This is a genomic window from Bordetella tumbae, assembly GCF_054780995.1.
Genome location: NZ_BAAGVG010000005.1, coordinates 113191 through 170256, shown reverse-complemented (window position 1 = coordinate 170256; position 57066 = coordinate 113191). Strand labels below are relative to the sequence as shown.

General features: G+C 59.3%; 55 protein-coding genes (2 of these 55 cut by a window edge). 32 read left to right on the top strand and 23 right to left on the bottom strand.

From position 1 onward, the window contains the following. The 7 genes from ACYVI2_RS05040 to ACYVI2_RS05010 form a co-directional block, all read right to left on the bottom strand. Positions 1 to 119 carry the start of a CaiB/BaiF CoA transferase family protein gene (locus ACYVI2_RS05040; protein WP_415819570.1) on the bottom strand. It extends 997 nt beyond the left edge of the window, so only the first 119 of its 1116 coding nucleotides appear in the window; it begins with the start codon at positions 117 to 119; its stop codon lies off the left edge, out of view. 6 nt (positions 120 to 125) lie between these two features. Further along, a complete protein-coding gene (locus tag ACYVI2_RS05035) occupies positions 126 to 701 on the bottom strand; it encodes a nuclear transport factor 2 family protein (RefSeq protein WP_415819569.1) in 576 nt (191 codons plus the stop codon). A gap of 56 nt (positions 702 to 757) precedes the next feature. Further along, positions 758 to 1726: a Bug family tripartite tricarboxylate transporter substrate binding protein gene (locus ACYVI2_RS05030; protein ID WP_415819568.1), complete on the bottom strand. Its 969-nt coding sequence runs from the start codon at positions 1724 to 1726 to the stop codon at positions 758 to 760. A 67-nt stretch (positions 1727 to 1793) separates the two neighbouring features. Then, a complete protein-coding gene (locus ACYVI2_RS05025; protein WP_415819567.1) occupies positions 1794 to 2672 on the bottom strand; it encodes a patatin-like phospholipase family protein in 879 nt (292 codons plus the stop codon). Then, positions 2672 to 3892, bottom strand: a complete 1221-nt coding sequence (locus ACYVI2_RS05020; RefSeq protein ID WP_415819566.1) for a CaiB/BaiF CoA transferase family protein — start codon at positions 3890 to 3892, stop codon at positions 2672 to 2674. Before ACYVI2_RS05020 ends, ACYVI2_RS05025 begins: the two co-directional genes overlap by 1 nt. 3 nt (positions 3893 to 3895) lie before the next feature. Next, positions 3896 to 5869 carry an FAD-dependent oxidoreductase gene (locus ACYVI2_RS05015; protein ID WP_415819565.1) on the bottom strand — a complete coding sequence of 658 codons (1974 nt, stop codon included), beginning with the start codon at positions 5867 to 5869 and terminating at the stop codon, positions 3896 to 3898. A 108-nt stretch (positions 5870 to 5977) separates the two neighbouring features. Next, positions 5978 to 6937 (bottom strand): Bug family tripartite tricarboxylate transporter substrate binding protein, encoded by a 960-nt coding sequence (locus ACYVI2_RS05010; protein WP_415819564.1) that lies wholly within the window; start codon positions 6935 to 6937, stop codon positions 5978 to 5980. Positions 6938 to 7125: 188 nt separating this feature from the next. Between ACYVI2_RS05010 and ACYVI2_RS05005 the strand changes: the two genes are divergently transcribed. Both ACYVI2_RS05005 and ACYVI2_RS05000 read left to right on the top strand, forming a co-directional pair. Further along, on the top strand, positions 7126 to 7899 hold the full coding sequence (locus ACYVI2_RS05005; protein ID WP_415819563.1) for an IclR family transcriptional regulator: 774 nt from the start codon (positions 7126 to 7128) through the stop codon (positions 7897 to 7899). Between the two features lie 111 nt (positions 7900 to 8010). Then, on the top strand, positions 8011 to 8475 hold the full coding sequence (locus ACYVI2_RS05000) for a hypothetical protein (protein WP_415819562.1): 465 nt from the start codon (positions 8011 to 8013) through the stop codon (positions 8473 to 8475). Between the two features lie 101 nt (positions 8476 to 8576). On the opposite strand, the gene ACYVI2_RS04995 is transcribed toward ACYVI2_RS05000, so the two are convergent. After that, the gene (locus ACYVI2_RS04995; RefSeq protein ID WP_415819561.1) at positions 8577 to 8756 is read right to left on the bottom strand and encodes a hypothetical protein; all 180 of its coding nucleotides are present in this window, start codon (positions 8754 to 8756) and stop codon (positions 8577 to 8579) included. Positions 8757 to 8873: 117 nt separating this feature from the next. Next, positions 8874 to 9203 carry a hypothetical protein gene (locus ACYVI2_RS04990; RefSeq protein ID WP_415819560.1) on the bottom strand — a complete coding sequence of 110 codons (330 nt, stop codon included), beginning with the start codon at positions 9201 to 9203 and terminating at the stop codon, positions 8874 to 8876. A gap of 341 nt (positions 9204 to 9544) precedes the next feature. Here ACYVI2_RS04990 and ACYVI2_RS04985 point away from each other — a divergent pair, with 341 nt between their 5' ends. Next, the gene (locus ACYVI2_RS04985) at positions 9545 to 12004 is read left to right on the top strand and encodes a penicillin acylase family protein (protein WP_415819559.1); all 2460 of its coding nucleotides are present in this window, start codon (positions 9545 to 9547) and stop codon (positions 12002 to 12004) included. A gap of 85 nt (positions 12005 to 12089) precedes the next feature. Here the strand turns inward: ACYVI2_RS04985 and ACYVI2_RS04980 are convergent, their stop codons facing one another. Continuing rightward, entirely contained in the window at positions 12090 to 12311 is a 222-nt protein-coding gene (locus tag ACYVI2_RS04980; protein ID WP_415819558.1) for a hypervirulence associated TUDOR domain-containing protein, read from the bottom strand. A gap of 122 nt (positions 12312 to 12433) precedes the next feature. Here ACYVI2_RS04980 and ACYVI2_RS04975 point away from each other — a divergent pair, with 122 nt between their 5' ends. Together ACYVI2_RS04975 and ACYVI2_RS04970 are read left to right on the top strand one after the other, a co-directional pair. Beyond that, positions 12434 to 12751, top strand: a complete 318-nt coding sequence (locus ACYVI2_RS04975) for a helix-turn-helix domain-containing protein (RefSeq protein ID WP_415819557.1) — start codon at positions 12434 to 12436, stop codon at positions 12749 to 12751. After that, positions 12748 to 14082: a type II toxin-antitoxin system HipA family toxin gene (locus tag ACYVI2_RS04970; protein WP_415819556.1), complete on the top strand. Its 1335-nt coding sequence runs from the start codon at positions 12748 to 12750 to the stop codon at positions 14080 to 14082. The genes ACYVI2_RS04975 and ACYVI2_RS04970 overlap by 4 nt, the downstream gene beginning before the upstream one ends. A gap of 4 nt (positions 14083 to 14086) precedes the next feature. Here ACYVI2_RS04970 and lhpI read toward each other — a convergent pair whose 3' ends face one another. The 3 genes from lhpI to ACYVI2_RS04955 form a co-directional block, all read right to left on the bottom strand. Then, on the bottom strand, positions 14087 to 15046 hold the full coding sequence (gene lhpI, locus ACYVI2_RS04965) for a bifunctional Delta(1)-pyrroline-2-carboxylate/Delta(1)-piperideine-2-carboxylate reductase (protein ID WP_415819555.1): 960 nt from the start codon (positions 15044 to 15046) through the stop codon (positions 14087 to 14089). Between the two features lie 25 nt (positions 15047 to 15071). Next, positions 15072 to 16340: a TIGR03862 family flavoprotein gene (locus ACYVI2_RS04960; protein WP_460490270.1), complete on the bottom strand. Its 1269-nt coding sequence runs from the start codon at positions 16338 to 16340 to the stop codon at positions 15072 to 15074. A 115-nt stretch (positions 16341 to 16455) separates the two neighbouring features. Continuing rightward, a complete protein-coding gene (locus tag ACYVI2_RS04955) occupies positions 16456 to 17625 on the bottom strand; it encodes a M20 family metallopeptidase (protein ID WP_415819553.1) in 1170 nt (389 codons plus the stop codon). A 128-nt stretch (positions 17626 to 17753) separates the two neighbouring features. On the opposite strand from ACYVI2_RS04955, the gene ACYVI2_RS04950 reads away from it, so the two are divergent. After that, positions 17754 to 18524, top strand: coding sequence for an IclR family transcriptional regulator (locus tag ACYVI2_RS04950; RefSeq protein ID WP_415819552.1), 771 nt, complete (start codon positions 17754 to 17756; stop codon positions 18522 to 18524). 35 nt (positions 18525 to 18559) lie between these two features. On the opposite strand, the gene ACYVI2_RS04945 is transcribed toward ACYVI2_RS04950, so the two are convergent. Both ACYVI2_RS04945 and ACYVI2_RS04940 read right to left on the bottom strand, forming a co-directional pair. Beyond that, positions 18560 to 19030 (bottom strand): YaiI/YqxD family protein, encoded by a 471-nt coding sequence (locus ACYVI2_RS04945; protein ID WP_415819551.1) that lies wholly within the window; start codon positions 19028 to 19030, stop codon positions 18560 to 18562. Between the two features lie 7 nt (positions 19031 to 19037). Beyond that, a complete protein-coding gene (locus tag ACYVI2_RS04940; RefSeq protein WP_415819550.1) occupies positions 19038 to 19301 on the bottom strand; it encodes a hypothetical protein in 264 nt (87 codons plus the stop codon). 302 nt (positions 19302 to 19603) lie between these two features. Between ACYVI2_RS04940 and ACYVI2_RS04935 the strand changes: the two genes are divergently transcribed. From ACYVI2_RS04935 to ACYVI2_RS04910, 6 genes are all read left to right on the top strand, one after another. Continuing rightward, positions 19604 to 20410, top strand: a complete 807-nt coding sequence (locus tag ACYVI2_RS04935; RefSeq protein WP_415819549.1) for a MetQ/NlpA family ABC transporter substrate-binding protein — start codon at positions 19604 to 19606, stop codon at positions 20408 to 20410. Between the two features lie 57 nt (positions 20411 to 20467). Then, on the top strand, positions 20468 to 21649 hold the full coding sequence (locus ACYVI2_RS04930) for a methionine ABC transporter ATP-binding protein (protein WP_415819548.1): 1182 nt from the start codon (positions 20468 to 20470) through the stop codon (positions 21647 to 21649). Then, positions 21621 to 22283, top strand: coding sequence for a methionine ABC transporter permease (locus ACYVI2_RS04925; protein WP_415819547.1), 663 nt, complete (start codon positions 21621 to 21623; stop codon positions 22281 to 22283). Before ACYVI2_RS04930 ends, ACYVI2_RS04925 begins: the two co-directional genes overlap by 29 nt. Before the next feature lie 84 nt (positions 22284 to 22367). After that, a complete protein-coding gene (locus ACYVI2_RS04920; RefSeq protein ID WP_415819546.1) occupies positions 22368 to 23678 on the top strand; it encodes an SfnB family sulfur acquisition oxidoreductase in 1311 nt (436 codons plus the stop codon). Positions 23679 to 23701: 23 nt separating this feature from the next. After that, on the top strand, positions 23702 to 24958 hold the full coding sequence (locus ACYVI2_RS04915; RefSeq protein WP_415819545.1) for an SfnB family sulfur acquisition oxidoreductase: 1257 nt from the start codon (positions 23702 to 23704) through the stop codon (positions 24956 to 24958). 25 nt (positions 24959 to 24983) lie between these two features. After that, positions 24984 to 26366: an LLM class flavin-dependent oxidoreductase gene (locus ACYVI2_RS04910; protein WP_415819544.1), complete on the top strand. Its 1383-nt coding sequence runs from the start codon at positions 24984 to 24986 to the stop codon at positions 26364 to 26366. Between the two features lie 33 nt (positions 26367 to 26399). Here ACYVI2_RS04910 and ACYVI2_RS04905 read toward each other — a convergent pair whose 3' ends face one another. The 5 genes from ACYVI2_RS04905 to ompA form a co-directional block, all read right to left on the bottom strand. Then, positions 26400 to 29024 carry a hypothetical protein gene (locus tag ACYVI2_RS04905; protein WP_415819543.1) on the bottom strand — a complete coding sequence of 875 codons (2625 nt, stop codon included), beginning with the start codon at positions 29022 to 29024 and terminating at the stop codon, positions 26400 to 26402. 158 nt (positions 29025 to 29182) lie between these two features. Next, positions 29183 to 30364, bottom strand: a complete 1182-nt coding sequence (locus ACYVI2_RS04900; RefSeq protein ID WP_415819541.1) for an MFS transporter — start codon at positions 30362 to 30364, stop codon at positions 29183 to 29185. Positions 30365 to 30585: 221 nt separating this feature from the next. Beyond that, a complete protein-coding gene (locus tag ACYVI2_RS04895; protein ID WP_415819539.1) occupies positions 30586 to 31260 on the bottom strand; it encodes an HAD-IA family hydrolase in 675 nt (224 codons plus the stop codon). Beyond that, complete coding sequence (ubiG, locus tag ACYVI2_RS04890; RefSeq protein ID WP_415819538.1) at positions 31257 to 31982, bottom strand: bifunctional 2-polyprenyl-6-hydroxyphenol methylase/3-demethylubiquinol 3-O-methyltransferase UbiG; 726 nt, start codon at positions 31980 to 31982, stop codon at positions 31257 to 31259. Before ubiG ends, ACYVI2_RS04895 begins: the two co-directional genes overlap by 4 nt. A 91-nt stretch (positions 31983 to 32073) precedes the next feature. Next, positions 32074 to 32658: an outer membrane protein OmpA gene (gene ompA, locus ACYVI2_RS04885; RefSeq protein WP_415819536.1), complete on the bottom strand. Its 585-nt coding sequence runs from the start codon at positions 32656 to 32658 to the stop codon at positions 32074 to 32076. A 379-nt stretch (positions 32659 to 33037) separates the two neighbouring features. Here ompA and gyrA point away from each other — a divergent pair, with 379 nt between their 5' ends. The 15 genes from gyrA (at position 33038) to cysM (ending at position 49670) form a co-directional block, all read left to right on the top strand. Further along, the gene (gene gyrA / locus ACYVI2_RS04880; RefSeq protein ID WP_415819534.1) at positions 33038 to 35695 is read left to right on the top strand and encodes a DNA gyrase subunit A; all 2658 of its coding nucleotides are present in this window, start codon (positions 33038 to 33040) and stop codon (positions 35693 to 35695) included. Continuing rightward, positions 35692 to 36825, top strand: coding sequence for a 3-phosphoserine/phosphohydroxythreonine transaminase (serC, locus tag ACYVI2_RS04875; protein WP_415819533.1), 1134 nt, complete (start codon positions 35692 to 35694; stop codon positions 36823 to 36825). The genes gyrA and serC overlap by 4 nt, the downstream gene beginning before the upstream one ends. After that, the gene (gene pheA, locus ACYVI2_RS04870) at positions 36818 to 37903 is read left to right on the top strand and encodes a prephenate dehydratase (RefSeq protein ID WP_415819532.1); all 1086 of its coding nucleotides are present in this window, start codon (positions 36818 to 36820) and stop codon (positions 37901 to 37903) included. The genes serC and pheA overlap by 8 nt, the downstream gene beginning before the upstream one ends. A 120-nt stretch (positions 37904 to 38023) precedes the next feature. Beyond that, positions 38024 to 39145 carry a histidinol-phosphate transaminase gene (gene hisC, locus ACYVI2_RS04865; RefSeq protein WP_415819531.1) on the top strand — a complete coding sequence of 374 codons (1122 nt, stop codon included), beginning with the start codon at positions 38024 to 38026 and terminating at the stop codon, positions 39143 to 39145. After that, the gene (locus ACYVI2_RS04860) at positions 39142 to 40047 is read left to right on the top strand and encodes a prephenate dehydrogenase (protein ID WP_415819530.1); all 906 of its coding nucleotides are present in this window, start codon (positions 39142 to 39144) and stop codon (positions 40045 to 40047) included. The genes hisC and ACYVI2_RS04860 overlap by 4 nt, the downstream gene beginning before the upstream one ends. Positions 40048 to 40050: 3 nt before the next feature. Then, a complete protein-coding gene (gene aroA / locus ACYVI2_RS04855; RefSeq protein WP_415819529.1) occupies positions 40051 to 41385 on the top strand; it encodes a 3-phosphoshikimate 1-carboxyvinyltransferase in 1335 nt (444 codons plus the stop codon). A gap of 1 nt (position 41386) precedes the next feature. Continuing rightward, complete coding sequence (cmk, locus tag ACYVI2_RS04850) at positions 41387 to 42079, top strand: (d)CMP kinase (protein ID WP_415819528.1); 693 nt, start codon at positions 41387 to 41389, stop codon at positions 42077 to 42079. Between the two features lie 154 nt (positions 42080 to 42233). Then, positions 42234 to 43946 (top strand): 30S ribosomal protein S1, encoded by a 1713-nt coding sequence (rpsA, locus tag ACYVI2_RS04845; protein ID WP_415806376.1) that lies wholly within the window; start codon positions 42234 to 42236, stop codon positions 43944 to 43946. A 2-nt stretch (positions 43947 to 43948) separates the two neighbouring features. Next, the gene (locus ACYVI2_RS04840) at positions 43949 to 44308 is read left to right on the top strand and encodes an integration host factor subunit beta (RefSeq protein ID WP_094820404.1); all 360 of its coding nucleotides are present in this window, start codon (positions 43949 to 43951) and stop codon (positions 44306 to 44308) included. Positions 44309 to 44559: 251 nt separating this feature from the next. Further along, entirely contained in the window at positions 44560 to 44874 is a 315-nt protein-coding gene (locus ACYVI2_RS04835) for a LapA family protein (RefSeq protein WP_094820405.1), read from the top strand. 39 nt (positions 44875 to 44913) lie between these two features. Continuing rightward, positions 44914 to 46143, top strand: coding sequence for a lipopolysaccharide assembly protein LapB (gene lapB, locus ACYVI2_RS04830; protein WP_415819527.1), 1230 nt, complete (start codon positions 44914 to 44916; stop codon positions 46141 to 46143). Then, positions 46140 to 47081 carry a D-glycero-beta-D-manno-heptose-7-phosphate kinase gene (gene rfaE1 / locus ACYVI2_RS04825; protein ID WP_415819526.1) on the top strand — a complete coding sequence of 314 codons (942 nt, stop codon included), beginning with the start codon at positions 46140 to 46142 and terminating at the stop codon, positions 47079 to 47081. Before lapB ends, rfaE1 begins: the two co-directional genes overlap by 4 nt. Then, on the top strand, positions 47078 to 48070 hold the full coding sequence (gene rfaD / locus ACYVI2_RS04820) for an ADP-glyceromanno-heptose 6-epimerase (RefSeq protein WP_415819525.1): 993 nt from the start codon (positions 47078 to 47080) through the stop codon (positions 48068 to 48070). The genes rfaE1 and rfaD overlap by 4 nt, the downstream gene beginning before the upstream one ends. 126 nt (positions 48071 to 48196) lie before the next feature. Beyond that, complete coding sequence (locus ACYVI2_RS04815; protein WP_415819524.1) at positions 48197 to 48682, top strand: ComEA family DNA-binding protein; 486 nt, start codon at positions 48197 to 48199, stop codon at positions 48680 to 48682. A 64-nt stretch (positions 48683 to 48746) separates the two neighbouring features. Further along, on the top strand, positions 48747 to 49670 hold the full coding sequence (gene cysM / locus ACYVI2_RS04810; protein WP_415819523.1) for a cysteine synthase CysM: 924 nt from the start codon (positions 48747 to 48749) through the stop codon (positions 49668 to 49670). 18 nt (positions 49671 to 49688) lie between these two features. On the opposite strand, the gene mltB is transcribed toward cysM, so the two are convergent. Next, positions 49689 to 50825: a lytic murein transglycosylase B gene (gene mltB, locus ACYVI2_RS04805; protein ID WP_415819522.1), complete on the bottom strand. Its 1137-nt coding sequence runs from the start codon at positions 50823 to 50825 to the stop codon at positions 49689 to 49691. Between the two features lie 10 nt (positions 50826 to 50835). Between mltB and ACYVI2_RS04800 the strand changes: the two genes are divergently transcribed. The 3 genes from ACYVI2_RS04800 to ACYVI2_RS04790 all read left to right on the top strand — a co-directional run bounded on the left by ACYVI2_RS04800 (position 50836) and on the right by ACYVI2_RS04790 (position 53511). After that, positions 50836 to 51759, top strand: a complete 924-nt coding sequence (locus ACYVI2_RS04800; protein WP_415819582.1) for a histone deacetylase family protein — start codon at positions 50836 to 50838, stop codon at positions 51757 to 51759. 71 nt (positions 51760 to 51830) lie between these two features. Continuing rightward, positions 51831 to 52580 (top strand): electron transfer flavoprotein subunit beta/FixA family protein, encoded by a 750-nt coding sequence (locus ACYVI2_RS04795; RefSeq protein ID WP_415819521.1) that lies wholly within the window; start codon positions 51831 to 51833, stop codon positions 52578 to 52580. Position 52581: 1 nt separating this feature from the next. Then, positions 52582 to 53511, top strand: a complete 930-nt coding sequence (locus tag ACYVI2_RS04790; RefSeq protein WP_415819519.1) for an electron transfer flavoprotein subunit alpha/FixB family protein — start codon at positions 52582 to 52584, stop codon at positions 53509 to 53511. A 113-nt stretch (positions 53512 to 53624) separates the two neighbouring features. Here ACYVI2_RS04790 and ACYVI2_RS04785 read toward each other — a convergent pair whose 3' ends face one another. After that, a complete protein-coding gene (locus ACYVI2_RS04785; protein ID WP_415819518.1) occupies positions 53625 to 54392 on the bottom strand; it encodes an SDR family NAD(P)-dependent oxidoreductase in 768 nt (255 codons plus the stop codon). A gap of 3 nt (positions 54393 to 54395) precedes the next feature. Beyond that, positions 54396 to 55199, bottom strand: a complete 804-nt coding sequence (locus ACYVI2_RS04780) for an NADPH-dependent F420 reductase (RefSeq protein WP_415819517.1) — start codon at positions 55197 to 55199, stop codon at positions 54396 to 54398. Between the two features lie 129 nt (positions 55200 to 55328). On the opposite strand from ACYVI2_RS04780, the gene ACYVI2_RS04775 reads away from it, so the two are divergent. Beyond that, entirely contained in the window at positions 55329 to 56264 is a 936-nt protein-coding gene (locus ACYVI2_RS04775) for a LysR family transcriptional regulator (protein ID WP_415819515.1), read from the top strand. Between the two features lie 48 nt (positions 56265 to 56312). Then, positions 56313 to 57066: the start of an acyl-CoA dehydrogenase gene (locus ACYVI2_RS04770; RefSeq protein ID WP_415819514.1), read on the top strand. 1073 nt of this gene lie beyond the right edge of the window; only the first 754 of its 1827 coding nucleotides appear in the window; its start codon is at positions 56313 to 56315; its stop codon lies off the right edge, out of view.

Here is a 57066-nt window from a genome sequence, read left to right as displayed (position 1 = left end):
ATTCGCACCACGTCGGCGCCCATGTCGGCAAGCATCATGGCGCAAAATGGCGCGGGACCGAAGCCCGCCATCTCGATGACACGAATGCCATCAAGCGGACCGTTGCTGCTGTTTTGCATATGGTCTCAACCTAGTCGCAGTTCACGTCTGGCCACCTGCATAGCGTCCTCGCCATCGCGCCGTCCCAGTATCCAGCCTTCATGTGGCTGCAGGGCCTGTGTTTTGACGTCGACCAGCTGTTTCCAATCCTGGATCAGGGTGCGATGCGCGATTTTCCACTGCCCGTCTCGCCGTTCCATTCGATCCAGATAGCGTGACGACGTGAACATATCCACCGCGGCATCGGGATCGCCGCTGGCGCCGCCGGTCAACTGAGACAACTGAGATTTGGCGCCCTGCGGATACTGCTGGATCGTCCGAACGTAGGATTCGACCAGTGCAATGTCCTCGGTCGCAAACTCGATGAGCAGGTTGCCGACGAAATGGCTGGAAAAGGGGATGGGTTTGTGCCGCACCATTATCCAGTCCACCAGGCCCTCGATGGGACCGATATAGGGGCCGTGGCTGTCTATCGCCCCTGGATAGAAGAGGTCCAGGATACCCTGGCGGTCCAGGCGGTCTACCGCTCGGCACCAGCGATAGATGACATCCTGGATCATGAAGCGGTCGGCAATGCGTTCGGGGCTGTACTGTTCGATCACTGTCGGATTCCTTATGGTGGAAAGGGCAACGCCGTGGGTTGCCACGGGGAGGGGGTTTACGACGATGTGAAATTGACCTGTGCGGACAAGGCTCGGATCGTTTCGCTTTCTGTCGTTATCAGGGTTCGAATTTGCGACGGTGAGCCGCCGACGGGTGTGGCGCCATAGGACTCCAGTAGTTGGCGAACTGCGTCGTCCTTCAGCATGTCGTTCAACACTGCGTTCAATTTCTGTATGACCTCGGCAGAGGTGCCCGATGGCGCTGCGACACAGAACCAAGGCGCCATGACGTAGTCCGGCAAACCCGCTTCGATCATGGTCGGCAGTTGCGGCAGCAGAGGAGAGCGGTCTCTTGATGTGACCGCCAACGCTTTCAGCTTGCCAGCCTTGATCAGCTCCAGCGACGACGAAATATTGTCGATCGTGAAATCGATCGAGCCTCCCATGAGGTCTGCGAGCATGGGGGCGCTGCCCTTATAGGGCACGTGCTGCGCTTGAACACCTGCCCGCAGTTTGAATAATTCGGCGGATACGTGAGAGCTCGACGCCAGGCCAGGACTGCCATGATTCAATTTTCCCGGATTGGCCTTCATGTAGGCGATGAGTTCCTGGACCGAACCCACCGGCAGGCCGGGCCGTATCATCATCACATTCGGGGTTTCGGCAATATTGATGACGGGGTCAAAAGAATCGATCTTGAATGCCAGATTGTCGTAAACAAAATGATTGGTCACGATCGTACCGACCGATCCCATCAGCAAGGTATAGCCGTCCGGCGCGGCACGTGCCACCGCGGCTGTGCCGATAGTCCCGGTGGCGCCTGGCAAGTTTTCGACGATCACGGGCACGTCGAATGTTTTTTGCAGGTAATCGGCTGTGCGCCGGCCCAGGATATCGGTTGACCCGCCCGGGGGAAACGGCACCACAATACGGATATTCCTGACTGGCCACATATCTGCATATGACCAGCCGGGAATCATTAATGTGCTTGCCATCGCACATGCAATGAAATGTCTGCGCTCCATACTCATTGTCTGCTCCTTTGGTGTGATCTGCTTGTTGTCGTTGTGAGGTGCTGAGCACTGATCCTGCTTATTCCCTCCAGACAGAGGCCAATGCATCGGCCAGGCGCATGCCTTGCGCCAGCCCGGCTTCGGCACTGGGTTGGCGGCCGGCAGGGTCGAGGACATTGTCTCCAATCGCCTTGCGTGAATAGTCGTCTGGCAGCACTGCTTCTACGTGTGCGCCGGCGCGTTGCAGCACCAGGACTTCGGCGCGCAAATGGCCACTGACGGGGTTGGTGTCGCTATAGCCGAGCGGGGCAAGTACCAGCACGTGCTTACAACCCAGTGCAAGGTCCGCATTGGTCATGGATCGAATGCCGCCGTCCATGAGTTGCCTATCATCAAATGGCACGGTGGGCCATACGCCGGGGACAGCGCAGCTGGCCATCACGGCATCGGTCAGCGCTAGACCGGATTGCGCGTCCAGTACGACCAGTTCCGCCGTTGTTGCATCGACGGCTGTCAGACGCAGTGCGGTGGCGGGCCAGGCTGTGCGGCTCAGTCGCGCGCTGATGACAGCGCGGCGTGTGTCCAGCGATGGCGTCTCACTGCGTATGGCAAAGGCGCCTATCCGTCGGCGAGCCTTTGTGAGGTCACCCTGGACTTTATCCACCAGGACGCGGTTTTTCTGGTCGGCATCTTCTTGTGAATAGTGTCTAAATAGCTCACCTGATGCTTCGGCTGGCTGTTGCTGGCGCGCGAGTAATTCTTCGGCGGGCACGCCTTGGGCAAGTTCGGTGCTAACGACCGATCCGGCTGATGTTCCGATCAGCAAACAATCGGATGACACTATGATGCCGGCACGCGCCAATCCCGCCATGACGCCGATTTCCCAGGCAATGCCGGTGACGCCGCCTCCGCCGAAAACGACGCACTTCTCGAAGCCCTTCTCCATAGGGCGTTCCATCAGATCACCTTATCGGCGCGTAACTGATCCAACTCGTCGCGCGATAGTCCCAACAGACCTGCATACACTTCTTCATTGCTGTCACCGAGTTCCGGCGCCGGTGTGATGCTCTTTTCGGGAGCGTTCGAGAATTTGGGCACGACGCCTGTCATGCGGATAGGCCCGATCTTGGGGTCATGGACGGTAGTGATCGTGCCTCTGGCCTGATAGTGCGGGTCGTTCACCATGTCCGCCACGCTGTAAATGAACGAGTACGCGAGTTTGCCTTCGTCCAGGATGCGGCAGATCTCGTCGGTGGGCTTGCTCAGTATCCATTCAGCCACCCCGCGATTGAGCTCGTCCACATTTTCCCAGCGCGATTCGTGCGATACGAAGCGCGGATCCGTTGCCCAGTCCTGCCGTCCCATGACGGCGCACAGACGCTCAAACCCTGCATTAGCGGAGATCGTCAGGATGATGTAGCGGCCGTCACTCGTCAGGAAATGCTCGCCCGGCGCCGAGGCAAAATGGGTATTGCCACGCCGCTGCCGAGCCGTGCCCAGGCGGTCGTAGGCGGGAATCAGCACATCGGTGAATCTGGCGATGGACTCATACATGGCCAGATCGATTTCCTGTCCGCCGCCGTCATGCGTATCCCGGTGGTAAATGGCCATTAATAGCGCAAACGCGCCGAGGATCGCGGTCTGGTAGTCCGCAATCGATGTGCCGATCTTGACGGGCGGGCGATCAGGAAAACCGGTGATGCCCATGACTCCGCCGAACGCCAGTGCGATACGGTCGTAACCTGCGCGTGCATGGTAGGGCCCGGTCTGGCCAAAGCCCGAGATGCGCAAGAGGATGAGATCCTCGTTGTGTGCCTTCATGACGTCGTACGGCAAACCCCATTTTTCCAGGGTGCCGGGGCGAAAGTTTTCGACAACGGCATCGGCATGCGCGATCAGCTTCAATAGCAGCTCGCGCCCTTGCTGCGTACGCAAATCGAGCGTGACCGATTTCTTGTTGCGGTTCTCGACGCTCCAGTAAAGGCACACATCGTCCACATAGGGGCCGATGTCTCGAACCGTGTCGCCGCGTTCGGGGACCTCGACCTTGATCACCTCGGCCCCGAAGTCGCCAAATAGCGTGCACGCAACAGGGCCCGCGACCATCGTTCCTAAATCCAGAATCCGCAGCCCGCTCAACAGGTGGCCGGTGTTGCTCTCTGTGTTCATCGTGTTCATGATTTACTCCACTGCCTGTGGCTCGTCCTGACTGTCGCAGGGATGCTGCGCTTTCACGACGAAATCATCGAGCCGGGTATCGCGCAACATGTGCCAGTAGTCGTCATTGCGAAACGGTGTCGGGGCGACTACCTTGCCATTGGCGTTGCAATACCAGTTGGACATGCCTTTATGCGTCCAGATCATCTTGCGGTGGGCATCCTGGACGCGGCGGTTAAAGGTATCGTGCACGTCCTGCCGGACTTCGATTTCGAAATGCTCGTCGCCGGCCTGATCCATGGCTTGACGCAGCAAACCCAGCACGTAGCGCACTTGAATTTCCAGCGACGCGACGACGCTGCCGCCATGGCCCAGCGCGGTATTCGGTCCAGCCAGCACAAACAGGTTGGGGAACCCCGGGGTCGTCACGCCCAGGTAGGCCTCGGCCCCTTCGTTATCCCAACGTTCGCGTATGGATTCGCCTCCTCGTCCGTAAACCTCCACCGACGAGAGAAAATTCACGGCATCGAAGCCTGTCGCGATAATCAGGACATCCAATTCGTGTTGCTTTCCATCCTCGGTCCACACGGTGTTGCCGTCGACCCGGGCGATGTGGTTGTTTTCGAGCGTGACGTTGTCGCGCGTCATCGTGCGGTACCAGCCGTTATCCATCAGCATGCGTTTGCCGAATGGCGGGTAGTCCGGCAATACGCCGTCAAGCAACTCCTGTCTGTCGCCCAACTCGGTCTTGATGTAGTTGGTGAAATACTCGCGATGTTTGTCATTGCGGCGATTGATCGCACGCTCCGGATGCGGCCAGGACGCATCGACCTGCAGTGATGCATGTATGCGGTCATTGAATACCCAGGCCAGTCGCTGCCGATACCATTCTTGATAGAACGGGACTTCGCGCAACAGGAACCGCACACTATGCGGTACGTCTTTCTTGAATCGCTCGAAGGGCGCTGCCCATTGTTTGGAGCGTTGGAATACCGTCATGTGCTTTACCTGGCCGGCAGTGGCCGGCACGATCTGCATTGCGCTCGCGCCGTTGCCGATGATGCCCACGCGCTTGCCCGTGACATCCATGTCCGCCGGCCAGCGGGCGGTATGAAAACAAGGCCCAGTGAATGTGTCCAGCCCTTTGATGGACGGGTACTTCGGCACGTTCAGAATGCCGACGGCACTGATCACCACATCGGCGACCAATGTCTCTGTCTGGCCGTTCGGGCCTGTCACCGTCACCGACCAGGTGCAGCTCGACTCGTCATAGGCCAGGCGTTCGCATTGGGTGCTCACGCGAATGTGTTGACGCAGTTTGAAGTCGTCCACCACCTTCAGAAAATACCCTTGGATTTCGTCGCGCAGCGCGAAATATTTCGTCCAGTCCCGCTTGGCAAAGGAGAATGAATAAATATGATTCGGCGTATCGACGCCAGCGCCGGGATAGTGATTTTCGTACCACGTGCCGCCGATATCCGGGTTCTTTTCGATGACCGTATAGTCGATCCCTGCGCCTTGCAGCCGGATGGCGGCGCAGATGCCGGCGACGCCCGCGCCGATCACCACGACCTTGAAGCCCTCTCTCGGGTGGAATCGCTCGCGCTGATCCAGCTGAAACTCCGGGTCCAATCCCAACCAGGAAGCAATCATCGGCCCGTACGAGTCGGGGACGTCCTCGCCGATGCTGGTCGAGAGCATCCGGACCAGATCTTGTGGCGTCGGATCGGGCAGGGCAGGGGTCTGTCCCGCTTTCCAGTCCAGGATTGCCTGGTACGCCGTGTTTCTGATCTCGTCTTGAATGGTGTCGGGCAACCCACCGGAGTCGTTGTCATCGAGCCCGGCGATACGGCTGCACTGATAGGGTTCGGCCAGCCATTTCCGGTCTCCGGTCAAATGCACCAGGACCATCAGCAAGGTAGGTAAATTGGCCGATTGAAGCGCCTGGCGAAGATCTGATGACCAGTCCTGATTCTGGTTGGATTGCGTGATAGACATGCGATTTTCCTGCAAAGAGAAACAGCTCTCCCCGCCGTGCCGCAGTGGCGGCACGGTAATAGGCTCAAGCGAAAGGAATGCCGCTCCGACGGACCGGCTTGAAAAACGTTAGTTGGCTGCCATGCCGGAATTACGTACGACCTCACCCCATTTGTCGTAATCCACGTCGATCGTTTTCTGCAGGCCCTCGGGCGTGCTGCCGTCGGGCTGAAAACCCAGCGACATCAGTTTGTCTTTGAACTCGGGCTGCTCGACGATTTGATTGATTTGTTTATTCAGTTTGGCGATCACGTCTGATGGCGTGCCCTTGGGCGCCAGCAATGCAATCCATCCTACGGCATCGTAATCGGCCACTCCGGCCTCCTGCATCGTGGGCACCTCTGGCAGCACCGGCGAACGTTCGCGGTCCAGGACCGCTAACGGCCGCAATTTGCCGTCCTTGATGTTGCTCAGTTGGGCGCCGATACTGTCGATCATGATCGGTACCCGCCCGGCAATCACATCGATGGATGCGGCCGCGCCGCCTTTGTACGACGCCGACGTAATCTGCACATCGGCGCTGTGATTCAACAATTGCAGGGCCAGTTCGAACGCTTGGGCTCCCGAAGCGAACGTCATGTCCCCAGGCTTGGCCTTGGCCTGGGCGATCAGGTCCTTGACAGAGTTTTGCATCAAGCCTGGGCCGGCCAGCAGCACCATGGGGACCTTGGCGATCATGCTGACCGGCGCAAAATCTGTCTTGGGCGCGTATAACTGATTCTTTTGCAGATGAGGTCCGGTCACCAAGGTGCCGCTCACGCCGAGGCCCAATACATGGCCATCAGCGGGGCTTCGGGTCACGGTGCTCAGGCTCAGCATCCCGCCGACGCCAGGCTTGTTCTCTACGACGAACGCCTGCTTGTTCATTTCCTCCAGGTCCTTCGCCACGAGCCGGGCCACGATATCCGAGGCTCCGCCAGGGGGATATCCCACGATGATGCGAACTTGTTTGTCGGGATAGGTCCCCGCCAGGGCTGGCGTTCCCGCTACGGCCAGACTCGCGAGCGCCATCAGCAGCACGTGCTTCATTCGGTATTCCTCCTTTGGTGGTGTAGTGATTGTTATGACGGCCAGAGTATTTGCGCGACGACGAGTCGGGTCAAAGCGGATATGCGAAATCGATCACAATATGCACATTTGACATAAATCCGTCGTCACGCCTGAGGCATATATTCATAATATGCACATTATTGAGGCATCTACCGCGTGGTGTTTCCATGTCCATACCGACCAAAGTCTCTGGTGGCCAGTCTGTCTTTCGTGCACTGAGTTTGCTAAAGCTCGTGGGCATGCACCACGAGAGTGGCATTGCTCTGCGTACCTTGGTGGATGCCACGGGCCTGGATCGCACCACGGCCTATCGACTGGCCAGCATCCTGGTCGAAGCAGGCTTGGTCGAGCGTGATGACAAGAAACGCTATCGCCTCGGGCTGGAGGCGATGCAGCTCGGTTTGAAATCCATGAGCAGGGTGCCGATCCTGGAGCGGTGCCGGCCCTTGATGATCCGGCTTGCGCGTCGAACCGAAGACACCGTTTATGTCGTGGTTCGTAATGGCGACTATGCCCACTGCATTCACTACGAAGAAGGCACGTTTCCGATCAAGGCGCTGGTTCTGCAGATAGATGGTTTGCGCCTGCTTGGCGTGGGTTCAGCGGGCACGGCCTTGCTGTCGACATTGAGCGATGCCGAAATCAGGGAGTTTCACCGGCGTCAGCAAAAAGAGCTGCCGCCATCGCGCGCGAAGTTGGCCACGGTGCTCGATGAAATGCGGACCATCCGCAAGCTCGGCTACGCGTCGACCGAGAATCTGGTCGCCGACGGTGTGGGGGGCGTAGGCGTGGCGTTCGAGGTCACGCCGGGTTCTTATGCTGCCATCAGTGTGGGAGCGATACGTAGCAGGATGACACCGGAACGCACGCGCCGAATCGCTAAAATCATGATTGAAGAGCTGAGCGCAACGGGCTGGAAATCCAAGTCCTCGTCAGGATGATTGGAGGCGGCAACGTCTGATTCTCGGGCGGTGACGAGCGCCGGCTCGGCCTCGGATTTGCGACGAGGCGGACAATCTACAGATGTCGTATTTTTTCTCACAGGAGCGCACGTGCCCATTGTTCTAGCATTCATCGTGCTCGCGGCCATTATTTATGGTGCGGTTGCTTTGTACATGAGCGTTGCCGCAAAGTTCGGCTGGTTGGCGGGTGTAGGTGCCGATTTGCTGGCGGTCGCGCTGATCGTTGTTGTGATCGCCGGCTTCGTTCAACGGTACCGCACGATTCATGGCAAAACCGTCAATGGCAAACGTGGGTTGTCGCTAAAAGAATCCTGGGGTGGAATTCATATCGACGCCAATGAAAAGCGAGGTTCGTTGACGGTCGATGGCAGCAATGCTCAATTCATTTTCACGGATATCGGCAACGTCCGGGCGCTGACGCGCGACGGGCACTGGATGCTTGCATTGCATCTGGCGCACGACGCTCAAGGCGACTGGGAAATCCCCATGCCGGATCGCAAGCAAGCGCATCGCTGGGCCAAGATATTTACCTTGGCGGCCGAACAAAATCTTTGACTATCTCTGAGTCGCTGGCAGCAGCGGTGCCTGTCGCCGCCACGAGACCGTCATACCGAGAATAGTGCTCTTTCGGTAAAGCCACACCGAATAGACGCGTATCAAACCAGGGCGGTTGTCACCGATTGACGTTCCGGACCATACGCACGGGCGATCATGGCTATCCGCTGCTCGACGGTCATGGCGCGGAATTGGTCGTCAGTCAGTTCGCCAAAATTGTTGACGTATTCGTCCCAGAGCACGAGGTCGGAAGCAATCTGGCGGTAGGAATAGGGCTGCATGGCTGGGCTCCTTTCTGTCAGAGCCTGTAGTGTGCCTTGCGAATATGACATTTTTGCCGACGCCCTGTCGGCAATGAAAAGCGGCACCCGGGGGTGCCGCTGACTTGCAAGCAAGCTTTAGCTGCTGCTGCATGTATCAGACGTCCTCACTTCGTTTATAGCGGTCTCTTTGCGATTGGGGACATAGTTGTGGTCTAGCTGCAGGCCGGTTTTGCTGCCGGGGACGCACGAGTCGCCGCCTGCGCCGGTGGGCATTGCATAGCGGTTGTCAGTATTACTCTGACCACTTTGCGCCGGGTAGGTTGCGCCGGAGGGCGAGGTCTGGCCCGACGGCACGGGCGCATTGGACGGTACGCTCGTATCGGGTGCGCTTTGGGCATATGCACCGCTAGCCATGGCGCCTATGAAGGTTATCGCTGCAACCCGGGCAAGTAGTTCACGCTTCATGTGAGTTCTCCAAACGGTGTGTGGGCTCGGTGCACCGCAAATATCGTGCCGACGGTGACTACCGTAATTGGAATTCTGACGCCTGACTGCATGTAGGGCGAGTCTCGAACCGCAACGAACCGTCGGTAAATTTTTCTGTGCGGATACATAAACAGACGCTTCAAAAGCGCGGTGGTAGATCTTGATTCCCTCTCCAAAAGTCCTTTTTTATGCAGGATTGTTACGTTGATTGAAAAAAATCACGAAATACAACAATATTTCTCTGCCATCTGTTTACATTATTGGCAATGCGCCGGGACAGGTGCGACGGCGCTAGCAGGCCAACAGGGAGGAGGAGAGATATGCGTACGTTCAATCGCAAGATCGCCGCATGGCTGGCATGTGGCGCCGTGGCATTGCTGGCAGGTTGCGCGGGGCCGGGTGGCGACAAGCATGCCACCATCGATATGCCGGGTTTGACGCAGCCTGTAGAAATTCTGCGCGACCAGCACGGCGTGTCGCACATTTACGCCCAGAATCAACACGATCTGTTCTTTGCCCAGGGGTTCAGCGCGGCGCGCGACCGGTTGTGGCAACTGGATCTCTGGCGCCGGCAGGGCGAAGGCAAAATGGCCGAGCAGTTCGGCCCGCGTTTCGTCGAGCAAGATCGAGCCGCGCGCTTGTTTTTATACCGCGGCGATCTGCAGGCCGAGTTTGCCAGCTATCACCCCGAAGGGCAGGCGATCCTGACGGCCTTTGCCGATGGTATCAATGCTTATGTCGATTGGGTGAAGGCCAATCCCGAACAATTGCCCCCCGAATTCAAACTGACGGGTACCGAGCCGGGTTACTGGAGCCCGCAGACATCGCTGATCCGTATCTATGGGCTGACCCGTAACGCGACGAGTGAAGTCAAGCTGGCCCAGCAGATCGCGGCGCTCGGTGTGAATACTGTGCAGGACCTCGGCGTCTATGAGCCGCCCATTGCCTTGCAGGTACCGGCTGGATTGAACGTGAGCCAGATCAATGAAAACATTCTGGCCGACTACAACCTGGCTCGCAAGGGGCAGAAATTCGAAGCGGGCGATTTCCCTCGCAGTCCCTTGGCTGCGGCCGAGCGCGAAGAGCTCGCGCGCAGCCTGTCGGCCAATATGCTGGCCTCGCTGGACCCGGCCTTTGATCCGATGGCGCCTCGCTATGAGAGCAACAACTGGACCATCTCTGGCCAGCGCACAGCCACAGGCCGGCCGATTCTGGCGGGCGATCCGCATCGTGCGATCGCGATGCCATCGCTGCGCTACATGGTGCACCTGAACGCGCCGGGGTGGAATGTCATAGGCGCAGGTGAGCCAGCATTGCCTGGCGTATCTATGGGGCATAACGACCGTATCGCATTCGGCCTGACCATCTTTGCCTTTGCCGACGAAGAAGACCTCTACGTCTATGACACGAATCCGGCGAATCCCGATCAGTATCGTTATCGCGGCGGCTGGGAAAGCATGCGGTCCGTGGACGAATCGATTCCGGTACGAGGCCAGGCCGCTGCTGCACGGCAGTTGAAGTTCACCCGGCATGGGCCCGTCATTCACGAAGACCGCGTGGCTCACAAAGCCTACGCGCTGCGCGCCGCTTATCTGGAGTTTCCGGGAACGGCGGCCTACTTGGCCAGTTTGCGCCTGAATCAAGCCCAAAACTGGCAGGAGTTCGTCGCCGGTATGGAACGGCATTACACCCCTAGCGAAAACATGGTGTATGCCGACGTGGATGGCAATATCGGCTGGTTCGGCGGCAGCATCGCGCCGATTCGCCCACGCAAGGACTGGTCAGGCATGCTGCCGGTGCCGGGCAATGGCGATTACGAATGGAACGGTTTCCTGCCGACGCGTTCGCTGCCTAAAGCGTTCAACCCGCCTGAGGGCTATATCGCTACAGCTAATGAATACAACCTGCCTTATGACTATCCGTACAAGGACATGTCCGGGCGCGCTTGGGCAGAGCCGTTCCGTGTCAAGCGAATCCGAGAAGTCCTCGCCGATGCAAAGGGGCTGGATCTGGAGGCCTCGCAGCATCTGCAGTTCGACAATCTGTCGTTGCCGGCACGGACATTGACGGGCTATGCAAAGACGCTGAACTCTACCGATCCTGTGGTTGGCGAGGCACTGCGCTTGTTGAAGGACTGGGACTACCGCACCGAAGTCGATTCCGACGCCGCCACTGTGTATGAGTTCTGGTTGCCAGAGGTGGTCAAGCGAGTGTCCGAGCTCTATGTGCCTCCTCAGGGCAGCAAGGTGTTCGGTAACTTGGCGACGATCAAAGTGCTGGAAAAACTGGCGACGCCCGATGCGGCCTTCGGTCCGCGGCCAGAGCAGGGCCGGTCAGCGTTGCTGCTGGCCGCGCTCGGCGATGGGATGCGTAAGCTGACCGCGGCACTGGGTACCGATCCCAAACAATGGGAATGGGGGCGTCTGCATCATATCCAGTTCGAGCACGGCCTCGCTGGCCTACTACCGTCCGGCACCGCCAAAGCCTACGGCACGCCTCGCTATCCGGTCAGCGGCGACAACGATACGGTACATCGCGCGACATTCCGCAAGTCGGATTTCCGGCAAATCAGCGGCGCGTCGTATCGGCAGGTGATCGACGTAGGCAACTGGGATAACTCTCGCATCCAGAATACGCCGGGACAATCCGCCGATCCGCGCAGTCCGTATTACCGGAATCTGCTGGAGGGCTGGGCGACAGGGAAATATATTCCCATGGCATTCAGCCGTCAGAAAGTTGAGAGTGAATTGGGGGATACGTTGGTATTGCGGCCTCGATAGCGTTTGGTAAAAAGGCAGGCGGAATGCCTGCCTGACGCTGGTGTGGTATTGACGATGGCGCGGTTCGATGGAACCGCGCCATATCTTATTTATTACCCTTCACGTGCCTGAGTACTTCGCCTCGATGCGCCGCGATATGGTCAGTTTTGTCGCTCTTTATCTCGTACTGAGGGTGATCTGGCGAGGCACGGTGGGTATGTCCCTTGTAGTCGAAGTCCTCAGTATGGACGGCAATGATCGTGCCTGCTACGTGGCCCGCCTCGGAATTCCAGGATACGTGGTCGCCGATCTTGAATGTCTTGAGCATGGCTCGGGCTCCTTGTGTGCCGATGAGGGTTTCAGAGTAACTCTTGTTCGGGGAAATTGTTTAATTGTTGTTTTATCAAAATTAAATTAACATAAATATTGGTATTTCAATGATTAATCGTGATGCCCCGATCTTATCCTCTTCCCGTTGAGGTTGACCAGACGCTGGTCGAATTTGGTGAAAGACTGGCCCTACGCCGGCGTATGGTTGGCCTGACCCAGGCTGATCTGGCCGAGCAGGTAGGGATAGGGTTGTCTACACTCACTGCCATTGAACGTGGAGACGCGGGCACCTCTATCGGAGCTGTGGCCCGGGTCCTTTGGGGGCTGAATGTGCTGTCCGACCTGGATACGATTGTCACGTTCGAAACCAGTGACCCTTTGCTGATCGAACGTATTGATGACGTGCCTAAGCGTGTGCGCAGAAGGAAGTCCAAATGAGTTCATCACAGCTCAAGACAGTGTGGGTCTGGCTGCCGGGGCAGACTCATCCCATCATTGCCGGGCGGTTCGAGATACAGATAAGAGCCGGTCAGCCGATCGGTTCTTTTGTCTACGATCCGACATACGTCGCTCACGCAACGTCGTTTAGTCTCGATCCGGCTCATCTGGTTCTCAATCACAAACGCCCCGATAAAAAATATGAGACTCGGCTGAATAAAGGGCTTTTTGGCGTTTTCCGAGATGTATGCCCCGAAGGGTATGGCCGTGATCTGCTGAACTATCGATTTGGCAGAGAGGACGAGCCTCTCTCCGATATGGATCTGTTGGAAAAGTCCGTGGGCGATAGTGTTGGCGCCATTGAGATTTGTGACGACATCAAGGCGAAATTGGACTCAAGTGTTTCTCCTTCCTTGAGTTGCTTAGTGGATGCGCTTTCTGACCTCAGCCCTGAGCGCGCCGCAAGTCATGCCGTACACCGGATGTACGAGATTGGTACCAGCATGGGGGGTGAGCGGCCTAAGCTGACCGTCCACGATGACGACTCTCAGTGGTTGGCCAAGCTGCAAGATCGAGGCGATGCTCCGCACATGCCGGCCCGTGAGAATGTCGCGATGAGGCTTGGACGGCTGTGCGGTCTAAATGCGGCAGAGGTTCGATTCATACGTACGCCGAATCAACATGAGCTTGTGCTTGTTAAGCGCTTTGACCGTCTTGGTATTGACGGACAACGGATCCCATATTTAAGTGCCCATACAGCTCTTGGGCTGGATATAGGAACTTTACCAGGTCATCGCTCCAGATCTTATTTGGCGTTGGCGGACCGAGGGCGTCGAATGGGTGTCGGGGAGGAGGATATCAAAGAGATCTGGAAACGCATGGCATTTAATGCACTGATCAATAACGTGGATGATCATCCACGAAATCACGGGTTCGTGCGAGTCGATGGACAATGGAGACTGGCGCCAGCATTTGATCTCGTGCCCTTGATGAGAAAAAATGATGGAATTGGTCCAATATTGGCCATGTCTGTCACGCGTTCGGGAGAACGCCAAGCCGGCGTGACGCAGCTCCTGGAATCCAGTCGGCATTTTGGGTTGAAGCCTCGAGAGGCTGCCGCATGGCTGATAGAGTCAGCATCTACGATTAACGATCGGTGGCTTGCCGAGATGCTGCAAGCCGGCGTGAGTGAGGAGTTTTGTACATCGCGGCAAATTGCTAGTTTTACATTCGCCAAAATGATCGCGAGTTCTCCTGAGTTGACCTTGAATGCTGCAGATCACTTAGGCAAAGGGACATCTGGAGTCAAAAGACAATCAGGTTCATCGTGAGTCGTCAGAACATCACGGACTGTGCCGGGTGGCCATCACGCTGATAAACCAGAATGGCCGCAGCCAGATCTTCGGATGCTGTCCCCACCGCTTTATAGACCGTAATTTCATCCGCAGACCTACGCCCTCGATGAACGCCATTGCACAGGTCTTCGAGCGTGGCCCGCACGTTGGCGGCGTCGAACCGGCCGTTCCTGATAGGGGAAAGCAGATCACCGGATTTTTCCAACGCCTCGGTGGTATCGATGAACACGGATGTGTCTGCGAACGTTTCGTCATCTGATTCCCGCATGGCGGGTTGAAAACTGCCGATGAGGTCCAGGTGCGTTCCGGGCTGCAGCCATGCCCGCTGAATCAGCGGCGCGCGCGATAGCGTTGCGCACGACACGATGTCGGCTTGTTCGACCGCGCTGCGCAGATCGGCGACGCTATGCGCGTCAAAGCCTTCGGCACAAAGCTGTTGTGCGAGGCTATCGGCTTTTTCGGGATTGATGTTCCACACCGAGATTTTCTGGATAGGACGTATCGCTGCATAGGCTGGCGCGAGTGCACGGGCGACGTTGCCGGCGCCCACGATCAGCATGTTTGTCGCGTCCTCGCGTGCGAGATAGGATGCCGCCAATGCCGAGGCTGCTGCGGTGCGTCGTACGGTGATCTGGTCACCGTCGATGATGGCCAGCGGCTGGCCGTTGGTGGCGTCAAACAGCGTATAGGTAGAAAACAAGCCAGATTTGCCCTGTTTGGCGTTCTCTGGAAAGATCGTCACGTGCTTGATGCCCAGGTATTTGCCGTCCTGCCACGCAGGCATGATCAACAGCGTATCGGTCGTGTGCTCGCGTTCATTGATGGTATGAATATGCCGGCGAGGGACTACGCAAGTCTCAATGAACATCTGCCGAATGGCCGGAATCAGCGCATCGAATACCAAGCGTTCTGCAGTGGTGTTGCTGTCGAAAATTTTCATCGATTGCATCTCCGGTCATCGAATTTCAGGACATAAGACGTGCGCGTACACCCTCGGCTGCGACTACGCCGCTGGCCATGCTTGCCGTCAACAGATAGCCGCCCGTTGGGGCCTCCCAGTCGAGCATTTCTCCCGCACAGAAAATACCCTGTGCATTGTTGAGCATCAAGGTGTCGCCGGTGGCCTCCAGCCGTACACCGCCAGCGCTGCTGATGGCCTCATCGATCGGCCGCGTACGCAGTAATCGCAGGGGCAGCGCCTTGATACGGCGCGCCAGCAATGCCATATCCTGCCAAACCTGCGCATCGGTGCACTCACGCAGCAATGCTGTCTTGACGCCCTTTAGTCCAAGCCGGCTCTGCAAATGACTGGCCATGGAGCGCGCGCCGCGAGGATGTGAAACTTGTGCGAGGACTTTGTCGGCAGAGAGGTCGGGTAGTAAGTCGACCCAGGCAGATGTTGAGCCCTGTGCGTCAATCGCGTCTCGCAACCCGGCTGACAGCGCATAGACCAGGCTGCCTTCGATGCCCGATTCGGTCAGCATGAACTCGCCGCGCCGCCATGTGCCGGGCTCGCCATTGCGATCCAGCGCCATGGCGACCGATTTGAGAGGCGTTCCTGCATAGCGTTCGCGCAGATGTGCGCTCCAATCTGCCTCAAATCCGCAATTGGCCGGACGCAGCGGCTCAACATCTATGTGATGCTCCTGCAGGCCCGCGACCCAGCTGCCGTCAGAGCCCAAACGAGCCCAGCTGGCGCCGCCCAAGGCCAGTATCGCAGCGTCCGCATGCACAGTCAGCGGCCCATGCGGCGTCTCAAAATGCAGCATCTGAGGGGTGGCGGTTTCACCCTCCGGCCAACCGTTCCAACGGTGCCGCATGTGAAAGCGCACCCCCGCGGCTCGCAGCCGCGACAGCCAGGCTCTCAATAGCGGAGCTCCCTTCATTTCCAGCGGGAATACACGCCCGGATGAGCCGACGAATGTTTCGACGCCCAAACCATGAGCCCATTCACGCAACGCTTGTGCGTCCAGGTGTTGCAGCCAGGCGGCGACGGCTGAACTGCGGCTGCCAAAGCGCTGATTGAAGCGCTCTGATGGCTCACTATGCGTCAGATTCAATCCACCACGGCCAGCCAACAGGAATTTCCGTCCGACGGAGGGCATGCCGTCGTAGACGTCGGCCAGTATGCCGTGGCGCGCGAGCGTCTCAGCCGCCATCAAACCAGCGGGGCCGCCGCCGATGATGGCGACGCGGACGGAGGGGGATGAGGCGGGGGAGGTCGTATCGGGCATGAGCAGGGTTGTCGGAAGGGACAACGTCATTGTCGCATGGCAGGTACCTCAGTACCGGCGCCATGGCGAGAGCTAGGCCGGTATTCAGAAAGGAACGCCGAGGGTTTGCTGCCCGTCACCATTGCTGTTCAGAAAGCCTCGTCAGCGTATTCAACACAGCGAGTCCACGAGGAACGATCGTGTCGATCTCGCAATACTCATCCAGCGTGTGGAACTTCCCGCCCACAGGGCCGGTGCCGCATAAGGTGATGACCCCCAGGCTGGAGGTCACGCCGGAGTCGGCACAGCCGCCGCTGAATTCTCCCTCGGCCTGATGCCCCATGGCGTTCAATTCCGATTGGTACAACTCGAACAGTTGCTTGGATTGCGCAGTGGGCACGAATGGGCGGAATTCGCCTTTGATATCCAGCTTGGATAGCGTGCCGGTGATAAAGGACTTGTTGCAGATGCAGCGTATGCTGCTGACGAGCGATTCGCGCTGTTCCAGATCGAAAATGCGCAGGTCAATGGATGCTTTAGCTGATGGCGCCGAGGTATTGACCGACAGGCCGCCAGACACTAGACCGACATTGACGGTGACGCCTTGGTCTATGTCGGTGAGTTCGTCCAGCGCCACAATCTTGTGGGCGAGCTCAGAGATGGCGCTGATGCCTTCGGAAAAATTGGCGCCGGAATGCGCGGCGCGGCCCTCGATATCCATTTCAAAGAACACGCCGCCTTTGCGGCCGGTGACTACGTTGCCTGAGGGGCGGCCAGGCTCTGCATTGAATGCGAAACGAGCTTTCTCGGCAAAGGGCACGATGACGTCCTTGCTCAGTGGCGAGCCGATTTCTTCGTCGCAGGTGAATAGGGCAGTTATCTCAGGCAGCGGCTCCGAGCTCTGCGTGGCAGCGGCCAGGATGAACGCGTTCATGACGACACCGGGTTTCATGTCGGCCACACCGGGACCGTAGGCTCGGCCGTCCTGAATGCGAAAGGGACGTCGGGCGGCTTCACCGGCCGGGAACACGGTGTCGCAATGTCCCATCAATAAAACCGGCTGCCCCACTGTGCTGCCGGCGTTCACTGTGACAGAAATTGCGGCTTCGACATCGCCGACGAAATGCGGCGTCACCGCTAAGCCATGCTCGGAGAAGAATGATTCGAGACGTCGGAATACTCGCGCCACGCCGGGCTTGTCGTAGCTGTTGGAGTCGATATTGACCAGGTCTGCCAGCAAGGCCAGCATGTTGTCGTGTTGGCCAGCTAGCCATTGTGTTGCGGGAATTCCGGCGGTTTCGTTCATTTGTTCGGTCCGTTGGGGATGCTCGGATGAAAAGGCTGTTCCGGGGAGTTGCGTTAGTTGTGGTATTACTATTTAATACTTAATATTATTATGCGCTACTTGACCTAACCGGTCTATTCTGGAAAACGATGACAAGCAACGCTCTGTACGTAGGCTCAGTAGGCAAGGCATTTGCCGTACTGAACTGTTTTAAAAGCGCCAGCGGTGATCTGAGCCTGACTGAGATAATGGAACGGACCGGGCTGGACAAGAGCGCCGCGCAGCGCTACGCCTATACGCTGAACGCCGAAGGGTATCTGGAACAGAATCCGCAGACGCGCCGATATCGCCTGGGAAAGCGTGTACTAGATTTGAGCTTTCACTTTCTGCGCACGCATGAGTTGGTAGAGGCGTGGAATCCCATCATGCTGAGCCTATCGCAGGCCACAAGTGAAAAGATCAGTCTGTCTTTGTATGACGGCCGCGAGCTGGTGCATGTGATGCGTCACCAGACCAAGACAGAGCATTACCACGCATCGTTGATTGGCCGTCGCGTGCCATTATTCTGTACTGCTGGCGGGCGTGCGGTGTTATCGCGGCTCGATGAGGAACGGCTCACATCGGTGCTGGCCGACGCAGAGTTGAGGGCGTATACCCAACATACCTTGACGACGCCGAAGGCCATCAAGGCCGCATTAAAACCTGTACGGGAAAAGGGCTACGCCATGGTCGTCGATGAGTTCATCATTGGCGAGATCGCACTGGCTGCGGCAGTGATTGACGCCAGCGGGGCTCCGGTTGGGGCGTTGCACCTGGCGGGTGAGTCGCGCGAATGGGACGCAGCGCAGTACGAGGCCAGATTCGCGCCGCACCTGCTGAATGCAATTGCACAGTTTCAACGGCGCAATCAGTTTGGGTGAGAGGCGGACATATGGCTCGCGCGAGGCGCCGGCCGCTAATTCGGCGGCTTTGTCGTCAATCGGGCATGCCGCGCCAGCAACGTGTCAAGCTGATTGGCAAAGGCCTTGCGATCCGCCTGGCTGAATGACGCCGGGCCACCCGTCTCGATGCCGCTGGCTCGCAACTCCTCCATCATGTCACGCATAGCCAGGCGCTCTCGAATCGTCTCCGGCGAATAGCGCTCGCCGCGCGGATTCAGCGCCATGGCGCCTTTTTCGAGTACTTCAGCGGCCAACGGGATGTCTCCCGTGATGACCAGGTCGCCCGCCTCGGCATGCATAACGATATGCGCATCGGCCACGTCGAAACCACGTGGCACCTGCACCGCCCGTATCAGCGCAGACGGGGGCGTGTACAGCATTTGATTGGCCACCAGCGTGAGAGAAATCTGCCAGCGCTGAGCAGCGCGAAACAGAATGTCCTTGATGACTGCGGGGCAGGCGTCGGCATCGACCCAGATATGCATAAATAATTCAGGCGTCGAGCGCTTTTTGCAGGAGCTCGGCCACGATGTCGTTCGTGGATACGCCTCGTTCCTGGGCCAGGGCACGCAGGCGATCAGCCTGCACCTGGGTGAGTTTCAGAGGAAAAGGCACCAGACCTGCGGCCTGGTCCAGTTTGCGCTGTTCGCGCCGATCGAGCAATTGATCGGAACCGTAACGGCCGGGGGTGCCCGCTTGCTTTAATTGGCCAGCGAGTTTCAGGGCTTTGTTCTTTTCGAGATCGTATTTTTTCATGGTTTTTCTGATTGAGACGGCCGTTCGAGAACTGCTCACGGAAAGGAATTTTGAGTAAGTCAGTTCGCAGCAGACCGGGAGTTTGTGCGGCGCGCAGTCCAGCTACGAACTATAGCGTATTGGCGTCGCTTCCAAACCTCAGGGAAGAAGCAAATAACAAATAAAAGTCTTTTTGCAACAGCGGCTTAGGTGACATTCGGAATGCATATATGCATACAAATTTTGTTTCGTAGCGGCAACTGCGTTGCGCAGTTTTAATAGTCCTCTTTCCTTCATTCCGCCTAGCTCTTTCGGAGCCCTCCATGACATTTTCCCGCTGGTTCATTGTTCCTTTGGCCGCACTGACAGTTTTCAGCGCCCATGCCGCCGACAAACTGCGTATTGGCGTGGTGCCGGGCGCTTACGCTGATTCGATCAATGTCGCCGCCAAGGAGGCCAAGGCTCAAGGTATCGATGTGGACGTGGTGGAGTTTACGGATTGGACGACGCCCAATGTGGCGGTGGATTCGGGCGATCTGGATATCAATTATTTTCAGCATCAACCCTTTCTGGATAACGCTATCCAGAAAAACGGCTACAAGCTCGCCAGCGCAGGGACGGGGATTCTGGCCAATGTGGGGTTGTATTCGCTCAAGCACAAGGATATCTCGCAGGTGCCAGAGGGCGGCAAAGTGGGCATTGCCAACGATCCGGTGAACCAAGGGCGTGGCTTGCTGTTGTTGCAAAAGGTGGGGCTCATCAAGCTCAAGGACGCAGTGGGTTTTTTGGGGACGCTGGACGACATCGTCGAGAATCCGAAGAAACTCAGTTTTGTCGAGGTGGAAGGACCACAGCTGGTGCGCATCACGGGCGACGTGGATATTGCGCAGGGGTATCCGCATTTCATCGTGGCGGCCAAGGCATTTGATCCCTCCAGTGGATTGGCCTATTCAGGTATTGAGGACGCCCGTTTTTCGATTCAGTTTGTCGTGAAAAGCGAGCGTACACAAGATCCTGTGATTCAGAAGTTTGTCCAGATTTATCAGAGCTCTGATGCGGTCAAAGCCGATATCCATCGTGCGTTCTCTAACGACAATCGCCTGTACACGCTGGCCTGGATCAAGCAGTAAGAACGCCAAGGGTCTCGCGCAGCGTGTTGCGTGAGACATAGAGAAAGGGGCATTTCGATGGGAGTATCCGTTGCAATAAGGCAAATGCTGGCGGGGCAGGATGCCAAGGAGGCGGGAGGCAGTGAGCTGTCATCGACAGCAGTTCTGCCCCCGAGAAGCGCAGAGCGCGGGACAGGAGCCGTATCGTTTCGCAACGTGGCCAAGACCTATTTTTCGTCGGCTGGCCCGGTGCAGGCGCTGCAGGCAATCAGCCTGGATATCAAGCCGGGCAGTATCTTTGGCATCATCGGACGCAGCGGTGCCGGAAAATCCAGCCTGTTGCGCACGATCAACCGGCTGGAGCCGCTAACAAGCGGTCAGGTGCTCGTTGACGGTGTAGACATTGCCACGCTCGACGAATCGCAATTAGTCGAATTGCGCCGCCGCATCGGGATGATCTTTCAGCATTTCAATTTGCTCTCGGCCAAGACGGTGTTTGAGAACGTCGCGTTGCCGTTGCTGGTGGCGGGAGTGCATAAAACTCAGGTGACGGAACGGGTCAATGAGCTGTTGGCCCTGGTCGGTCTTCAGGACAAGGCCAACACCTATCCGGGCCGCTTGTCGGGAGGCCAGAAGCAGCGCGTCGGCATTGCCCGCGCCCTGGCGACCGGGCCGGAGATTCTGCTGTGCGACGAGGCGACGTCGGCGTTGGATCCCGAAACGACACAAGCCATTTTGCAGTTGCTGCGCGATATCAATCGTACGCTTGGTATTACCGTCATTTTGATCACGCACGAGATGAGCGTGATCCGAGAGATTGCCGACCAGGTGCTGGTACTGGAGCACGGACGCGTCGCTGAGTTGGGAGAGGTATGGCAGGTATTTGGGAATCCCCAACATACGGCTACGCAAGCGCTGCTTGCGCCGTTGCAGCATGGCCTGCCCGATGATGTACGGCGTTCTCTGTTGCCGACCCGGCCAGCAGGGCGCAGTGCACAGGTCTTGCAGCTGACCTACGGGGGCCAAGGTGGATTGGAGCCGGATTTTTCTCGCATAGGCCAGGCACTGAGCGGTTCTGTGCGGTTGTTGCACGGAGGGCTGGATCGCATACAAGGGCACGCGCAGGGACAGTTGCTGGTCGCGTTGCACGATGTTGTTGTTGGCGAGCCGGATCGGAAAAAATTGACGCAGGGGTCACAGGCCATTGCGCACGATATCAAGGTGCTGGGATATGTCGCTGACGCTGTCGATTTCCATTGAGCGTTATTGGAATGCGTTGATCGACACCCTGATGATGGTTGGCGTGTCGGGGGGGATTGCTTTTGTCGCGGGCGTTCCGTTGGCTGTCTTGCTGATTGTGACCGCACCGGGCGGGTTTTTGGCTTCGCCGCGTATTAACCGTGTGGTGGGCAGTGTGATCAACGGGTTCAGGGCAACGCCATTCATTGTCTTGCTGGTTGCGTTGATTCCGTTCACCCGCATCGTGGCAGGCACCACGATCGGGGTGTGGGCAGCCATCGTTCCGCTGGCGATCAGCGCCACCCCGTTTTTTGCGCGCATTGTCGAGGTGAGTTTACGGGAGGTCGATCCGGGCCTGGTCGAAGCAGCCCAGGCGATGGGTTGCAAGAAATGGGACATTGTGCGGCATGTCTATTTGCCGGAAGCGCTGCCGGGGATTATCGGGGGATTCACCATTACGTTGGTTGCGCTGATCAGTTCGTCGGCGATGGCCGGTGCAGTGGGGGCGGGCGGCTTAGGGGATTTGGCCATCCGCTACGGCTATCAGCGTTTCGACACGCAGGTGATGCTGATCGTGATTGCTGTGCTGATTCTGTTGGTGACTATGGTGCAGGTCCTCGGCGATGGCTATGTGCGGTGGCTGCGCAACCGCTGAGTGTTCGAGGGGCTGCCCACAGCGTGCTCGCCGTTGCGAGGGGCAGGGAGCCGCTATTTTTGCGATTCAATCTTGAGGTCTGGAATGACAATACTGAAAGCTCGGAGCGGTGCTTTGCCTGCTGAGGGGCTCGGTGCTACGGTGCCATCGTCATCAGCAGGGGAATCCCCTCGCATTCTCGAGCGGCTGCCCCTGCCGCCGCAGACGCCATATCGCGTCACTAGCGACGCAGAAGCGTTACAGATCGCACGGGCTTTGGCAGAAGAATTTCGTGTGAGCGCCGCCGAACGCGACCGAGAGCGCCGCCTGCCTTGGGACGAAATAGAGCGCTATACCGCCAGCGGTCTATGGGCGATCACCATCCCCAAGGAATACGGTGGGCTTGGGGCTTCGTACGAAACGCTGGCGCAGTTGTTTGTCACGATCTGCGGGGCGGATCCCTCGCTGGGACAGATTCCGCAGAATCATTTTGCGGTCATTCAAAATCTGAAAGACACCGCTAGCGAGGCACAAAGACAGCGTTGGTTCGCAGATGTGCTCGGCGGACATCGGATTGGTAACGCGGGGCCGGAACGTAAAGCAAAGGCCGCGCAGCTGGTCTCGCCGACAGCCCGCTTGCAGCTCAAGGCAGACGGCAGTTTGAGTGTGAGCGGCTCGCGGTTTTACTCCACGGGCTCGGCTTTTGCACACTGGATACCGTTTCGGGCGCAGGATGAACAGAGCAGGCCCTTACAGGTTTGGGCCAGGCGCGATGCTCCCGGTGTGACGATCTTTGATGATTGGAATTCCTTTGGCCAGCGTACGACGGCCAGTGGCGGCATAGTGTTCGATCGCGTGCCGGTCGGCGAGGACGACGTGGTCCCTATATGGCGTTTCCAGGATGTTCCCACCTTGTCTGGCCCGGTATCGCAGTTGATTCAGGCTGCCATTGATGCTGGCATCGCTCAAGGGGCGCTACGTGATGCGCTGGATTTTGTTCGGGAAAAAAGCCGGCCATGGGTGGATTCGGGGGTGACGCGTGCGAGCGACGATCCTTACATCATCAACGAGGTTGGTCAATTGCAGATTGAGGTGGATGCAGCTCATGCTGTATTGCTGGAGGCTGCGCGGCATCTGGATGCAGTTGCACACCAGCCCATTGACGAACACGTCAGTGCTCGAGCTTCTGTCGCCGTGGCACAGGCCAAGATCCTGACAACCGAGGCCGCCTTGCTCGCCAGTGAGCATTTGTTTGCCTTGGCGGGTTCGTCTTCCAGCCGCGCGGCACATAACCTGGATCGGCATTGGCGCAACGCGCGAGTGCATACGCTGCACGACCCGGTACGGTGGAAATATCACTTGATTGGAAATTATGTGCTCAATGGTGCGTTGCCCAAACGCCATCAATGGAATTGAGAGCGATGAGCAGAGGTATCACTATGGCGAGCAGACCAGCACATGAGGCATCGACGTCGGGGGCACGGGCTGCGCCGGCGTCATTGCCTGCGCAGCCCGCACAGATCATTCGCAGCGAATCAGAAGCCTTGGAGATTGCAAATCAGCTTTCGAGCGAGATTGCTATCGAGGCACAGCAACGCGACCGTGACCGTATTTTGCCCTGGCAGGAAGTGGACGCATTGAGCCAGAGCGGTCTGTGGGGGATCACGGTGCCACGGGAATACGGCGGCGCGGGCGTTTCTACCGGAACGCTGACTCAAGTTGTTGCCTTGATCGCCGAGGCGGACGGGAGCGTCGGGCAGATTCCGCAGAATCACTACTATGCGCTGGAGGTACTGCGCGTTGGTGGGTCATCGGCACAAAAGGCGTTCTTCTATGAGCGTGTGCTACGCGGTGAGCGGCTGGGCAACGCGCTGGCCGAGATCGGGCATCGCGATTTCAAGCGACGCACACAGCTATTGCGTGAGTCTGGCGGGTGGGTTGTCAATGGTGCGAAGTTCTATTGCACCGGCGCTATCTATGCGCATTGGATTCCGACGCTGGTCACTGCCCATGAGGATGAGGGAGAACGCCAGTATCTCGCGTTCGTGCCACGTTCGGCGGCCGGTGTGATCATTACTGATGATTGGGATGGTTTCGGGCAGCGCGTCACTGGCAGCGGCTCTGTGCAGTTTGATCGAGTGAGGGTCGAGCCGGAATGGGTTGTTCCGTTCACGGCTTCGTTCGAGCAGCCTACGACCATCGGGCCATTTGCCCAGATTATCCATGCTGCACTGGATCTGGGTATCGGATGGGGAGCGTTACAAGCGACCTTGCCCTTTATCCGTGAACATGCGCGCCCGTGGGTAGATGCTGCGGTGGAAAGCGCGACACAGGATCCGTTATTGCTGGCGCAGATTGGCAATGTGCACGTACGCCTGTGTGCCGCGCAGGCACTGCTGGCAAGAGCAGCGTTGGCTGTCGATGCTGCCCAGTTGCAACCCGACGAGGACAGTGTCGCAGCCGCCTCTATCGCTGTGGCGCAAGCCAAGGCGTTGAGCACGAGTGCCAGTTTGTTGGCGGGCAGCAAACTATTCGAGCTGAGCGGCACGGGCGCGACGCTGGATGGTTTGGGATTGGATCGGTTTTGGCGTAACGCGCGTACGCATACGTTGCATGATCCCGTTCGTTGGAAATATCACGCCGTGGGGAACTATGTCCTCAACGGTGTGCGGCCGCCGCGTCACGGCGCGTTGTGATACCGATATCAGGGTCGAACCCAGCATGACACAGGCAAAACGGCATATACACGTCAACGCGTTCAATATGAATTGCGTGGGCCATATCCATCATGGCTTATGGACGCATCCTCGCGATCAGTCTACGCAGTTCCAGACCTTGGAATACTGGACGAATATTGCGCGGGTACTCGAAAAAGGCCTGTTTGACGGTATTTTTATCGCTGACGTGATTGGGTACTACGATGTTTATCAGGATGGCGTGGACCTTACGTTACGTGAGGCGATTCAGTTGCCGGTGAATAATCCCTGGCTGGTCGTGTCTGCGATGGCCGCCGTGACCAAGCATATAGGCTTTGGGCTGACAGCGACTGTGGGCGCACACAATCCCTACGCGTTTGCACGCGATGTGACGACCTTGGATCAACTCACCAACGGCCGTATCGGTTGGAATATTGTCACGGGCTATGTGGAGAGCGGGGCGCGTGGATTGGGTCAGGCCGGACTGGCCGAGCACGACAGCCGTTACGATCGCGCAGAGGATTTTCTGGCGCTCGCCTACAAACTATGGGAAGGCAGCTGGGAGGATGACGCCGTGGTGACTGATCGCGCGCGCCGTATTCATACTCGGCCAGAGAAAGTGCATCCAGTGAAGCACGAGGGCCCGTTCTATCGGGCCAACGCCATTCACATGAGCGCGCCATCACCGCAGCGCACCCCGGTATTGTTTCAAGCAGGCACGTCGCCGCGCGGACTGCAGTTCGCCGGGCAGCACGCCGAGGGGATTTTCATCGGCGCGCGTACACCCGAAGCCGCGCGCGAGGCGTCTCGCAAGTTGCGGCAGGCGGCCGTGAATGCCGGGCGCCGCCCCGATGACATCAAGATCTACGCGGGCCTGGCTGTCGTGGCCGGTCATACCGAAACCGAGGCGCAGGACAAATACGCCGAATATCTATCGCACGCGAGTTCCGAGGGAGGCCTGGCGCATTTCGCCGCGAGCACCGGCGTGGATTTTGCCAAATACAGTCTGGACGAGCCCATCCCATATGCCGCGGGTAATGCAATGCAATCCGCTGCCCAGGCCGCGCAGCAACAGGGCTGGACCACGCGACGCAAGCTGCAGGAACAATTCGCGCTGGGCAGCCGTTATCAGACCATTGTCGGCAATGCCACTCAGGTCGCCGACGAAATGGAGCGCTGGATCGATGTGGGCGAGATAGACGGTTTTAACCTGACACGCATTGTCGTGCCGGAAACGTGGGAAGACTTTGCCAATATCGTTGTGCCCGAATTGCAAAACCGGGGGCGTTATCGCACGCGCTACGAGCAGGCTACGCTAAGGCAGCAATTGTTTGGCAGAGGGGATCGTTTGCCCACCAATCATATTGGTGCGAGCGTAAGGCATGCTGTCCGGCTGCCAGAGCCTTGACCCAGGCCCAGGCAGCATGCCTCAAATGTCGGCCTACTGCGCTAAGTCATACTGCCACTGCAAAGGTTCGTCATTTTCATACCAATCCCCTTTGCTCCAATATAGCTTGCTGCCGGTCGGCGATAGACCCATCACGCCCAGATAGCCCGGAATGGCCAACTGATGCCAGGTGCGGCCGCCATCCCGCGTGTAGAAATGTGCATCGGTGTCGATCTCGGCGCGGCTCTTTGAGAAAGGGATGAGCAGCCGGGGCACGATCGTGTCGCCCCATTCGCTCACCACTTGATAGTCGCCGTTATTCCAGAAATACCGCGCTGACGTGCGATTTTCGGCGAGCCATCCCGGCAGCAGCGACGGCGTTCTCTGACGCTCGACCCATTCGCCGGTTTGCGTATCGAGCTTGGCCAGCCATTCTCCGTCTTTGTCCTGCAGGATGGCGTAGGTGCGGCCATCGTGCGAGGTCGACAAATGCTCCACGCGCAATTCCGGGTGGCGTGTGACCTTGGTGATCTGCCATTCACCTGAGGGGGCCGGGCGCGAAAGCTCTGCGTGCGTCATCAGCATGGTGCGGTGCTGGGCATTGCCGACGGAATACCACATGAATTCTGATGCCCACACATAGGCGCGCGTGTCACTGACCTGAACGACAAAGCGCTCTTGATCCATGTCCCGGCGCGAAGAAAAATCGCCATTGGGTTGCCCGGTCATTTCCCGCAGATAGGAGACTGGCGCAATCAAAGGCTCGGGACTATAGACGACGGTCGAGGTTTGTCCCTGATCGGAGGAGTAGAACAAGGCAGTCGGTCTGGTCTCATTGCCGTTGGCATCGCGACGGGTGGGCGCAGGTTCTGGGCGACCCCAGATCCCGGCGGGCTCGTCCTCGCTCGGGGGTTCTTTGCCCCAGGCCCAGACGTGCTGGTCCGAGGAAAAGGTAGGCTTGATACTCCAGGCGAGCCGATCGACCTCGGTCATGAAACCCGATTCCAGCCAGGTCCAGGTGGCGCCATGATCTGTGGATCGGAAAATGGCGGTTTGTTCGCTTTCGGTCAACGAGGGGGATGATGACCTAGGCCGGTCTATACCGGTGAATAGGAACAGCGTGCCGGATTCGGGCGATACCATCAAGCAGGTGACATCAGGCACCGTGGCAACCATTTTGAATGTGCCGTCATCCTGCAGTAGCGACAGCGTGGTCAACATGGAGCGAGAGCTAAACAGGTTGAAACGACGTTGCGAGGCAGCTTCGTCCTTGCCCAGGATGAGTTCGCTCAGATCCGGGACACCCGGAGGGATGTAAGACGGGGAGCCCGAGGACTCTTCGTTTCGTCCAACCAGCCACGTTCCGTGCCGGGTTTCGACGACGCCGGTGCACCATTGCTCCATGGAGCGCCAGCGGGCGTCGCCGAGCTTGCCGGTGACGGCCGTGCCTGGCGTGCCTCCCGCAGCACCCATGTTGGTACTTGCGAGGGTCCACCCTACGTAGAGGGGAATGCTGGCGCAAGCCATCAGGATGACCAACAGGCCTGTCCAGCGCCGTGGCGATTGACGCAACCTGCCGCTGGCCAGGCACAGCAGCAACATCGCCACGAGGTTGAGGACAATGGCGAACGTCAGGCCGGCCTCGGGATTGCGGCTGAGCTGGCGCGGCAATGATTCGATGAGCCCCGGGTTGAGCCACATCCAGATCCACACCAGCGCCAATATCAGGAAACTGGTCAACAGGTATGCGATAACCCCGGACAGCAGCGGCTTGATGACGAGTGCGAAGAGGCTCGGCCGGGTGATGGTCAGACGGCGTACATAGATCGACGCTGCCAACAGGCATATCAGGCTGGCGAATACAATCTGGCTCAGCGATAGCGGCAGGCTCAGTCCGTTGAGCACATCCAGGGGCAACTGCGTATCCGACAGTTGAGCAGCCCATGGCCAGAGTCCGATGTAGGTGAGCAGAACCAGGACAAAATGCAGCCCCAGGCATCCCAGTAAAAAGGATGCAAGGGCGATGCTTTTTTGCAGTGGTACCGCCATGTTGGCCGGATGATTCCCATCCACGATAGCTGGGTCGTGTGTTGTGCCGACGGGCTTTTTGGCAAGCAGGAAATGCAGCCAGACGGGCACCCAGGCCCACAGGGGCATTGTGGCGTAGAGGAGGCTGGTGATAGTCCTGTTCGCTTGCAACAGGATGGGCGGCATCAGCTCGAACCAGTCGCCGCCTTTCGCCTGCAGAGTTTGCAGTTCTTCGACCCAGAGGTGCTGAAAGTGTCCGAGTATTTGCAAACGGACAACATAGGACCAGATCAGCGTGGCCAGGACCAGGATGATCCATCGAGCTTTGTTGCTCGGACGCTCTGCTGTCCATGGGCGCCGACGGATGAGCCAGGCACTGAACAGAAACACCAGCAGGCATTCGATCATCAAGACCGGCACTAAGGCGAGCGCGTGCTGAAACCCGAGAGGAAGGTTCAGTATCTGCAGCGGCACGACCGGATAGAGGTGGCGCAGCCAGGCGCTATGCGTTTGCACCAGCGACTGTATGGTCGCCTCGGGCAGCAGGTAAAAGATAAAGAACAGCAGCTCCGGCAGACCGCGTATCAGCAGATAAATCAGCGTGATTTTCAGCGCATAGCGTTTGAACCGGGGGGAGTTGTCTCCAGACATATTCGGCTTGTTAGGTGTTGTCGACGACGCATTATTACCTACAAGCGCTTGGTGAATAGGGTGGGCTGTTCTTTAATCGAACCGCCGAAGGAATCCTGCCGGGAGCTTTCGCGTGTGATAGAGGCTCATGAGGGAGCCTCTATCACACGGGTCTTTGCTCACGCATTCGCACAGGAAGCCTGCAGCGAGCGCTGCGCGCGTTGCTTGCTCGAGACGGCCAGGGCTGCTCCCAGTCCCATGGCGGCCAGCACAATCACGGCGGCCGTTGCACCCAGCCAGACCAATCCATAGTGGTCGATGATGTAACCTCCCACGATCGCGCCGATGCCGATGCCGGTATTGGCCCCGGAAATGTTCAAGGAAGCGGCAAATGCCGGCGCATCTGGTGCGGACTTCATGACGCGCACATGGCATACCGTAAAGAGCGCTGCCTGGGCGACGCCCCACAAGCCTAACGCGAGAGCGAGCAACCCGGGCGAACGCATGACGGGACCCAGCACGATCAGGCCTGCGGTCATCAAGCCAGCAAACAACAGCGTGGCACCAAGGGCGCTGCGATCGGCCAATCTGCCACCGACCAGGTTGCCGATGAGCCCGATGCCGCCAAATGCCATCATGGTCCAGCCCACCCATTGGCCGTTGAAGCCGGCCAAACGTTCCAACATGTCGGCCAGATAGGTGTAGGCGGTAAACATGCCGGTGAAGATCAGCAGCGACAGCATGACGTGCCCGATGACGTGCGGGTCACGCAGAATGCTTAATTGCGTGCGTAGTTTGACTTGTTGCGTCTGCTGGGGCGGGCGAGGAAAGAAAACCCACAGCATCAGTGCTTTGGCGAATGCCACGACGGCCAGTACGCCAAAGGCGGTGCGCCAGCCAAACCCGTCAGAAATCAGCACGCCGATAGGAATGCCAAACACCGTGGCAGCGACGATGCCGAATCCCACCATCGAGATGGCTCGGCCCGCACGAGCGGGGCCGGCCAACTCAATCGCGGTCGCACTGGCCAGCGACCAAAACACCGGCAAAGCCAAGGCCGGCACGAAACGCGCTAAAGCCATGATGCCGATATTGGGAGCTAACGCGGCGACCGTATTGGATAGGCCAAACAACACCAGCGTTCCGATAAAGAGCCGTTTGCGATTCATGTTGCTCAGCAGCGCGGTGAGAAATGGGCCGGCGGCGGCAATCGTAAAGGCAAACAGGGTGACAAGCAGCCCGGCTTGGGACACGGTGACATTCAGATCGCGCGCGAGCGGGGGGAGCAACCCCACGATCAGAAACTCTGTCGTGAGGATGGTGAACCCCGCAGTGGAAAGCAACAAAATAGGTAGCAGCATGATTTGATGTGTCGCGCTGGTGAGGCGCGGCAGAATAGGGTGTCGGCAGGCCTGGTGGAAAAACAGAACTGCCGCCGTCTACGGCAAGCGCAGGCGGCGGATTTATCCGCAATTCAGGGATAACCCGTACTTTAATAGGGCTGAGTGAAGGGATAAAGACTAAAGACTCGGCATGACTGTTTGTTCAAGATGAACAATCATGCCGAGATCGATCGCTGTTGTCAGCGCAGGCCGCGGGGCAGCAGGGGCTCGATGGCATCCCAGAGGTCGGCGGGGGTGTTGGCGGTGGCTTCGGCCGACCAGCTGATGACGTTTTCGTCCTGTCCTAAATAACCATAGGCCGCGGCGACGGCGGGCATGCCCGCCGCATGGGCTGCTTGGACGTCACGCAAATCATCGCCCACATAGACGCATCGGTCAACCGCGTACCCGGCCTCCCGGGCGGCATGTTGCAGCGGCAGGGGGTGGGGCTTGGAGTGCTCGGTGGTGTCGCCGCATACCAAGACGGCGCTGTCCTGGGTCAGACCGAGAAATTCGACGATGGGCAGCGTCAGGTGGGTGACTTTGTTGGTGACAATGCCCCAGGCGTGCCCGCGTTCGCGAATCCCATGGAGCAATTCGGCGATGCCCGGGAACAGCCGGCTGTGTACCGTAGAGTTGGACGCGTAATCTTCGAGAAACTGTAGCCGTGTGGATTCGTACTCTGGATGGTCCGGCAGCATGCTCAACGCCACGCGCAGCAGTCCGCGCGCGCCTTGCGAGGCGACGGGGCGCAGCGTTTCGTAGGGCAGGGCCTCCAAGCCGCGGCGAGTGCGTTGACGATTGGCGGCAGCGGCCAGATCGGGGGCCGTGTCGGCCAGCGTGCCGTCGAAATCAAACAGAATCAGTGCGCTCATTTGCGGGTGGCCATCAGATAATTCACAGAGGTGTCGCCCGACAGGCGGTATACCTTGGTAATGGGGTTGTATTCCATGCCGCGCATGCTGGTGAGCTCCAGGCCGGCTTGGCGAGCTGAGGCCGCCAATTCACTGGGTTTGATGAACTGGTCGTGGCTATGGGTGCCGCGCGGCAGCAGGTTCAGGACGTACTCTGCCCCGAGGATGGCAAACAGGAAGGATTTCGCGTTGCGGTTCAGTGTGGAAAAAAACACCCAGCCGCCGGGTTTGACCAGAGCGGCGCAGGCGCGGACGACGGAGCCGGGATCCGGCACGTGTTCCAGCATTTCCATGCAGGTGACCACATCATAGTGACCGGGTTGTTCGGTGGCCAAGTCCTCGACTGGGACGGCGCGATATTCCACTTTGATGCCGGACTCCAGGCCATGCAAACGGGCAATTTTGAGAGAGCGTTCGGCGAGATCGATGCCGGTGACCGTGGCGCCCGTGGCGGCCATGCTCTCGGACAGAATGCCACCGCCACACCCGACGTCCAGCACGGTTTTCCCGGCCAGGCTGCCCGCGCACTCTTGAATCCAGTCCAGGCGCAGGGGGTTGATGGCATGCAGCGGCTTGAATTCGCTTTCGGGATCCCACCAGCGCGCGGCCAAGGCGGCGAATTTGTCTAATTCGGTTTGGTCAGCGTTGACGCCGGGGCGAGTCGAGGTAGCGGATTCAGTCATGAGCGGCAGGCAGTGCGGCGTGTGAAGACACGCCGTAATGAAAAAAGGGCCTCGCAAGCGAGGCCCCTCATTGTAGCGGCTAGCGCATCAATTACTGATTGCGGCTACCGACAATTTCAACTTCTACGCGACGGTTCTGGGCACGGCCTTCACGCGTCTTGTTCGAAGCGACGGGCTGCAGTTCGCCCTTGCCTTCGGTGTAGATGCGGTTCGGGTCGATGCCACGGCTAACCAAGTAAGCCTTGACCGAAGCAGCACGGCGCTCGGACAGACCTTGGTTGTACTTCTCGGTACCGATCGAGTCGGTGTGACCGACAGCGATGATGGTCTCGAGATTGATGCCTTGAGCTTGCTGGGCAACTTGATCCAGCAACTGACGGCCTTCCGGCTTCAGGGTGGACTTGTCGAAGTCGAAGAACGTGTCAGCGTTGAACACGACCTTGGTGGCCGCAGGCACGGGTTTGGCGGGCGCCTGAGCGACCGGTACGCCATCGCAGCCCGGGATGCCGGTGGCCGGCGTCCAGAATGCATCGCGCCAGCACAGTTCATTCGTGCCGTTCATCCACACGTCGCCGAACGGATTGCGCCAGTTGTCCACGGTTTGCGCGGAAGCAGCACTGGCAGCCGTAACGGCGGCGAAGGCGAGCGCCAGAGCGAATTTGGAGGGTTTGTTCATGTTTCTCCTCGTTGAGCTTGAAGCTGGATAAGTGACTCGCAGCGAATCCCCGCCGCATATCAGGAAACGGGGTCAGTATAGCAATGCTCGGAAAAGGTTCAAAGAATCGCTACTGAGTCTCCTGCGTGCTGGAAACAATCTTAAGGCATTTGATGATCTTTGGCTCCCCTGGAAGACGGCATTGGCACTCGATATGAGCTTTTATTTCTTGTGGGGAGGTAGGGATGTTGGTTTTTGGCAACAAGGTGGCCTGTAAGGCCGTCGATGGGCGTGGGCCGGAGGCTCCGAATTGGGCTCAGGGGAGTCCAAGGGAATCGGATGATAGAATTTCCTGTTTACCCAGCCCGGGTTTCTCTCACACGATTCAGTCGCTATATATATGGATTCCTTCGCCAAGGAGACGCTTCCGGTTTCGCTGGAAGAAGAGATGCGCCGCAGTTACCTTGATTACGCCATGAGCGTGATCGTAGGGCGTGCGCTCCCAGATGTGCGCGACGGCCTCAAGCCCGTGCACCGACGCGTGCTCTACGCGATGCATGAACTCAACAACGATTGGAACCGCGCCTATAAAAAGTCCGCGCGTATCGTTGGTGACGTTATTGGTAAATATCACCCGCACGGTGACCAGTCGGTCTACGACACCATTGTGCGTATGGCGCAGGATTTTTCCATGCGCTATATGCTGGTTGATGGACAAGGTAACTTTGGTTCGATCGACGGCGACAGCGCCGCGGCCATGCGTTACACCGAGGTCCGTCTGGCCAAGATCGCCCACGAGTTGCTGGCCGATATCGACCAGGAAACCGTGGATTTTGGTCCCAACTACGATGGTAGCGAGCAAGAGCCGCTGCTGTTGCCTTCGCGCTTGCCTAACCTGCTGGTCAACGGCAGCTCGGGGATCGCGGTGGGGATGGCCACCAATATTCCGCCGCACAACCTGCAAGAGGTGGTCGACGGCTGCTTGTATTGCCTGCGCAATCCCACATGTTCGATCGACGAGTTGATCGAAATCATTCCCGCGCCCGACTTCCCGACCGGCGGCATCATCTACGGTATGGCGGGGGTCCGCGAGGGCTATCGCACGGGCCGTGGCCGTGTGGTCATGCGCGCCAAGACGCACTTCGAGGACATGGAAAAGGGTAATCGTCAGGCCATCGTGGTCGACGCCATTCCCTACCAGGTCAACAAAAAGACGTTGCAGGAGCGTATCGCCGAGCTCGTCAACGAGAAAAAGATCGAGGGTATTTCAGATATCCGCGATGAGTCCGATAAAGACGGCATGCGTCTGGTCATCGAACTCAAGCGCGGCGAGGTGCCCGAGGTCATTCTCAATAATCTGTACAAGAACACGCAGTTGCAGGACACCTTTGGGATGAACCTGGTGGCGCTGGTCGACGGCCAGCCGCGCTTGCTCAACCTGAAGCAACTGATCAGTTATTTCCTGCAGCATCGCCGCGAGGTAGTGACACGCCGTACCGTGTTCCAGCTGCGCAAGGCCCGCGAACGCGGCCACGTGCTCGAGGGCTTGGCGGTCGCGCTGGCCAATATTGATGATTTCATTGCCATCATCAAGGCCGCGCCGACGCCGCCGGTCGCGCGTCAGGAGCTGATGTCGCGTTCGTGGGATTCGTCGCTCGTGCGCGAGATGCTGTCGCGTGCCGATCATGATGCGACAGGCGGCCGTGCGGCATTCCGCCCGGACGACCTGCACGAAAGCCTCGGTCTGCAGGGCGACGGTCTGTACCGCCTGAGCGATACGCAGGCTCAGGAAATCCTGAACATGCGTCTGCAACGCTTGACCGGCCTGGAGCAGGACAAGATCGTTGGCGAGTACAAGGACGTCATGGCGACGATCGCCGATTTGCTCGATATTCTGGCCAAGCCTGAGCGCATTACCTCCATCATTAGTGAGGAGCTCCAAGCGATCAAGGCCGAGTTCTCGACTGGCGCCAAGGACACGCGCCGCTCGGATATCGAAATGAATGCGACCGAGCTCGATACCGAGGACCTGATTACACCCACTGATATGGTGGTGACGTTGTCGCATGCCGGCTATATCAAGAGCCAGCCCCTGTCCGAGTACCGTTCGCAAAAACGCGGCGGGCGCGGCAAGCAGGCGACGGCGATGAAGGAAAACGACTGGATCGACCAGCTCTTCATCGCAAATACGCACGATTACCTGCTGTGCTTCTCTGATCGCGGCCGGGTGTACTGGCTCAAGGTCTGGGAGGTTCCGCAGGGCACGCGCAACTCGCGCGGCAAGCCCATCGTCAATATGTTCCCCTTGGTCGACGGCGAAAAGATCACCGTTGTGCTGCCCGTGAAGGAATTCAGCGAAGACCGGTTCGTCTTCATGGCGACTTCGCGCGGTACGGTCAAGAAAACGCCGTTGTCGGATTTCTCCAATCCGCGCAAGGCGGGCATCATCGCCGTGGGATTGGACGACGGCGATTACCTGATCGGCGCTGACCTGACCGACGGCAAGCATGATGTGATGTTGTTCTCGGATGCCGGCAAGGCCGTGCGTTTCGATGAAAACGATGTCCGTCCGATGGGCCGCAACGCCCGCGGTGTGCGAGGAATGACGCTGGAAGACAACCAGACAGTGATTGCGCTGCTGGTTGCCGGCGACGAGTCGCAAAGCGTGCTGACCGCCACCGAAAATGGCTACGGCAAGCGGACCTCGATTACGGAGTACACGCGCCATGGCCGCGGCACCAAGGGCATGATCGCCATCCAGACCTCCTCGCGTAATGGCAAGGTTGTCGGTGCCGTGCTGGTCATGCCGTCTGACGAAATCATGTTGATTACGACTGGCGGTGTGTTGGTGCGTACCCGCGTGGGCGAGATCCGCGAGATGGGCCGTGCGACGCAGGGCGTCACGTTGATCAGCGTCGATGACGGCAGCAGCCTGTCGGGCGTGCGCCGCGTGGTCGAAAGCGATGCGGATGACGTCGATGGCGAAGACTCCGAGGCACTGGACGCCGATGGCGATGCCGATGCTTCATCCGAACCGACTGAACCTACGGAGCAATGATGGCTCGTCCCTGGAACTTTTCGGCGGGCCCGTCGGCCTTGCCTGAAGTGGTGTTGCAGCAGGTCGCTGCCGAGATGCTGGACTGGAACGGCAGCGGCATGTCCGTGATGGAAATGAGCCATCGCGGCAAGCATTTCGTGCAGATCTGCGACACCGCGGAATCCGATTTGCGCGAGTTGTTGGGCGTGCCGGCGGATTATGCCGTGATGTTCATGCAGGGCGGCGGCTTGGGCGAGAACGCTATCGTGCCCATGAACTTGATCGGCCGCCGCGGCTACGCTGCAGCGGATTTTGTGCTGACCGGACATTGGTCTACCCGCTCGCATAAAGAGGCAGGGCGTTACGGTGATGCGCAGGTTGCTGCGACCAGCGGCGTCGCGACGCAGATCGACGGACGTGAACAGGCGCCCTGGACCTGGGTGCCGCCGGTTGAAACATGGAACATTCGCCCCGAGGCTGCCTATCTGCACCTGTGCAGCAACGAAACCATTCATGGCGTCGAGTTCCTGGATTGGCCGGACATGGCTGCGCTAGGTGCGCCGGACGTGCCCTTGGTGGTAGATGCCTCGTCGCATTTCCTGTCGCGTCCGCTGGACGTGACCCGCACGGGCTTGATGTTTGCCGGTGCACAGAAAAATGCCGGCCCCGCCGGGGTCACCATGGTGGTGGCGCGTCGCGATCTGATTGGCAAGTCCTTGCCGATTTGCCCCTCGGCGTTTGATTACGCCAACGTGGCGGCGGAGCATTCGCGCTACAACACGCCGCCGGCCTTTGCGATCTATGTGGCGGGTCTGGTGTTCAAGTGGATAAAGGCTCAGGGCGGGGTAGCCGCCATCGAGGCCGTCAACTGCGCCAAGGCCGAGCTGCTGTACGGCTATCTGGACGGCACGTCGTTTTACCGCAATCCGGTGCACGTACCGGTGCGTTCGCGCATGAATGTGCCGTTCGTATTGCGTGACGAGTCGCTGAATGACGCCTTCTTGCAAGGGGCCGAGGCTGCCGGGCTGACGCAACTCAAGGGTCACAAGAGCGTGGGCGGCATGCGTGCCTCTATTTACAACGCGATGCCGCTAGAGGGTGTGCAGGCGTTGGTGGATTACTTGAAAGAGTTCGAACGCCGTTATGGATGATTCATTGCAGGCCCAGCTCAAGCCACTGCGCGAGCGTATCGATTCGATCGATGCACAGATCCTCGAGCTGCTGTCGCAGCGCGCCCGTGCGGCGCTGGACGTGGGCGAGGTCAAGCACGCGGCATCGGCAGACGGCCCCGTGCTGCGCCCGGAGCGCGAGGCCGAGGTCATTCGCCGTTTGCAGCAGCTCAATCGTGGCCCATTTCCTCGAGACGCCGTGGCATCGGTGTGGACGGAAATCATTTCAGCCTGCCGTGGGTTGGAACGGGGTATGACGGTGGCCTATCTGGGCCCGCGAGGTTCGTTTTCCGAGCAGGCGGCATTCGAGCATTTTGGCCGTTCGGTGCAGCCCCTGCCGTGTCCATCGTTCGACGAGGTGTTCCGTGCCGTCGAGGCTGGACAGGCGGATGTAGGCATGGTGCCGGTAGAAAATTCCACAGAAGGCGCGGTCAATCGCAGCCTGGATTTGCTGTTGAGCACCTCGCTGAAAATCCTCGGTGAGCGTTCGCTGGATATCCGTCACTGCTTGATGACGCAATCGGGCACCATGGAGGGCATCACCGCCGTGGCCGCGCATCCGCAAGCCTTGGCTCAATGCCAAGGATGGTTGAGCCGCAATTATCCGGGTCTGGAGCGCGTGGCTGAATCGAGCAATTCCGAGGCGGCGCGGGTGGCCAGCACCAACCCCACGATTGCGGCGATTGCCGGTGAAACGGCAGCCCCCGCCTGGAATCTGCAGATCGTGGAGGCGGGTATTCAGGATGATCCGAATAACCGTACTCGCTTTCTGGCCGTGGGCGATATGCAGCCGCTGCCCAGCGGAAAGGATAAAACCAGTTTGATCCTGGCGGTGCCCAATCGTGCCGGCGCGGTCTATGACATGCTGGCGCCGATGGCGGCCAATGGTGTGTCGATGACGCGTTTCGAGTCGCGTCCTGCACGGACAGGGCAGTGGGAATATTATTTTTACGTTGACGTGCTGGGCCATCGCGATGATCCGCAGGTGGCGCGCGCGTTGGCAGATTTGCAGTCGCAGGTGGCGTTCCTCAAGGTCTTGGGATCGTATCCGGCGCAGTGATCGTAAAGGCCCGGCGTGTCCGCGCCAGGCCTGTTGCGGTTTTCTGTTGTTACTCATCATTGATTTTGCCGCAGTGCCGCTGCGGTTTCGCAGTCACTTTATTACGTCTCGCGCATACTCATGACTACCGCAATCAAGTCGTTGACCGCTCCTGCTCACGTCAGCGCTATCGCACCCTACCAGGCGGGCAAGCCCATCGAAGAACTCGCTCGCGAGTTTGGTTTGGATCCGGCGAGCATCATCAAGTTGGCATCGAATGAAAACCCGCTGGGCATGCCGGCATCGGCGCGCGAGGCCTTGGTTGCCGCGACCAACTCCTTGGCACGCTATCCGGATCCCAATGGTTTTGATCTGAAGGCGGCTTTGGCCAAGCGCTATGACGTTCCCCCAAGCTGGATCACGCTCGGCAACGGTTCGAACGATATTCTGGAAATTGCCGCACTGGCGCTGCTGGAACCCGGGACGTCAGCGGTGTACGCTCAGCATGCTTTTACGGTGTACCGCTTGGCCACGCAGGCCCGTGGCGCACGGCATATTCAGGTCCCGGCGCGTGATTACGGCCATGATCTGGACGCCATGTTTGCGGCGATCGCTGATGACACCCGTCTGGTGTTCATCGCTAATCCCAACAATCCCACCGGGACGTTTGTGCCAGGCGCGGAAATTGCAGCCTTTCTCGAGCGCGTGCATGCGGCTCACGGCGACCGTGTGACGGTGGTGCTGGATGAGGCTTATAACGAATATCTGGATCCCGAGCTCCGTTTCGATAGCGTGGCGTTGGTCCGTCAATATTCCAATTTGATTGTGTCCCGCACGTTCTCCAAAGCGTATGGTTTGGCGGGATTGCGTGTAGGCTTTGCTGTCGCACAACCGGTATTGACCGATTTGCTGAATCGCGTTCGCCAGCCGTTTAACGTGAACACGCTGGCCCAGGCGGCTGCGATTGCAGCACTGGCCGACAAAGACTATCTAGAGCGTTCCTATGCCTTGAACAAGGCGGGCAAGCAGCAGTTGAGCGAGGCCTTTGATGGTCTGTCGCTACGCTACGTGCCCAGCTACGGCAATTTTGTGTTGGTCCAGGTGGGTGATGCCGCGCGTATCAATCTCGAGTTGCTCAAGCGTGGTGTGATTGTGCGCCCGGTCGCCGGTGACGGTTTGCCTGAATGGCTGCGCGTCACCATTGGCTTGCCTGAAGAAAACCAGCGTTTCATCGCGGCATTGACGGAAATTCTGGCGGCATGACGCGCGAGACTTCTGCGTCCGTTGCACAGGGGGCCGATGGCCCCCTGATTCCTGTATTGGCCGTCATTGGCGTGGGGCTGATCGGCGGTTCTGCGGCGCTGGCGTTGCGTCGTGCTGGGCAGGTGGGCCAGGTGCTGGGAGTGGGGCGCAATGCGCAATCGCTGGCGCAAGCACAAGCGTTAGGGTTGATCGACGCAGTGGCTACGCCGGAACAGGCGGCAGCGCAGGCGGATGTCATTTTGCTATCGACACCGGTAGGCGGCCTCGCGGCGATGTTGGCGCAGTTGCGTCCGCATTTGGGCCCGGATACCTTGCTGACGGATGCCGGCAGCACCAAAGTCGAAGTCGTGCAAGCCGCACGCGTGGCGTTGGGCGATCGTATTGGCCAATTTGTTCCGGGCCATCCGATTGCCGGCGCAGAGCGCAGCGGTCCCTCGGCGGCGGATGCCGGGTTATACCGGGATCGCACCGTGATTTTGACGCCTGAGCCGGAAAACGCGCCGGCGGCGATTGCACACGTGCGTGACCTGTGGCGAGCGTGCGGAGCGCGCGTGCTCGAGATGGACGCCGAATCGCATGATCGTGTGCTGGGATCGGTCAGCCACATGCCGCATTTGTTGGCGGCTGCTTATATGGCGCAGGTTGCCAACGCTGATGACGCTGCGTTGCGCTTGTCCCTGGCGGGGTCGGGTTTTCGTGATTTCACCCGTATTGCCGCGGGTTCGCCTGAGATGTGGCGCGATATTTTTCTCTCCAATCGCGACGCGTTACGTACCGAGTTGACGGCCGTCCGAGGAGTGTTGGACCAGATGGAGCGCGCCATGGCGGACGGCGATGGCGCGGCTCTCGAGGAAATGCTGTTGCAGGCCGCTCAGGCGCGCCGCAATTGGCGCAAGGAGTAGTTCATGGCCGGACAGCCATTTCTTGATTTGCCCCGCGCTCGGCAGGCGCGTGGCCAACTGGCCTTGCCAGGTTCTAAAAGTATTTCCAATCGTGTACTGCTGTTGGCGGCGCTGGCCGCCGGGCGTACGGATATCTCGGGGCTGCTGGACTCGGACGATACGCGCGTGATGTTGAATGCGCTGCGACAGCTCGGTATGGAAGTCACGGATACCGGGTCGGGCAGCGTGACCGTTTCTGGCGCAGGCCGTTTTCCGGTGAAGCAGGCGGATCTGTTCCTGGGCAATGCAGGCACGGCGTTTCGTCCGTTGACCGCTGCGTTGGCCTTGATGGGTGGGCAGTATCGTTTGTCGGGCGTGCCGCGTATGCACGAGCGGCCGATCGGCGATCTGGTCAATGCGTTGCGGCAATGGGGCGCCGAGATCAACTACGCGGGCCAGGAGGGATATCCTCCGTTGGAAATCAGCGCAGGCATGATTCGTGCCGGGGCTCCTGCCCGCGTGCAGGGGGCTGTGTCCAGTCAGTTTCTGACCGCGCTGCTCTTGGCTGCGCCTGTGCTGGCTCAGGAAAGTGATCAGCCAGTCGTCATCGAGGTGATCGGCGACCTGATTTCCAAGCCCTATATTGAAATCACCTTGAATTTGATGGCGCGTTATGGCGTGCAGGTGCGTCGCGACGGCTGGCAGCGATTCACGATCGAGGCTGGTGCGGCCTATCGCAGCCCGGGCGCCATTGCGGTCGAGGGAGACGCCTCGTCGGCATCGTATTTTCTGGCCCTGGGGGCGATCGGTGGCGGCCCGTTGCGGGTGACCGGGGTGGGCGCGAATAGTATCCAGGGGGATGTCGCCTTTGCGCAGACCTTGGCCGAGATGGGCGCGCAGATTGAGTACGGGCCTGATTGGATCGAGTCGCGCGGTATTCGCGTGGACCGGGGCGAGCGGCTGAAAGCCTTCGATGCCGATTTCAATTTGATTCCGGATGCTGCCATGACGGCGGCCGCCTTGGCATTGTTCGCCGACGGACCGTGCCGGTTGCGTAATATTGGCAGTTGGCGGGTCAAGGAAACCGACCGTATTCATGCCATGCACACTGAGCTGACCAAATTGGGTGCGGTGGTGACCTCCGGGCCGGACTGGCTCCAGGTGACGCCTCCTGCCGAGGATGGATGGCGTGATGCGCATATCGGCACCTGGGACGATCACCGCATGGCGATGTGTTTTTCGCTGGCGGCCTTTGGGCCGGCCGCGGTGCGCATCCTGGATCCCGGCTGTGTGAGCAAGACTTTCCCTGATTACTTTGATGTGTATGCCGGACTGGTGTCCGGTGATGGTGCAAATTGATATGACGACAGACTCGGATATGCCAGTGGGGAATCCCGCTGCGCAGGCCCCCGTGATTGCCATCGATGGGCCGACGGCTTCGGGTAAGGGGACCATCGCCCATCGCGTGGCGCGCGCGCTGGGGTGGGCCATCCTGGATAGTGGGGCTTTGTACCGCCTCACTGCGTTGGCAGCCCTGAATCGCGGGCTGCCTGCCGAGGACGAGGCGGGCGTGGCAGAGGTGGCCCGAGGGCTGGATGTCTGCTTTGAGGGCGACCGGATCCTGCTCGAGGGCAGTGATGTGAGCGAGGCTATTCGCCAGGAACAAGTCGGTAATTTCGCCTCGCGTATCGCGGCCTATCCTGCCGTGCGACAGGCTCTGCTCGAGCGTCAGCGCGCGTTTCGCGTGGCCCCAGGCCTGGTGGCCGATGGCCGGGATATGGGGACGGTGGTGTTTCCGGATGCGGCACTGAAGGTATTTCTGGTGGCCGACGTCGAGGCTCGTGCGCAAAGGCGTTGTAAGCAGTTGATCGAAAAGGGAATTTCTGCTAATCTTAACGACCTTCTGCGCGATATGCGCGAACGTGATGCGCGCGATATGCAGCGCAGCGTGGCGCCTCTCGTGCCGGCCGCTGATGCACATGTGCTCGACTCGTCGGCTTTGACGATCGAGCAGACTGTACAGGCAGTGCTCGGTTTTTGGCAGCAGGCTTAACAGTTTTTGGTTTTCCGTCCCTGGTGGCGGCTCGTAGCTGACAGGCATGTGCCTGGGGCATATGGGCTCTGCCGGGTTCATTCACTCCACTGTCGCGGGCAATCCGCTTCGGTGTGTTTTTAATGGCCATTTTGGCCCAATGGATTTCAACTCAATGTCTTCCGTTTCCACTCCCGCCACCGGCAGCGAAAGCTTCGCCGACCTCTTCGCAGAAAGCCTCAAAAGCCAGGACATGAAGTCCGGCGAAGTCATCAGCGCTGAAGTCGTGCGCGTTGATCACAACTTCGTCGTCGTCAATGCCGGCCTGAAGTCCGAAGCGCTGATCCCCCTGGAAGAGTTCCTGAACGACCAGGGCGAGCTCGAAGTGCAACCTGGCGATTTCGTCTCGGTGGCTATCGATTCCCTGGAAAACGGCTACGGCGACACCATCCTGTCGCGTGACCGCGCCAAGCGCCTGTCGGCCTGGCTGCAATTGGAACAAGCCCTCGAAAACGGCGAATTGGTCACCGGCACCATCACCGGCAAGGTCAAGGGCGGCCTGACCGTCATGACCAACGGCATCCGTGCATTCTTGCCCGGCTCGCTGGTTGATCTGCGTCCCGTCAAGGACACCACCCCGTACGAAGGCAAGACCCTCGAATTCAAAGTCATCAAGCTCGATCGCAAGCGTAACAACGTCGTGTTGTCGCGCCGCCAAGTGCTGGAAGCCAGCATGGGCGAAGAGCGCCAGAAACTGCTCGAAACCCTGCACGAAGGTGCAGTGGTCAAGGGCGTGGTCAAGAACATCACCGACTACGGTGCGTTCGTTGACCTGGGCGGCATCGACGGCCTGTTGCACATCACCGACATGGCATGGCGCCGCGTGCGTCACCCCTCCGAGGTCCTGCAAGTGGGCCAGGAAGTCGAAGCCAAGGTCCTCAAGTTCGACCAGGAAAAGAGCCGCGTCTCGCTGGGCGTCAAGCAACTGGGCGAAGACCCGTGGGTGGGCCTGGCCCGTCGTTACCCGCAAGGCACCCGTCTGTTCGGCAAGGTGACCAACCTGACCGACTACGGTGCGTTCGTCGAAGTCGAAGCCGGCATCGAAGGCCTGGTGCACGTCTCCGAAATGGACTGGACCAACAAGAACGTCGATCCGCGCAAGGTCGTGACCCTGGGCGAAGAAGTCGAAGTCATGGTCCTGGAAATCGACGAAGACCGTCGTCGTATCTCCCTGGGCATGAAGCAATGCCGTCAAAACCCGTGGGAAGAGTTCGCCACCAACTTCAAGCGTGGTGACAAGGTCCGCGGCGCCATCAAGTCGATCACCGACTTCGGCGTGTTCGTGGGTCTGCCCGGCGGTATCGATGGCCTGGTTCACCTGTCCGACCTGTCGTGGGCCGAGACCGGCGAAGAAGCCGTTCGCAACTTCAAGAAGGGCGACGAACTCGAAGCCGTCGTTCTGGGTATCGACACCGACAAGGAACGCATCTCGCTGGGTATCAAGCAGTTGGAAGGCGACCCCTTCAACAACTTCGTTGCTACCTACGACAAGGGCGCTGTGGTGCCTGGCGTGGTCAAGTCGGTCGAGCCCAAGGGTGCTGTCGTGACCCTGTCGGTCGACGTCGAAGGCTACCTGCGTGCTTCCGAAATCTCGGTTGGCCGTGTCGAAGACGCGACCACCGTGCTCAAGGAAGGCCAGAACGTCGAAGCCATGATCGTCAACGTCGATCGCAAGACGCGTTCGATCCAATTGTCGATCAAGGCTCGCGACAACGCCGAGACGGCCGATACCCTGCATCGTATGTCCGAAGCCAGCGCTTCCTCGGGTACGACCAACCTGGGCGCGTTGCTCAAGGCCAAGCTGGATCAACAGCGTAACGACGGCTAATAGTGACCAAGTCGGAGCTGATCGCCGCATTGGCGGCCCGCTATCCCCAGCTGGCCGCCCGCGACACCGATTACGCGGTCAAGACCATGCTCGACGCAATGGCTCAGGCGCTCGCCTCGGGCCAACGTATCGAGATCCGTGGATTTGGCAGCTTTTCGTTGTCGCAGCGCTCACCCCGCATCGGACGCAATCCCAAGTCCGGCGAGCAGGTGCTGGTGCCTGGTAAACAGGTACCGCACTTCAAAGCCGGCAAGGAATTGCGCGAGCGGGTTGATCAAGTGACTGACAATGCAGACGCATCATCGTCCGAGGGTATTTCGGACGATCCTATGCCTACATTGCTTGGCATGCACGTCATGTAGTGTGGTCAGGTGCGCAGCCATGTCATGTGCCAGGCTGTCCCGATAGATATACCGAGCCCCTTGAATGTCTTGCGGCATTCAAGGGGCTTTGGCATTCTAGGGGGACTTACTGAACGTTTCAGGGCTGGGCTGGGTCCAGTCTGCCGTCGCGGAGCGAGGAAATTGTGCTGGTCTGGCGTTCACCTGGGTTGTACGGACCGCGCCCGCTTCCGCTTACAATTGAAAGTCTTGAATTTTGTGGAGCATGCGCCATGCGTTACCTTATCTGGGCACTGCGATTGCTCGTCTTTATTGCGGTGCTGATGTTCGCCCTGAAGAACACCGGGCCGGTTGCGGTAAATTTCTATGCCGACTATGTGGTGCAGGATGTACCGCTCATCGTCGTGATGCTGGTGACTTTTGTCGTGGGTACGGTGTTTGGTTTGTTGCTGACCGTGCCGGCGGCGATGCGCCGTCGTCGCGAAGCACTACGCTTGCGTCGCGAGCTTGAGCGTTTACAGGCAGCGGCCAACGGAACAACACCCGAAATCGCGCCCGAGGCGATTGCCCCCATGTCGCCGCTGTAAGCAGCGTCCTTTTCTCTATCCTGCTACAGAGCTCGCCGCGTGGACTTCGAACCTTGGTGGTTAATTTTTGTACCAGTGCTGTTTGCACTGGGGTGGTTGGCAGCGCGTTTCGATTTTCGGCAGATGCTGCGCGAAACGCGGACCTTGCCGGACTCTTATTTCAAGGGTCTGAATTTCCTGCTCAACGAGCAGCCGGATCGAGCCATCGACGCCTTTGTCGAGGTCGCCAAGCTCGATCCCGAAACGACAGAATTGCACTTTGCCCTGGGCAGCCTGTTTCGTCGCCGAGGCGAAATGGAGCGTGCCATTCGGGTGCACCAGAGCCTGTTGAGCCGTTCCGATCTGCCTGAGGCCGAGCGCGAGCACGCGCAGCACGAGTTGGCGCATGATTTCCTCAAGGCCGGCATGCTGGACCGTGCGGAAAGCGCCTTTGAACAACTGAAAGACACGCGTTATGCGTTGCCTGCACTGCGGTCGTTGATTCGCATCTACGAATCCGAGCACGATTGGCCGCGGGCGATCGAGGCAGTCAAGACCTTGCAAGGCCTGGTTGACGAGCCTGTGCCGCAGATCGTGCACTATTACTGCGAGCAGGCCCAAATGGCCCTGGCGGCCAAGCCCTTTGACGCCGATGCTGCGCACACCGCCTTGGATGCGGCGGATCACGCCGCCAAACAAGCCGGGCAGGGCGAATCCGCAACCAAGGCAGCCAAGGTCCGCACGGCGATGCTGCGCGCCCGGTTGGCTCAACTCGAGGGTGACCTCAAGCGCGAGCGCATGTATCTGGAGTCCATCCTGGCCGATGCGCCCGAGTTCGCTGGCCAAGTCGCCGAGCAGCTCTTGGCCAATTACCGCAATGCAGGGCAGGCGGCCGAGGGGCTGGATGTGCTGCAAAAGCAGTATGCCCGTTATGCCTCGCTGGATTTGTTCAACGTGGTCTTTCGCGAGTTGCGAGTGCAGCAGGGTGCGGCACCAGCCTGGGCCTTCGCGCGGGGGGCGCTGCGGCACCATCCCTCGCTACTGGGGCTGGATCGCTTGCTGGAGGCGGAGCTCAGCAGCACCGACGGCAGCCAGCAAGACCAAGAACAAGGGCCTGTGCGGGGTGCAGATCTGAGTCTATTGCGCAGTCTGATTCACAAACATACTCAGCGGCTGGATCGCTACGCCTGCCGTACTTGCGGCTTTCAGGCGCGACGCTATTATTGGCAGTGTCCGGGGTGCAATGGGTGGGAGACCTATGCACCACGGCGTTTGGAAGAACTTGAATGAACGCATTCCCCACCGAAGCGATGACGCGCAGCCGTGTGCTGGTCGTGGGCGACGTCATGCTGGACCGTTATTGGTTTGGCGAAGTCGATCGCATTTCTCCTGAGGCTCCGGTTCCCGTGGTGCGGGTCGCCCGGCGCGAAGACCGTCTAGGTGGTGCAGCCAACGTGGCGCGCAACGTGGTCGCGCTGGGCGGACAGGCAACCTTGGTGGGCATCGTCGGAAACGACGAGGCCGGAGACAGCATCACCCGCCTGTCGACGCAGGCTGGGGTCAATGCGGACCTGGCTGCCGACGCGGAAAATCCGACGACCCTCAAGATGCGGGTTCTGGGACGGCAGCAGCAATTGTTGCGCGTCGATTTCGAACAGCATCCTGCGAATGCGACGCTGGACGATATGGACGCGCGCGTGGCCCGCCATCTCGCGCATCATGATGTGCTGGTACTGTCGGACTACGCCAAAGGCGCTCTCGATCGGGTCGAGGCGCTGATTGCATTGGCGCGTGGGGCTGGTGTTCCTGTGTTGGTGGATCCCAAGGGGGACGATTACACGCGTTATCGTGGGGCGACTCTGGTCACGCCCAATCGAGCCGAAATGCAGCAGGCGGTAGGGCGCTGGACGACCGAGTCGCAACTGACCGAACGCGCGCAGCGATTGCGCGAAGATCTTGATCTGGAAGCCTTGCTGGTGACGCGTTCCGAGCAGGGCATGACACTTTTTACCGCGGCAGGCCGCGAACATGTCGACGCCCAGGCACACGAGGTGTTTGACGTGTCTGGCGCAGGCGATACCGTGCTGGCTACCTTGGCGGCGATGCGCGCGATTGGCCAGCCCTGGGAACAAGCCATGGCGTGGGCTAACCGTGCCGGCGGCATCGTCGTCGGCAAACTGGGGACGTCCGTCGTCACCGCCGCAGAACTCGCAGGAGCATCCTCATGATCGTCGTTACAGGCGCCGCCGGCTTCATCGGCAACAATCTCGTACGTGGCCTGAATCGGCGCGGTATTACGGACATTATCGCGGTCGATGACCTGACCGAAGGCGACAAATTCCTGAATCTGGTGGACCTGCAGATTGCAGACTATCTGGATAAAGACGAGTTTCGCCGTCGTGTACTCGCAGGTTCATTGCCGCCCTTGCAGGCCGTCTTGCACCAGGGGGCGTGCTCGGACACCACCGAGCGCAACGGGCGGTACATGATGGATAACAACTACCGCGTGACGCTGGAGCTGTTTGAATACTGCCAGGCTCAGCGCGTGCCGTTCCTGTATGCGTCTTCGGCGGCGGTTTATGGCGGCTCATCGGTATATGTCGAGGATCCGGCCAACGAACGGCCGTTGAATGTCTACGGTTACTCCAAGCTGTTGTTCGACCAAGTGCTGCGCACGCGCATGCATTCGTTGACTGCGCAGGTCGTGGGCCTGCGTTATTTCAACGTCTACGGTCCGCATGAACAGCACAAAGGCCGCATGGCGTCGGTGGCTTTTCACAATATGAATCAATTCCTGGCCGAGGGGCATGTCCGTTTGTTCGCGGGCTGGGATGGCTACGAAGACGGTGGCCAGAGCCGTGATTTCATCTCGGTCGATGACGTCGTCGCGGTCAATCTGCATTTTCTGGATCATCCTGAAACGTCGGGGATCTTTAATTGCGGGACTGGCCGTGCACAGCCGTTCAATGACGTGGCGGCTGCAGTCGTCAATGCCCTGCGCGCCGAGCGCGCAGAGGCGCCTTTGCCATTGGAAAAACTGGTCGAGCAGGGATTGCTGCACTATATCCCGTTCCCCGAGGATCTCAAGGGCCGCTACCAAAGCTACACGCGAGCGGATGCGACGCAGTTGCGTGCCGCGGGCTTTACGGCACCGATGCGGGATGTGCAGACCGGTGTGGCCGAGTACGTGAAATATTGGCGCGCACGTCAGGCGTAGCCTTTCCTTGTACGTAGTTTCCGAGGGTGATTTTTTCGTTCACTCTCGGACTTTTCAGAGCAGGCGATAGGCATCATGAGTGGGCTGGCGGACGATTCGTCCTGCCGTTTGATACGGAGCCTGACCATGAATCCTTTTTTGCATGAGCCCGTTGCCGTGTGCACGGAGCCCCTTTCTTATTTCGCCGTGCGGCGTCCAGCACGATGGCCGTTCACGGGACGTACTCGTCTTGGCGCTGACGGCATGCGGGTGGCGCAACGCCGCTTGGCACGTGCGGTTGGCCGCGTTGCGATCGCCAGTGGGTTGGCGCTGATGGCGATGCCTGTCCATGCCTTGGACGCGAACTCGGCGACTGTCGAGCAACTCGAAGCGATCAATGGCGTAGGGCCTCGTACCGCCAAAATCATCGTCCAGGAGCGCGACCGTGCCGGTCCTTTCGACTCGTTGGAGGACCTTTCTGATCGCGTACGGGGTATCGGGCGTAAACGATTGGGACGTTTGCGTGCCGCGGGCTTGACGGTCGGTGCAGGCGTGACGGTGTTCGGCCCCAATTCGATTGCGATGCCGCAGTTTGCGCCGTCGCTGCCGCAGGCGACGCCAGGTGCGCCATAGGGTGTCCCTGGCGGCGTCGCGGCTTTAGCCCCGCAGTCAGGAATCCGGCGGTATGATCGATTGCATGGCTACTTTCTCATATCCCACAATCGCACAAACCGTCGGCAATACGCCGTTGGTCCGTTTGCAGCGTATCCCCAGCGCGGCGGCTCAGTCACGGGGCAACGTCGTCCTGGCCAAACTGGAAGGCAACAATCCCGCAGGCTCGGTCAAAGACCGCCCGGCGCTTTCGATGATTTTGCGCGCCGAAGAGCGCGGTGAAATCAAGCCGGGCGATACGCTGATCGAGGCGACCAGCGGCAATACGGGTATTGCGCTGGCGATGACAGCTGCGATGCGTGGTTATCGCATGGTGTTGATCATGCCGGACAATTTGTCGGTGGAGCGTCGCGCGGCCATGGCCGCCTACGGTGCAGAACTGATTTTGACTCCTGCCAGCAAGGGCGGGATGGAATATGCCCGCGACCTGGCCATGTCCATGCAGGACGAGGGCAAAGGCAAGGTCCTCGATCAGTTTGCCAATCCCGATAATCCCCGCGCCCACATCGAGGGTACGGGCCCTGAAATCTGGAGCCAGACCGAAGGGCGTGTGACGCACTTTGTCAGCGCGATGGGCACCACCGGCACCATCATGGGCGTGTCGACCTACCTGAAATCCCAGAATCCCGACGTGCAAGTCGTAGGCGCACAGCCTGCCGAGGGTTCTCAGATTCCGGGTATTCGCAAATGGCCCGAGGCCTACATGCCCGCGATTTTCGATCGCAATCTGGTCGATGCGTATGAGTCCATCGAGCAGTCCGAGGCGGAAACCATGGCGCGCCGGCTAGCCGCCGAAGAAGGCATTTTCGGTGGCATTTCGTCGGCAGGCGCCCTGGTGGCTGCGTTACGCGTGTCTGAGCGTGTCGAGAACGCCACGATTGTGTTCATCGTCTGTGACCGCGGCGACCGGTATCTGTCTACGGGCGTATTTAACGAGAAGTCCGCCTGACCGCGTTGTCGTTGCGTCTCAGCGCCCCATGCGTGTTTCCAGTTCAGCCGCCAGGTCGGCGACGGCCGTGGCATAGAAATAGCTGCGGTTGTACTGGGTCAGCGCAAAAAAGTTAGGCGTTGCTGTCCGGTACTGCACCGTACCGCGGGCTTCTTCGACCAGGTCTACGACGCCGAGGGGGCGATCCTGCCAGCTTTCGGTGCTGGCTCCTGCCGCCACCCGGGCGCCGGCGGCCTGCAGGCTGCGCCAGGTTTGCGTGGGCGTGAGCCCGCCTGTAGCCAGGGCGGATGGGTCCGCCGGTAACAACACGGGGGCAAAAACGGGCAGTCCGCGTAGCCATCCGTGCTCGACCAGGAAATTGCCGACCGACATGACAGCGTCGTTCACGCTGCTGTTCAACCTGATATGACCATCGCCATCGCCGTCAACGGCGTAGCGCATGATGCTGCCAGGCATGAACTGCGGCATACCGATCGCCCCGGCGTATGAGCCTTTGGCATTCATATCGAGCTTGTCCTGTAGAGACAAGGTAATGAAATCGGCCAGCTGCCCGCGGAACATCTCGGCCCGTTCGGGTTTGTTCGGGTCGGGGTAATCAAAGGCCAGCGTGGTGAGCGCATCCAGGACACTGAAGCTGCCCATGTTGCGGCTGTACAGCGTTTCCACGCCGATGATGGATACGATGATCGAGGCTGGTACGCCATAGCGTTGCGCCGCCTGATTCAGCAATGCCTGGTTTTCCTGCCAGAATTCCACGCCCCATTTAATGCGTTTGGGCTCGACAAAACGGGCGCGATAGGTATTCCAGCTGCGCCATATCTTGCGTCCAGGCGGAGACGGGGCGATCAAGCGTGCCACCGTCGCGTTGTAGCGAGCCTCGGTCAAGGCCTGCTCGATAGGCTCAAGGGGCAAGTTACGTTCGGCTGCCAGGCGTTTGGCAAAGGCCTGGACTTCGGGCCGCAGCGTTCCTCTTGGTGTGAGGGCTGCAGGCGGCTCACCCGTCGGCTGGGCGGGGCCTATGCGCGTAGGCGTGACGCCAACGGGTGCCTTAGAGGGAGTTTGGGCCTGGGATGAGCCCGAGGGTGCGGTATTTGCACAACCCGCCAATACCATGAATACCGTGCCGATTTGCACGAACCGCCGACAGATGAACATAATCTTCCTTATGGAGACCATGTATCTTACCCATCCGCTGTGCAAACTGCATGAAATGGGCAGTTGGCACCCCGAATGCCCAGAGAGGCTGGATGCTATTGCCGACCAATTATTGGCCAGCGGATTAGCACCATTTCTGCTGGAGCAGCAAGCCCCTGCGGCGACGCGCGAGGCGATTTTGCACGTGCATTCCAAGGATCATCTGGATGGCTTGCGGGCGCGCTCTCCCGCCGAGGGCTATAGCGCGATCGATCCCGACACGTTGATGAACCCGTACACCTACGAGGCGGCACTGCATGCTGCCGGGGCGGGCATTGCGGCGGTGGATGCGGTGATGCAAGGCCAAGCGGCTAATGCTTTTTGTGCCGTGCGTCCACCGGGACATCATGCACGGCCCGATGCAGCTATGGGCTTTTGCTTTCTGAACAATATCGCGATTGCGGCGCAGCACGCCATGCACACATACGGTGTACAGCGGCTGGCCATCATTGATTTCGACGTGCATCACGGCAATGGCACTGAGGAGATGTTTGCGGGTGACGAACGGGTGTTGATGTGCAGCTTTTTCCAGCACCCGTTTTTTCCCCATAGCGGCGCCGAGAGTCCCGCCGCCAATATGGTCAATGTTCCGGTTCCTGCCTATACTGGGGGCGCGGCCATACGTGAGTTGGTGCAGGACGCCTGGTTGCCTCGCCTGGAGGTACATGCGCCCGAGTTGATTTTGGTCTCCGCGGGGTTTGATGCCCACCGCGAGGACGATATGGGCCAGATGGCGCTGGTCGAAGCCGATTACAGTTGGATGACCGAGCAGATCATGCAGGTGGCTGATCGTCATGCGCACGGCCGCATCGTCAGCATGCTGGAGGGCGGTTACAACTTGTCAGCGCTGGCGCGCAGCGTGGTCGCTCATCTACGGGCTCTCACAAAGTTGTAGAATCAACGAATTGTGCAATGCGGGACCGGCCCAAGGCCGGTCTATTATTCTTAAGCTTAGGAGGCTGCTGGATGAAGGTGCTGGTACCTGTAAAGCGCGTTGTTGACTATAACGTCAAGGTGCGCGTGAAATCGGATCAAACGGGCGTGGATATCGCGAACGTGAAGATGTCCATGAACCCCTTTGACGAAATCGCCGTCGAAGAAGCCACGCGCCTGAAGGAAAAGGGCGGTGCCACCGAGGTGATCGCCGTTTCTTGCGGCGTTGCACAGTGCCAGGAAACCCTGCGCACGGCAATGGCCATCGGCGCCGACCGCGGCATCCTGGTACAGACCGACGCTGAACTCCAGCCGCTGGCCGTGGCCAAGCTGCTCAAGGGCCTGGTCGAAAAAGAACAACCGCAGCTGGTCATCCTGGGCAAGCAAGCCATTGACGACGATGCCAACCAGACTGGCCAGATGCTGGCCGCGTTGCTGGACTGGCCGCAAGCCACTTTCGCCAGCAAGGTCGAAGTCGCGGGCGACAGCGTCACGGTGACCCGCGAAGTCGACGGTGGTCTGGAAACGATCAAACTGTCGCTGCCGGCCATCATCACGACCGACCTGCGCCTGAACGAGCCGCGTTACGTCACGCTGCCCAACATCATGAAGGCCAAGAAAAAACAGCTGGACACCGTCACCCCCGAGGAGCTGGGCGTGGATGCGGCGCCTCGCCTGAAGACCTTGAAAGTCACCGAGCCACCCGCCCGCAAGGCCGGTATCAAGGTGGCCGACGTGGCCGCGTTGGTCGACAAACTCAAGAACGAAGCGAAGGTGCTCTAAGATGACGACGCTGGTTATTGCCGAACACGACAACGCCCAACTAAAGGGCGCCACCCTGAACACCATCGCTGCCGCAGCCAAGCTGGGCGGTGATGTCCACGTGCTGGTCGCCGGCAGCAATGCGAAAGCCGTTGCTGACCAGGCTGCACAGGCTGCCGGTGTGGCTAAAGTCCTGCTGGCCGATGCGCCGCAACTGGCCGAAGGCCTGGCGGAAAACCTGGCTGCGCAAGTCCTGGCCGTGGCGTCGAACTACAGCCACATTTTGTTCCCGGCCACCGCCTCGGGCAAGAACGTCGCTCCGCGCGTGGCTGCAAAGCTCGACGTGGCACAGATCTCCGACATCATCGGTGTCGAGTCTGCCGATACCTTCCAACGCCCGATTTACGCTGGTAACGCCATCGCTACCGTGCAATCGAGCGACGCCGTGAAGGTCATCACCGTCCGTACGACAGGTTTCGACGCGGTTGCCGCCACCGGTGGTTCGGTCGCCGTGGAAACCATCGAAGCCGTTACCGATTCGGGCAAGTCCTCGTTCGTCGGCCGCGAAGTCGCCAAGAGCGACCGTCCTGAGTTGGCCGGCGCACGCGTGGTCGTCTCGGGTGGCCGTGGTCTGGGCAGTGCTGAAAACTTCAAGATCCTCGATCCGCTGGCCGACAAGCTGGGCGCCGCGCTGGGTGCCTCGCGTGCCGCGGTGGACGCAGGCTACGCGCCCAACGATTGGCAGGTCGGCCAGACCGGCAAGATCGTGGCGCCGCAGCTGTACGTGGCCGTCGGTATCTCGGGCGCCATCCAGCATTTGGCTGGCATGAAAGACTCCAAGGTCATCGTGGCCATCAACAAAGACCCCGAGGCGCCGATCTTCGGCGTGGCCGATTACGGCCTGGTGGGTGATTTGTTCACCGTCGTTCCCGAGCTGGCCAGCGCCCTGTAAATAGAATCATCACAGTGCGCTAAACGGGCGTGCAGAGCAGGAATTTCCTGCTCTGCACGCCCGTTTTGTTTTTTATCTTGGCGCGGTGTGAGGCTCTACTCCTCTCGCCGGGGTCAGAGCTTATATCCGCCGCTTGCCTCGATGACCTGAGCAGTCACCCACCGGCCTTCGTCGGAAGCCAGAAACGCCACCACTGCTGCGATGTCCGAGGTCTCTCCGAATCGTTCCAGCGCGGTGTCGGCTTCAATCATTTTCACCATGTCCGCATTCTCGCGGATGGCGGCGTTCATGTCGGTTCTTATCCAGCCCGGCGCGACGGCGTTTACCGTGATCCCGCGCGGCCCTAATTCCATCGCGAGCGTGTGGGTCAGGTTGTTGATGGCCGCCTTGGCCATAGAGTAGATGGGAACCGCCTGTAGTGGCCTCGCCCCGGCCGCGGATGAAATGTTGATGATACGTCCGCCGTCGGCAAGCCGGTTCAGCGCGGCCTGAACGATAAAAAACGGCGCACGGGCATGGACTGCGAACATGGTGTTCCAATTGTCGGGTGTCGCGTCTGCGAGGCCGCCCCATCCCGAATTGCCGGCATTGTTGACCACGATGTCGAGCGCTGTGCTGCCCTTTCTGTTGGCGAGTTCGCTGTCGAGCTGTTCGAATAGCGCCGGGATAGCCTCGGCGTTGACCAGGTCCGCTTGAAGCGCGAATGCGCTGCCGCCAGCTCTCTCGATGGCCATTACCGCATCCTTGGCGCCCGCTCGATTCTGACTGTAGGTCATGGCGACGGTCGCACCATCCGCCGCGAGCCGCTCGGCAATTGCCCGTCCAATGCCTCGTGAACCGCCCGTTACCAGCGCCGTCTTATTGGCTAGTGTTTTCAGCATGGGTTACCTCTGGACGGTATCGGCACTGGCGAGCTCAAGGAACAGGGCGACATGGATCGGCGGGAGCCCCTGCAACGTTCCTCCGATCGGTGACGGACGCTCCGTCTTGTCGATCAGTTGCTGTGCGGCGGTGGGGGAGATGGGCTGGCCCGGGCGCAGATAGGCCTGTTTCGCCTCATTTTCTGTCAACCCCTGCGCAATGTCGGGGACATAGGGCCAGAAATAGATCGGTGTGTTGGGTTCGATGCGCCAACTGTCGGCTAGCGAACCAGTGTCGACGACGTCATAGCCGACTGCCTGAATAAAACGCGTGACGGCTTGCTTGGCAGCAGTATCGTCGCCGGCGATGGGCAGGGTGGTTCGTTCGACGTGGCCTTTTGGCCGGGCGCTGTACTGCATATGGTGCCAGCCGAGGTTGTGAACCCCTTTGACCACTTTGGCGCCCTCCAGATGCTGTTGCACCAGTTCGCTTGACGTCAGATCCCCATTGTCGAGATCGGCCCTGCGGAAGTCTCCCATACCGGGATAGTAGTTGGTCTGGTCGAGGACGACTTTCCCTGCGAGCTTGTTGGCTGGCAGAGTCTCGAACGTCGCCAATGGAATCGCGAGCGAGACGATATCCGCGGCCGCAATGGCTTCTTCAACCGTTCCTGCGCGCGCCAGCGGGCCAAGCGCCTGGACCAGGTCTGAGAGCGATTCAGGACCCCGAGAATTGCTGAGTACGACCTGATATCCCGCCGAGACGGCCAGATGGGCGACGGCTTTGCCTACGAGGCCCGAACCGATGATGCCGAGTGTTTGAGTCATCTATGTGTCCTTTCGTTGAGAGAGCGGCGGAAACCCGCCGCCAGATTCCGTGTGACGTTTTGCATAGACCGCACTGTAAAATCGGCCATGGAATTGATAAATGGGGCTAAAAGCTACACACTGTTGTCCATGAATACATCAATCGATCTCCCCGAGATGAGAGCCTTTGTGGCGGTTGTGACCGATGGCTCCTTTACGACGGCAGCAGAGCGCCTTGGCACCGACAAGGCGCGCGTGAGCCGAATCGTTCGGCGTATGGAAGAAAAACTCGGCGCACGGCTCCTCACCCGTTCGACACGCCGCCTCAGCGTGACTGAAATCGGGCGCGATTATTTCGAGCGCGCCATGTGCATCCTGACCGCTGCGGAGGCGGCGGAGGCTGCGGTGGCACAGCAATCCAGAGAGCCCAAAGGCCTGCTCAGAGTCACAGCGGGCTCTGAGTTCGGTACGATGGTCGTCGATGGATGGATTGCAGCGTTCCTGCGGCTGGCACCGAACGTCACGGTAGAGGCGGAATATACGAACCGCCTGGTCGACATCATTCACGAAGGGATCGATGTCGCGATTCGCGTCGGTGCGCTACCGGATTCAGGGCTCTCCGCGCGCAAGCTCGGTGAAGTGGTCTACGGGCTGTATGCTGCCCCTGATTATCTGAGACGAGGGCCGATGCTGTCCGCAGTCAACGATCTGACACATCACGACCTGATCATGAAGACCTCGCGCGGCCGTCCGAATTGGATGCTGGTAAACGGACCTGATACGGAAACCGTCACAGCAGCGCCCCGCGTCGCGGTAAACAGTACGATCGCTGCAAGAAATCTGGCGCTTGCAGGGCTTGGAATCGCGCAGTTGCCTCGTTTCATGGCCGAGCCCCATGTGGGCAATGGCACGTTATCCTGCGTGCTTCCTGGCTGGGCAGAGGTCCCTGCTCCTGTTCACGCTGTATTTGCATCGAGCCGTTATATGGATCCCAAAGTGCGCAGCTTCGTGGATCTCAGTTTGAGCGCGTTCAACGACAGCGAGGCCATTCACGGCTTGCCGACAAGGCAGGCGTCAAAGGTTTAAGATTGAACAAGTGCCGCACAGCAACTGCCAACTGATTTTGGAGACACAATGCCCTACGTCACCCCATTGCAGGATTTCCGCTTTGCTCTCAAGGACTTGGCTGGCCTGGATGAGATTCTGCGGTTGCCGGGTTTTGAGGAAGTCACCCCCGATCTCGTGGACGCGATCCTGGATGAAAATGCCCGTTTTGCCGAGCAGGCCATTGCGCCATTGAATGTAGCCGGCGATACGCAGCCCCCTCAGTGGAACGACGGGCAGGTGACGACGACGCCGGGCTTTAAACAAGGATTCGCCGATTACGCGGCTAGTGGTTGGCAAGGCTTGCAGCATCCGCCGCAATGGGGCGGGCAGGGGCTGCCGAAATTGGTCGCGGCGGCACCTTGCGAGAATCTCCAGGCGGCCAATCTGGCCTTTTCCTTATGTCCCATGCTGACCGATGGCGTGATCGAGGCATTGCTGACCGTAGGCTCTGAGGCGCAGCGTCAAGCCTACGTGCCTAATCTGATTGCGGGCAAATGGACGGGGACCATGAACCTGACCGAGCCGCAGGCCGGTTCAGACCTGGCTCAGGTGGCGACCCGTGCGGTGCCTCAGGCTGATGGGACGTATCGCCTGAGTGGCCAGAAAATTTTCATTACCTACGGCGATCATGATCTGGCGGAGAACATCATTCATCTGGTGTTGGCCCGAACACCCGATGCACCTGCTGGTGTCAAAGGTATTTCCTTATTCATCGTGCCGAAATTCCTGGTCAATCAGGACGGCAGCCTGGGGGCGCGCAATGATGTGTGGTGCGCATCGC

Coding starts and splice junctions, on each gene's coding strand:
- pheA (WP_415819532.1), top strand. CDS start 36,818: ATGGATGATTCATTGCAGGCCCAGCTCAAGCCACTGCGCGAGCGTATC.
- ACYVI2_RS04955 (WP_415819553.1), bottom strand. CDS start 17,625: ATGAACGAAACCGCCGGAATTCCCGCAACACAATGGCTAGCTGGCCAA.
- ACYVI2_RS04835 (WP_094820405.1), top strand. CDS start 44,560: ATGCGTTACCTTATCTGGGCACTGCGATTGCTCGTCTTTATTGCGGTG.
- ACYVI2_RS04900 (WP_415819541.1), bottom strand. CDS start 30,364: ATGCTGCTACCTATTTTGTTGCTTTCCACTGCGGGGTTCACCATCCTC.
- hisC (WP_415819531.1), top strand. CDS start 38,024: ATGACTACCGCAATCAAGTCGTTGACCGCTCCTGCTCACGTCAGCGCT.
- ACYVI2_RS04925 (WP_415819547.1), top strand. CDS start 21,621: ATGTCGCTGACGCTGTCGATTTCCATTGAGCGTTATTGGAATGCGTTG.
- ACYVI2_RS05020 (WP_415819566.1), bottom strand. CDS start 3,892: ATGAACACGATGAACACAGAGAGCAACACCGGCCACCTGTTGAGCGGG.
- ACYVI2_RS04895 (WP_415819539.1), bottom strand. CDS start 31,260: ATGAGCGCACTGATTCTGTTTGATTTCGACGGCACGCTGGCCGACACG.
- ompA (WP_415819536.1), bottom strand. CDS start 32,658: ATGAACAAACCCTCCAAATTCGCTCTGGCGCTCGCCTTCGCCGCCGTT.
- ACYVI2_RS04815 (WP_415819524.1), top strand. CDS start 48,197: ATGAATCCTTTTTTGCATGAGCCCGTTGCCGTGTGCACGGAGCCCCTT.
- gyrA (WP_415819534.1), top strand. CDS start 33,038: ATGGATTCCTTCGCCAAGGAGACGCTTCCGGTTTCGCTGGAAGAAGAG.
- ACYVI2_RS04930 (WP_415819548.1), top strand. CDS start 20,468: ATGGGAGTATCCGTTGCAATAAGGCAAATGCTGGCGGGGCAGGATGCC.
- ACYVI2_RS05025 (WP_415819567.1), bottom strand. CDS start 2,672: ATGGAACGCCCTATGGAGAAGGGCTTCGAGAAGTGCGTCGTTTTCGGC.
- ACYVI2_RS04970 (WP_415819556.1), top strand. CDS start 12,748: ATGAGTTCATCACAGCTCAAGACAGTGTGGGTCTGGCTGCCGGGGCAG.
- serC (WP_415819533.1), top strand. CDS start 35,692: ATGATGGCTCGTCCCTGGAACTTTTCGGCGGGCCCGTCGGCCTTGCCT.
- ACYVI2_RS04995 (WP_415819561.1), bottom strand. CDS start 8,756: ATGCAGCCCTATTCCTACCGCCAGATTGCTTCCGACCTCGTGCTCTGG.
- ACYVI2_RS04910 (WP_415819544.1), top strand. CDS start 24,984: ATGACACAGGCAAAACGGCATATACACGTCAACGCGTTCAATATGAAT.
- ubiG (WP_415819538.1), bottom strand. CDS start 31,982: ATGACTGAATCCGCTACCTCGACTCGCCCCGGCGTCAACGCTGACCAA.
- ACYVI2_RS05010 (WP_415819564.1), bottom strand. CDS start 6,937: ATGAAGCACGTGCTGCTGATGGCGCTCGCGAGTCTGGCCGTAGCGGGA.
- ACYVI2_RS04935 (WP_415819549.1), top strand. CDS start 19,604: ATGACATTTTCCCGCTGGTTCATTGTTCCTTTGGCCGCACTGACAGTT.
- ACYVI2_RS04940 (WP_415819550.1), bottom strand. CDS start 19,301: ATGAAAAAATACGATCTCGAAAAGAACAAAGCCCTGAAACTCGCTGGC.
- ACYVI2_RS04860 (WP_415819530.1), top strand. CDS start 39,142: ATGACGCGCGAGACTTCTGCGTCCGTTGCACAGGGGGCCGATGGCCCC.
- rfaE1 (WP_415819526.1), top strand. CDS start 46,140: ATGAACGCATTCCCCACCGAAGCGATGACGCGCAGCCGTGTGCTGGTC.
- ACYVI2_RS04800 (WP_415819582.1), top strand. CDS start 50,836: ATGGAGACCATGTATCTTACCCATCCGCTGTGCAAACTGCATGAAATG.
- ACYVI2_RS04950 (WP_415819552.1), top strand. CDS start 17,754: ATGACAAGCAACGCTCTGTACGTAGGCTCAGTAGGCAAGGCATTTGCC.
- cysM (WP_415819523.1), top strand. CDS start 48,747: ATGGCTACTTTCTCATATCCCACAATCGCACAAACCGTCGGCAATACG.
- ACYVI2_RS04985 (WP_415819559.1), top strand. CDS start 9,545: ATGCGTACGTTCAATCGCAAGATCGCCGCATGGCTGGCATGTGGCGCC.
- ACYVI2_RS04795 (WP_415819521.1), top strand. CDS start 51,831: ATGAAGGTGCTGGTACCTGTAAAGCGCGTTGTTGACTATAACGTCAAG.
- aroA (WP_415819529.1), top strand. CDS start 40,051: ATGGCCGGACAGCCATTTCTTGATTTGCCCCGCGCTCGGCAGGCGCGT.
- lhpI (WP_415819555.1), bottom strand. CDS start 15,046: ATGAAAATTTTCGACAGCAACACCACTGCAGAACGCTTGGTATTCGAT.
- ACYVI2_RS04780 (WP_415819517.1), bottom strand. CDS start 55,199: ATGACTCAAACACTCGGCATCATCGGTTCGGGCCTCGTAGGCAAAGCC.
- ACYVI2_RS04905 (WP_415819543.1), bottom strand. CDS start 29,024: ATGTCTGGAGACAACTCCCCCCGGTTCAAACGCTATGCGCTGAAAATC.
- ACYVI2_RS05015 (WP_415819565.1), bottom strand. CDS start 5,869: ATGTCTATCACGCAATCCAACCAGAATCAGGACTGGTCATCAGATCTT.
- cmk (WP_415819528.1), top strand. CDS start 41,387: ATGACGACAGACTCGGATATGCCAGTGGGGAATCCCGCTGCGCAGGCC.
- ACYVI2_RS04775 (WP_415819515.1), top strand. CDS start 55,329: ATGAATACATCAATCGATCTCCCCGAGATGAGAGCCTTTGTGGCGGTT.
- rpsA (WP_415806376.1), top strand. CDS start 42,234: ATGTCTTCCGTTTCCACTCCCGCCACCGGCAGCGAAAGCTTCGCCGAC.
- rfaD (WP_415819525.1), top strand. CDS start 47,078: ATGATCGTCGTTACAGGCGCCGCCGGCTTCATCGGCAACAATCTCGTA.
- ACYVI2_RS04945 (WP_415819551.1), bottom strand. CDS start 19,030: ATGCATATCTGGGTCGATGCCGACGCCTGCCCCGCAGTCATCAAGGAC.
- ACYVI2_RS04980 (WP_415819558.1), bottom strand. CDS start 12,311: ATGCTCAAGACATTCAAGATCGGCGACCACGTATCCTGGAATTCCGAG.
- mltB (WP_415819522.1), bottom strand. CDS start 50,825: ATGTTCATCTGTCGGCGGTTCGTGCAAATCGGCACGGTATTCATGGTA.
- ACYVI2_RS04960 (WP_460490270.1), bottom strand. CDS start 16,340: ATGCCCGATACGACCTCCCCCGCCTCATCCCCCTCCGTCCGCGTCGCC.
- ACYVI2_RS05005 (WP_415819563.1), top strand. CDS start 7,126: ATGTCCATACCGACCAAAGTCTCTGGTGGCCAGTCTGTCTTTCGTGCA.
- ACYVI2_RS04785 (WP_415819518.1), bottom strand. CDS start 54,392: ATGCTGAAAACACTAGCCAATAAGACGGCGCTGGTAACGGGCGGTTCA.
- ACYVI2_RS04975 (WP_415819557.1), top strand. CDS start 12,434: ATGCCCCGATCTTATCCTCTTCCCGTTGAGGTTGACCAGACGCTGGTC.
- ACYVI2_RS04920 (WP_415819546.1), top strand. CDS start 22,368: ATGACAATACTGAAAGCTCGGAGCGGTGCTTTGCCTGCTGAGGGGCTC.
- ACYVI2_RS04790 (WP_415819519.1), top strand. CDS start 52,582: ATGACGACGCTGGTTATTGCCGAACACGACAACGCCCAACTAAAGGGC.
- ACYVI2_RS04990 (WP_415819560.1), bottom strand. CDS start 9,203: ATGAAGCGTGAACTACTTGCCCGGGTTGCAGCGATAACCTTCATAGGC.
- ACYVI2_RS05030 (WP_415819568.1), bottom strand. CDS start 1,726: ATGGAGCGCAGACATTTCATTGCATGTGCGATGGCAAGCACATTAATG.
- ACYVI2_RS04915 (WP_415819545.1), top strand. CDS start 23,702: ATGGCGAGCAGACCAGCACATGAGGCATCGACGTCGGGGGCACGGGCT.